This is a genomic window from Micromonospora sp. CNZ303 (assembly GCF_004345505.1).
The window spans coordinates 115,343-173,013 of the sequence record NZ_SLVT01000014.1 but is presented as its reverse complement, the minus strand read 5'-3'; the positions used below and the strand labels follow the sequence as shown (position 1 = coordinate 173,013).

Here is a 57,671-nt window from a genome sequence, read left to right as displayed (position 1 = left end):
CCGACAGGTACGGCGCCGCGACGGCGGCGAACGAGTCGCGGGCCAACGCGGCCAGCATCCTCGGCCAGCCGGCCGGCGCCGGGCTGTACGCGCTGACCCGCTGGGCGCCGTTCGGCTTCGCCGTGCTGATGCACGTGATCTCGCTGGTCACCCTGCTGTTCGTGCGGCGGGACCTGCAGGCGCCGAAGGCGCGCGCGGACGAGCCCGGTGGCCTGCTGACCCGGGTGCGGGAGGGCTTCGTCTTCGTCTGGGGCCAGCTCTACCTGCGCCGCGCCCTCGGCCTCTTCGCGGCGAGCAACATCCTGTTCCAGGTGCTGGGCCTGGGCCTCGTGGTGATCGTCAAGAACCTGGGCGGCTCGTCAGCCACGGTCGGGATGCTGCTGATGGTGAACAGCGTCTTCGGCATGGCCGGCGCGATGACCAGCAACTTCTACCTGAGTCGCTGGGGGATCCGCCGGATCATCATGGGGGTCAACATCGCCTGGGCGGTGCTGATGCCGCTGCTCGCGCTGGCACCGGGACTCGCGCTGGCACCGGGACTCGTCGTCCTCGGCGCGATCTTCGCGTTGATCCACTACGGCGCCGGCATCAGCAACGTGGCCGGGATGTTGTACGTGCTCCAGAGCGCACCTGACCACCTGCGCGGGCGGGCCGGCTCGATCGTCATGCTGCTCAGCTCGGGAGCCAACTCACTGGGGGCGCTGTTCGCGGGCTTCCTGCTCGACTCGACGAGCTTCACCAAGGCCATGCTGATCGTGGGCGGGGCGATGGGGGTGATCGCGGTGCTCGCGGTGCTCGGCTTCGGCGGTCGGGCCCGGGCCGAGGCGGAGCGGGCGGAGGCCGCCGAGCGGGCGGGCCGCGCGACCCGGGACGGCGGCGATATGGACGGAATATAGCGGAGCGGCAGAGCCTGGGAGGGATCGCACAGCTTGGGACGGTGAGGAGCCCCGGAATGAACGAGCACGCGAGCTGGAAGCCGTTGGAGATCACCCCGGAGAGCGCCGGCTGCGCGCCGAGCGCCGAGGGCCTGGTCGGTCACCTGCGCGAGCTGGACCTGGCGGAGGTGCTCACGGCCGAGAAGGCGCTCGTCTTCCGTGGCTTCGGGGTGCGGCCGGAGACCCTGGACCCGGTGATGGACCTGCTGCTGCCGAGGCGACTGGCGTACGTGCACGGCAACTCGCCCCGCACCAAGGTGGGCCGCAACGTCTACACCTCCACCGAGTACCCGTCCCGGTACACCATCTCCATGCACAACGAGCTGTCGTACGCGGCGCAGTGGCCGGCCCGGCTGCTCTTCTTCTGCCAGATCGCCGCCGAGACCGGCGGCGCCACCCCCGTCGTCGACGCCGAGCTGTGGCTCGACTCCCTGGACCCGCAGTTGCGCGCCGACTTCGCCGGTGGCCTGCGCTACCAGCAGAACCTGCACGACGGGATGGGGCTGGGCAAGAGCTGGCGGGAGACCTTCGAGACCGACAGCCGCGACGAGGTCGAGGAGTTCCTCGCCGGCGCCGGCGCCACCTGGGAGTGGACCGCCGACGGACTGCGTGTGGTCCAGCTGCGGGAGTCCACCCTGCGGCACCCGGTCACCGGGGCCGAGGTGTGGTTCAACCAGGCCGACCAGTGGCACCCGGCCGGCCTGGACGACGACATCGCCAGGGTGATGACCCAGGTGATGGGCCCGGACGAGCTACCCCAGTCGGTGACCTTCGCCGACGGCTCCCCGATCCCCGACGAGTACGTCACCCAGATCCGCGACCGGGGCCTGGAGGCGGCGGTCGACGTCGACTGGCGGGTCGGCGACCTGCTGCTGATCGACAACGTGCTCACCGCGCACGGCCGGCGCCCGTACACGGGCGACCGCCGGGTGCTGGTGGCGATGTCGGACTGAGCGGCGCGACCGGAGAGTGCCCCAGATGTCCCTGCCCCGCCCGACCGGCGGCGGTCCCTGGCTGCGGGTGTTCCGGGGCGGTGCGCACGCGGGCCTGCGGTTGGTGTGCCTGCCGCACGCCGGCGGCTCGGCCGGGTTCTTCCAGACCTGGGCGGCGCGGCTGCCGGACTCCGTCGACGTGCTCGCCGTCCGCTACCCGGGCCGGCAGGACCGGCTCTCCGAGCCGTGCGTCGACCGGATGGACGTGCTCGCCGACCGGGTCACCGAGGCGCTCACCGGGTACCTGGACCGTCCCCTCGCCCTGTTCGGCCACAGCATGGGCGCCTCGGTCGCCTACGAGGTGGCCGTCCGGCTGGAGGAGCGGTTCGGCGTCGTGCCGGAGTTCCTGTTCGTCTCGGGGCACGGGGCACCGCACGTCACCCGGATCGACCAGCACCCCGACCACCTCGACGACGAGGAGTTCCTCGTCCGGATCGCCGCGCTCGGCGAGGTGGATCCGGTGGTCTTCCGCTCGTCGAAGCTGCGGGAGCTGGTCGTACCGGCACTCCGGGCCGACCTGCGGCTGATCCACGGCTACCTGCCGCGCGCGCCGCGGAGCGTGTCCGCGCCGATCACGGCGTACCTCGGCACGGGGGATCCGGCCTGCGACCGGGAGTCGGTCTCCGCCTGGGCGGAACTGACCACCGGCGGCTTCCGGCTGCGGGCGTTCCCCGGCGACCACTTCTATCTCGTGCCGGCGCGGGCGGAGCTGCTCGCGGACCTGACCGCGCAGCTCGCCGGCCGGCCGACCGTACCCCGTGCCGCGGCATCCGTGGCCGCGCACCTGACCTGACCGGCACCGCCGGACTCGCACCTGGAGGGCGCATCGTGACCGCACCGGACGTCGAGGCGACGCCGCAGCCGCTCGTGGACGTGGACGAGGAACGCCACGCGCGGTTCCGTACCTCCTTCGAGGCGGTGACGGACTTCGGGCGGCGGCTGCTGGCGGCCCGGCTGGCCGCCGCGGGCGTCCTGCCCGCCCCCGGGGCCGTCGCCGGCCGGGAGGAGATCCTGGCCCGGCTCGCGGTGGCCCCCGGCTACCAGCGGCTCGGCGACGCCCTGCTCGACCTGCTGGCGGACGCCGGCCTGCTGCGTCGGCAGGGCGACGGGCTCGCCGTGACCGGACGGGTCGCCGAGGCGGCCGGGCTCGCCGAGGACGACGCGGTCGACGCGGCGGCGGCGACGCTGCGCCGGGAGCACCCGGAGGTCGCCGGGTACGTGCCGCTGCTGGTCGCCTGCCAGACGCAGCTCGTCGAGGTGGTGCGGGGCGACCGGCCGGCGAACGAGGTGCTCTTCCCGGGCGGCTCCGCCGACCTGGTCTCCGCCATCTACCGGGACAACGTCCAGCTGGACTTCTACAACCGGCTCTGCGCGGCGCGGGTGCGGGAGCACGTCCGGCAGTTCCTGCGGCGCTATCCGCGCTCCTACGCCCACGTCATGGAGGTGGGCGCGGGAACCGGTGGCACCAGCGGCCCGGTGCTCGACGCCCTGGCGGACCGGACGGAGCGGCTGCGGTACTTCTACACCGACGTGGGGCCCGCGTTCCTGCGACTGGGACGGCAGCGCTTCGGCGTCGACCGCCCCCACGTCGACTTCGCCCGCTACAACGTGGAGGGCGCGCCCGAGGACCAGGGCTTCGAACCCGGTTCGATGGAGGTCGTCCTGGCCAGCAACGTCCTGCACGCCACCCTGCGGATCTCCGCCGCGCTGCGGCACTGCCACGCGCTGCTCAAGCCGGGCGGCATCCTGGTGGTCAACGAGATGACCAGCCGCCTCGACTACAACACGCTGACCTTCGGCCTGGCCGAGGGCTGGTGGCGGCACGCGGAGGAGGACGAGCCGCGGGTGCCGGCGTCCCCGCTGCTGGACGTGGCGGGCTGGCGGGCCGCCCTGGGCCGGGCCGGCTTCGTCGACGTGCGGGCGCACGCCGTGCCCGGGCTCGACGCCGCCGAGCAGGTGCAGACCATGTTCGTGGCGACGGCCGCCGGTGGGGGCGGCGCGTCCCGCTGAGGTTCCGCCCCGTCCGCGTACGCCCCGACCGGGGTCGCGTCCGCCGGGCCGCGCGACTCGCGGCACCGTGCGGTGGGGACCCCGGTCCGGGCGCGCGCGACCCCTGCCGGCGCACCTACCGGTACGGGAACCCGGTAGGTCTTTACCGGCACCCCTAAATGTTCCGGCAAGATCTTTCGGTCGCGAATATTCGGTGATATCAATCTCGCACTCGATTCCTCTACCCCCGGAGTGCGACGTGCGGAGAACCCGTCTCGTTTCCCTCGCCCTGAGCCTGGCCACGGCTCTCGGCGTCAGCCTCACCCTGTCCGCGCCCGCCCAGGCCGCGCCCGCCGACCGCTACGTGGCGCTCGGCGACTCGTACGCCTCGGGCGTGGGTGCCGGCAGCTACACCAGCGAGAGCGGTTCCTGCCAGCGCAGCACCAACGCCTACCCGGCCCTGTACGCCGCCAACATCAAGCCCGCGTCGTACCGCTCGGTCGCCTGCTCCGGCGCCACCACCACCAGCCTGATCAACACGCAGCTGTCGGCGCTGAGCTCCACCACCACCCTGGTCAGCGTCACGATCGGCGGCAACGACGTCGGCTTCGCCAACATCATGTCCACCTGCGTGCTCCAGGGCACCACGCAGTGCGTGGCCGCCGTGCAGGCCGCCCAGGACAAGGCCCGGGCCCAGCTGCCCGGCCTGCTGCGCAACGTCTACAACGGCATCAAGACCCGGGCGCCCTCGGCCCGGGTGGTGGTCGTCGGATACCCGGTCTTCTACCAGCTCGGCACCACCTGCATCGGGCTGAGCGCCACCTCCCGGGCGAAGATCAACGAGGGCATCAACCTGGTCGACGACCTCACCCGCACCGCCGCCGTCGCCGCCGGCTTCAAGTTCGCCGACGTGCGGTCGCAGTTCGTCGGGCACCAGCTGTGCAGCTCCGGCACGAAGTGGCTGCACGCCCTCAACTTCGCCAACCTCGGCATCTCGTACCACCCGACCGCGGCCGGCCAGTCCGGCGGTTACTACCCGGTCTTCCGCTCCGTCGCGGGCTGACCGACGCGCTCTGGCGTCCGGGCGCTCCCGGTCCCGCCCCCCTCGGGGCCGGGAGCGCCCAGGACGGGAGGACGGGCACGGTCGCCCGCGCGGCGTCCGTGCCCCGTCCGACCCGCCCGGCGCCGCGTCGACCGTCGACGCCGGACGGCCGGAGCGACCCCGGCGAGCACGCCGGGGTCGCCCCGTCAGCACCGGACGATCGTGGAGTTGCTCAGCCCGACGTTGCTGATGGTCAGGTTGTCCGCGCAGGGGTTCTCCACGATCCGGCTGTTCACCAGAGTGAAGTTGCGCAGCGTGATGTCCCGGTTGCCCGGGAACTCGGTGCGCTCGGCCAGCCGCACCTCGCCGCCGCCGCTGATCGTGCCGCCGCCGGCCGCGATGTCCACGTTCTGGCAGTTCTCGATCAGGACCGCGTTGTTGCCGGTGTTGGCGATGTCCACCCGGTCGATGACGGCGCCGCCGGACTCGGAGACGCAGAAGATCCCCCGGCCGCCGCCGCGCGCCCGGACGGTGCCCACCCGGACGTTGGTCGGGTAGCCGGAGCCCACGCGCCCGTTGCGGTTGGCCATCCGGAAGGCGGCGTACCCCGTGCCGGCGCCGGCGTTCTCGGCGTCGACGGTGGTGACCGTGGCGTTGATCGTCTGGTTGAGCAGCAGGCCCGACTCGCCCACGTCGCGCGCCGTGACGGTGCCGATGGTCAGCCCGTCCACGCCGTACGTCTCGACCGCGTGGGAGCTGGCGCCGGAGACGTACGCGCTGTCGATGCGGACGTTGCGGGTCCACTGGCTGGTGTCCCCGCGGTTGTCGATGCGGATCCCGAGCCCGCCGCCCAGCCGCATGTCGATGCGGCCGAGGACGACGTTCGTCACGTTGCGCAGGAAGATCCCGTAGAGCGGGGTGCCGGTGACGGTGAGGTGCCCGACCTCGACGTCTGTGGTGCCGCGGGAGTAGATGGGCGCCTGGTCGCCGCTGCCCGAGCCGGTGACGTTGATGGTGCCGCAGACGTCGATCGCGGTGTGGCTGGGCAGGGAGATCCGTGAGCCGGCGCTGATCGAGCCGGAGCCGCGTACGACGACGCGCTGCTTGCTGGTCCGCCCGGCGCTGAGGCTGTTCACGGCGGCCTGGACGGCGGCGCGCATGTCGCTTCCGGTGTAGACCGTGCTGGCGCCGTTGCGGGCGGTCCAGGTGCCGCCGCTGAGCACCGCCTCGGCGTGGAACGTGCCGCTGCCGCAGGCGGTGCCGCCGGAGCCGAGGTTGACCAACCGCCACTGCTGGTTGGCGCCGCCGAGGTCCTGGTACTGGGAGATCATCGCGCCGTCGGCGGTCGACCACTGCCACACGTCCAGCGCCTTGTTGGAGTGCCGGTTGACGAGGCGGACGTGGCCGCCGTCGGAGTCGGCGAGCCGGAAGTGCTGCCGGGTGTTGCCGCTGGCGGCGGTGTTCTGGACGAGCTGGACCCCGTCCTCGGCGCTCGGCAGTTCCAGCACCTTGCCGCTGTGCGCCGAGCGGATCTGGTGGTATCCGCCGCCCACGTCGACGAACCGCCACTGCTGCACGGCCAGGTCGTTGCGGGTGAACTGGTTGACCGGCGCGCCGTCGGCGGTGGACCAGCCCCACAGGTCCATGGCCTTGCCGCTGTGCCGGTTGACGAGGACGTAGGTGGCGCCGGCGTCGACCGTGGCCGCCGTGGCGGGCTGCGGACCGACGGCCACGGCGGCGCCGACGAGCGCCAGTGCGGCCGTGGCCACCAGGCCGAGGCGTCGACGGGTGGGGTGTCTGTGCGTGTCGGGGGACGTCATGTGGCTCCTTCGGTTGGCGCGGGGCGGCGGGAGGGGCGCGCGACCACCCCGTCGAGGCCGCCAGCGATCCAATCCCGTCGATGCATCAAAGATGGTAAGCGCTTTCCCGTCCCGGCGCGAACGCCGCCCACGTGACCGGCCGCCGGTGCTCGGGGGAGCTGCCCGATACCTGACAGTCGTCCGGTGCCCACATTGGACCCGCTGGTCGCGCGGCGGGACGTCTGCCGTGGTGGGGCCCGTCGGGGCGGCCCGACCATCCGCGGGATCGGCCGGATCTGGGATTCCACGCGGGCGCCACTCGTGTCCCGAATCCTGGGAGACATCTTGGCAGTGGAATCGGCGGTCGTGGACTCTCTCTGCGGAGAGCGATGGCCCGGTGGCTCATGGTCACGATGTGTCACCCTCTCCGGTCGTCGACCTGGCAGCGGGCGCGCGACCGATCACCGTCGGTATTGGGGGAGTGCTCGATGGGACGCGCCATGCCAGTCTGCGGTTCGCGGTGAGCGCACCCGCGCGCCCCGCCGGGCCGGTCCGTCGGTCCACCCCGTCCCGCCCCGCCGTCCGACCGTCCACCGTCGACACCCTGCACCGGATGGTCGAGGCCCAGGTCGACCGGACCCCCGACGCCGACGCCGTGTGGTGCGACGGGCAGGTCCTCACCTACGGCGAGCTGGACGCGGCGGCCAACCGGTTGGCCACGCTCCTCGTCGACCGGGGGGTGCGTCCGGGGGACCGCGTCGGCGTCTGCCTGCCCCGCAGTCCCCGGCTCGTGGCCGCGCTGCTGGGCGTGCTCAAGGCCGGTGCCTGCTACGTGCCGCTGGACCCCGCCTACCCGGCCGCCCGGGTCGCCTTCATGACCGAGGACTCCGGGGCCCGACTGGTGCTGACGGTGGCCGACCTCGCCGACCGCTTCGCCGACGCCGCGCTGCGCCTCGACGACCCCGACCTCGACCTCGACGCCCGGCCGGCGGCCCGGCCCGGCCTGCCCGGCGACCCGTCCGACCTGGCGTACGTCATCTACACCTCCGGCTCGACCGGCCGGCCCAAGGGCGTCGCCGTCGAGCACCGCTCGGCCTCCGTGCTCATGCACTGGACCCGGGAGACCTTCACCGACGTCGAGCTGGGCGGCGTGCTCGCCGCCACGTCCGTCTGCTTCGACCTGTCCGTCTTCGAGCTCTTCGGCCCGCTCTGCTGGGGCGGCCGGGTGGTGCTCGTCCGCGACGCGCTGGCCCTGGCCGCGCCGGACGCCGACCGGCTGCCCGTCGCCCTGGTCAACACCGTGCCGTCGGCGATGAGCGAGCTGCTCGCGGCCGGCGCGCTGCCGGGCAACGTCCGCACCGTCTGCCTCGCCGGCGAGCCGTTGACCGCGGCGCTCGCCGCCCGGGTGCTCGCCCGGCCGCACGTACGCCGGCTCTGCAACCTCTACGGGCCGTCCGAGGACACCACCTACTCGACCTGGGCGGAGGTGCCGGCCGACGGGGGAGACCCGCCGATCGGCCGTCCGTTGCCGGGCACCCGCGTCTACCTGCTCGACGCGGACGGCCGGCCGGTGCCGCCCGGAGAACCGGGAGAGCTGTACCTGGCCGGCGCCGGGCTGGCCCGGGGCTACCTCAACCGGCCGGAGGAGACCCGGGCGCGTTTCCTGGCCGATCCGTTCCGCCCGGGGGAGCGGATGTACCGCACCGGCGACCGGGTCCGGCTGCGCCCCGACGGGCAGTTGCAGTTCCTCGGCCGGCTGGACGACCAGGTGAAGCTGCGCGGATACCGCATCGAGCTGGGCGAGGTGGCCGCGCGGCTGGCCGCCCTGCCCGGCGTACGCGAGGCGACCGCCGCGGTGCGGACCGGGCCGAGCGGCGACCCGCTGCTCGTCGGCTACCTCGTCGGCGAGCGCCGCGACGACGTGCGGGACCTGCTGCGGGAAGCGGTCCCCGCCCCGCTCGTGCCGTCCGCCGTCGTCTGGCTGGACCGCCTGCCGACCACCCCCAACGGCAAGGTCGACCGGGCGGCGCTGCCCGCCCCGGAGATCGCCGCCGCCGCCGCGAGCGACGGCGACGGCGCGCCGCTGGCCGGCTCCGCCGCCACGGTCGCCGCCGTCTGGCGCGACGTGCTCGGCCGGCCGGTGGACCGGGCGGAGGCCGACTTCCTCGCCCTCGGGGGCGACTCCCTCCTGGCCGTACGCTGCGCCACCCGGCTCGCCGCCGCGACGGGCCTGCCGGTCGCCCCGGCGGCGCTGTTCGCGCACGCCACGGTGGCGGCGCTCGCCGGCCACCTCGACGACCTGCGCCGGGCCGCCGGACCCGCCGCCACGGGCACCGCCGCGACCGCCGGAGCCGCACCCGGGCCGGGGCACCCGTCGGCGGGCGGTACGCTACCCGCGGCGCCCGTGGCCACGGCCCCACTCTCGGCCGCGCAGACCCGGCTGTGGTTCCTGCACCAGCTGGACCCGGCCGACACCTCCTACCTGGTGTCGTTCGCGGTCCGGCTGCCGCCGGGGACCGACCCGGGGATGCTCGGCCGGGCACTGCGCCGCGTGGTGGCCCGGCATCCGGCGCTGCGTACCGTCTTCCCGTCGAGCCCGGACGGCCCGGTGCAGCGGGTCCGCGACGACCTCGACGTGCCGCTGGTCGTCGCCCCACCCCGCGCCGGGGTGCCGCTGGACGAGCAGCTCGACCAGCTCGCCGCCGCCGACGCGCGTACCCCCATGGACCTCGCCACCGGCCCGCTGCTGCGCGCCCGACTGGTCGCCGCCGACGACGGGCGGGCGGCGCTGCTCCTGGTCGCCCACCACATCGTCTGCGACGACTGGTCGTTCAGCGTCATCGTGCGGGACCTGGGCCGCGCCTGCGAGGCCGAGTCGGCGGGCGCCGGGGCGGGCCCGCCGTGGCCGGCCGGTCCGGCGACCGGCCCGGCGGAACTCGCCGTGGCCCAGCGGGACTGGCTGACCGCCCCGGCCGGCCGGGACGCCGTGGCCGCCGTGGTCGCCGCGCTGCGCGGCGCGCCGACGGTCCTCGACCTGCCCGCCGCCGCACCGGCGCTCGCCGCCGCCACGTCGCCCCGCGCGGACCGCTCCCCGGCCGGGGCCGCCCTGCGGACCCGCATCGACGACGACACCGCCGCCGTGGTCCGCGACCTCGCCCGCACCAGCCGCGCCAGCCTGCACATGGTCGGGCTGGCCGCCTTCGCCGCGCTGGTCGCCGCGGAGACCGGCCGCACCGACGTGCTCATCGGTGTCGCCTTCGCCGGCCGGACCAGCGTCGCTGCCGAACAGAGCGTCGGCTGCTTCGTCAACACCATGCCCCTGCGCCTGCGGCCCGACCCGCAGCGGTCCTTCGCCGACCTGGTGGACGAGGCGCGCCGGGTGACCCTCTTCGCCGCCGCCCACCAGGACGTGCCGTTCGACGTCGTCGTCGAGCGGCTCCGCCCGGCCCGGCAGCCGGGCCGCAACCCGCTGGTCCAGGTCGCGTTCGGCGTGCAGAACGCCCCGGCGGCCCGGCACGTCGACGCCTCCGGCGGCGAGTTCGTCGGGGTGGAGCTGACCCCCGACACCGCCCGGCTCGACCTGACCCTCTGGCTAGACGAGCGCCGCGACGGGCTGGCGGCGCTCTGGACCTACCGCACCGACCGCTTCGACGGCGAACTGGTCGACACGTGGCACCGCCGCTTCACCGCACTCCTACGCGGCGCGGCCGCCGATCCCCGGCGCAGCCTCGCCCGATGTGCCCACACCCTGGGGGGAACGAGAGATGAGTGAGCAGACCCCGGTCGCGCCGGTGATCCCGCGCCGCGGCCGCGAACGGTCCCTGGTCGACGTACGCCCCGACTGGCCCGGCGGGCCCCTGCCGGCCCTCGTCCTGGCCAACGTGCCCGACGTGGACCTGGCCGCCTGGCTGGCCGGCAACCGGTCCACCGTGGACGAGCTGGCGCGCCGCGCCGGCGCCGTGCTGTTCCGTGGCTTCGCGGTCGACGGCGCTGCCGACTTCCGCACCGTCATGGCCGCCCTCTCCGACGACGTGCTCAGCTACGGCGAGCGCTCGTCGCCGCGCAGCGAGGTGACCGAGGGCGTCTACACCTCCACCGAGCACCCGGCCGACCAGCCGATCGTGCTGCACAACGAGCAGTCGTACACGGTGAACTGGCCGCTGCGCATCGTCTTCCACTGCGAGACCGAGCCCGCCGCCGGTGGACGCACCCCGCTGGCCGACAGCCGCCGGGTGCTCGCCCGGCTGCGCCCGGAGACGGTCGCCGGATTCGAGCGCCGGGGCGTGCTCTACCGGCGCAACTACCTGCCGGGGATCAGCCTGCCGTGGCAGACGGCGTTCCAGACCGACGACCGGGCCGAGGTGGAGGCGTACTGCGCCCGCGCGCTGATCGACGTCGAGTGGGTCGGCGAGCAGCAGCTGCGCACCCGGCAGGTCCGCCCCGCCGTGCGGGAGCACCCGGTGACGGGGGAGCGGACCTGGTTCAACCACGCCCTGTTCTTCCACGTCACCTCGCTGCCGGCGGAGGTCAGCGCGGGGCTGCGCGCGTCGCTCGCCGAGGAGGACCTGCCCTACCAGACCGCGTACGGCGACGGCACGCCCATCGGCGACGACGTGCTGGCCGAGCTGCGCGCCGCGTACGCGGCCGAGACCCGCTCCTTCGCGTGGCGGCGCGGCGACGTGCTGCTGGTGGAGAACATGCTGGCCGCGCACGCCCGGGAGCCGTTCACGCCGCCCCGGCGCATCCTGACCGCGATGTCCGACCCGGTCGCCGCGCCCGAGCTGGCCGCCGCCACCGTGACCTCCACGGGGGTGCGGTCGTGACGGGGCCGGCGCCGCGCCGACGGGGCAGCGGCGCGGTCACCTCGCCGGTGTCCCGCCGGGTGCTGGTCGACGACACGTTCGTGCTGCTGGTGGAGGCCGCCGTGCCGGACCTCGACCTGGCCGGCTGGCTGGCGGGGCGCCGCGACGAGCTGCTGCGCGACCTCGACGCCCACGGGGCGGTCTTCTTCCGGGGCTTCGAGGTGGCCACGGCCGACGACTTCAGCCGCGCCGCCCGCGCGGTCAGCCCGGACCTGCTCGGCTACCTGGAACGCGCCGCGCCCCGGCACGAGGTCGCGGAGAAGGTCTTCACCTCCACCGAGTTCAACGCCGAGCAGTGGATCCCGCTGCACCACGAGATGTCGTACTCGCACAACTGGCCCACCCACCTCTACTTCTGGTGCGCCCAGCCGGCCACCGGCAGCGGCGGCGCGACCCCGCTGGCCAGCGAGCGGGTGGTGAGCCCGCGCATCCCCGCCGAGGTGCGGCAGCGGTTCCTGCGGCACGGGGTCAGCTACGTGCGCAACTACGGCCCGCACCTGGACCTGCCCTGGCAGGAGGCGTTCCAGACGACCGACCGCGCCGAGGTCGAGAAGTACTGCGCCGACTCGGCCACCGAGTACACCTGGCTCGACGGCGACGGGCTGCGGACCCGGGCCCGCCGGCAGGCGGTGGCGACCCACCCGCGCACCGGCGAGACGGTCTGGTTCAACCACGCGCACCTGTTCCACGTCTCCAACATGCCCGCCGAGGTGTCGGCCGCCCTGCTGCGCGAGTACGGGCCCGAGGGGCTGCCCCGCAACGCCTACTACGGCGACGGCGAGCCGATCCCCGACGAGGTGGTGGCCGGCATCCGGGACCTGTACCGGGAACACGCGGTGTCGGTTCCCTGGCAGCGCGGCGACGTGCTGGTGGTGGACAACTTCCTCGCGACCCACGGTCGCGAACCCTTCAGCGGCGACCGGCAGATCCTGGTCGCCATGTCCGACCTCTACCTCAACCGGAGCGTGGTGTGAACGGCTACCGTCTGTCCCCGATCCAGCGGCTGGCCTGGTCCGGGGCGCAGGACCTGGTCCGCGCCCGGGTGCTGCTCGACCGCCCGCTGGACCGGGCCCGGTTGCAGACCGCCCTGGACGCGGTGGTCGCCCGGCACGAGGCGCTGCGCCTGACCCTGGTGCACCACCCCGGGCTGCGGGTGCCGTTGCAGGACGTCGACGACGGCCGCAGCGTCGTCGTCGGCGCCCAGGGCGAGCTGTCGGTGACCGTCACCGACGACGCCCTGGAGCTGGCCGCCACGCCGTTGATCGCCGACCCGGCGAGCCTGCGGCTCGTCCTCGCCGACCTGGCCCGCGCGTACGCCGACGGCCGGCTGGCCGACGACCCCGACGCCCTGCAGTTCCTCGACGTCACCGAGTGGCAGCTGTCGCAGCGGCAGGAGGCCGACCCGTTCGGCGCACCCGCCGCGCCGGCCGCGCGGCTGGTCGCCCCGCACGGCGACGACCCTGCCGAGGTCGGCACCGCGACCCTGCCCGCCGCGGCGCTGACCGCCGCCGCACGCGAGGCCGGCGTCGGCGTCGCGAACCTGCTCTTCGCCGCCTGGGCGCTCGCGCTGTCCCGCCGGGCCGAGCCGCCCGCCGGGGTCGACGACGCGGACCTGGTGCTGGCCCGGTGGAGCGACGGGCGGCAGGCCACCGGGACGGCCGGTGTCGTCGGCCCGCTGGGCGGCCACGCGCCGGTCCGGCTGGGCCTGCCCCTGCCGGCCGCGCCCAAGGCGCTGCTCGACGAGGTACGCGCCGCCGAGTCCGCCGCCGAGGAGGCGTTCCACCTGGTCGAGCCGGTCGGCGCACACTCCGACGCGGTCGCCGGTTTCGCCGTCGTACCGGCCGGGGACCCGGCGGCCCTGGGTGGCCTGGGCGCCACCGCCGTCGAGGTCTCCGCGCCGCCCGCGACGGCCGGCCCGCAGCTGACCGCCGTGGTCGGCGACGACGAGGTGACCGTGCGGGTCGTCGGGGGCCGCTGGTTGCTGGAGGGCCTGCTGGCGATCCTGGGGTCGCTGCCCCGGGCACTGGCCGACGGCACACCGCTGGCGCTGACCGGCGAGGGCGAGGCCCGCTGGCTCGCCGACGCGGCCGGTGAGCCGTCCCGCGCCGCGGTGCGCACCCTCGTCGAGCTGCTCGACGACGGGTTGGCCGGCGTCGACCAGGACAGCCCGGCGGTGGTCGCCGCCGACGGCACGTACACCGTCGGGGAGCTGCGCGACGTCGCGGCCCGGGTCGCCGCGGGCCTGGTCGAGCGGGGGCTGCACCGCTCGCCTGTGGGCGTGCTCGCCACCCGGTGCCGGGACACCGTCGCCGCGTTCCTCGGCGTGCTGCGGGCCGGCGCGGTGTACGTACCGCTGGATCCGGCGGCGCCGGCCGAGCGGCTCGCCGCGCAGGTCCGCGCGGTCGACGCCGGGCTCGTCGTCGGCGCGGGCGGCCCGGCGGGGCTCGCCGGCGCCACCGTCGCCGAGCTTGCCGCCGGCACCGCGACGGCGGCCGTGCCCCCGGTGGCGCCCACCGACCCGGCCTACGTCATCTTCACCTCCGGCTCCACGGGCACGCCGCGGCCGGTCCAGGTCCCGCACGGCGCCGCGGCCCACCTGGCTCACGCGCTCGAGGAGACCGTGTACGCGGGCAGCCGGGCCGGGCTGCGGGTGGCGGTGAACGCCCCGCTCACCTTCGACGCCTCGGTCAAGCAGCTCGTGCAGCTCGCCCACGGCCGCAGCCTGTACCTGGTGCCCGAGGACGCCCGGCGCGACGGCGCCGCGCTGGCCGCGGCCCTCGCCGACAACCGGGTCGACGTGCTCGACCTGACCCCCTCCCAGCTGCGCATCCTGCTCGCCGGGGCCGGCGACGCCCGGCTGCCGGAGCTGCTGCTGGTGGGCGGCGAGGCGATCCCGCCGGACCTCTGGGACACCCTCGCCGCGCTGCCCGGCGTCCGGGCGGTCAACCTGTACGGGCCCACCGAGTGCACGGTGGACAGCACCGCCGCGGAGATCCGTCCCGCGACGGCGCCGACGATCGGCCGTCCGCTGCCGGGCGTCGGCGTGTGGATCCTCGACGAGCGGCTGCGGCCGGTGCCGCCCGGCGTGGCCGGCGAGCTCTGCGTCAGCGGGCCGCAGCTGGCCGACGGCTACCTCGGCGACCCGGAGACGACGGGCCGCCGGTTCGTCCGGGCCGCCCTGCCCGGCGGCCGGACGGAGCGGGTCTACCGCACCGGCGACCGGGTGCGCTTCGACGCCGAGGGGCGCCTGCGCTACCTGGGCCGGCTGGACGACCAGGTGAAGATCCACGGCTTCCGGGTGGAGCCGGGCGAGGTGGCCGCGACGCTGCGGGCGCACCCGGAGGTCGCCGACGCGGCGGTCGTGGCCCGCGACGACGACGGACACGGCGACCGCCTCGTCGGCTACGTCCGCCCGGCCGCGCCGGCCGTCGACGTCGACCTGGACCGGGTCGCCGGGATCAACCCGCACGAGACCCGTTACCTGTACGACGAGATCTTCACGCAGCGGGTCTACCTGCGCGACGGCATCGTGCTGCGCCGGGGCGCGACGGTCTTCGACGTCGGCGCCAACATCGGCATGTTCTCGCTGTTCGTCCACGCGGCCTGCCCGGACGCGACCATCCACGCCTTCGAGCCGGTGCCGTCGGTGGTGGCGGCCCTGCGGCGCAACGTCGAGGAGTTCGGCGTGCCGGCCACCGTGCACCCGGTGGGCCTGTCCACCGCGCCGGGGCAGGTCTCCTTCACCTACTACCCGGGCTACTCGATGATGTCCGGCCAGGCCGCGTACGCCGACCCGGCGGCCGAGGTCGCCGTGATCAAGCGGTTCCTCGCCAACGAGCGCGACCGGGGCGAGTCCGACCGGGAGACCCTGCTGGAGCGGGTCGACGAGCTGCTGGCGGAGCGCTTCGACGGCGCCGAGGTGACCGTCGACGTGCGCCCGCTGTCGGAGGTCATCGACGAGGTCGCGCCGGAGCGCATCGACCTGCTGAAGATCGACGTGCAGCGGGCCGAGGCCGACGTGCTCGCCGGCATCGAGGAGCGGCACTGGCCGCTGATCGCGCAGGTCGCCATGGAGGTGCACGACGCCGTCGGCACCGACACCGAGGGGCGCCTGGACGAGCTGATCGCCCTCTTCGAGGACCGCGGGTTCGACGTGGTCACCCGCCAGGACGACCTGCTCACCGGCACCGACCGGCACACCCTGCACGCCGTACGCCCCGAGTACGCCGCCGACCCGCGGCCCACGGTGGCGGTCCCGGACGGCCCGGCCGCCGGCCCGCTGGAGGCCCGGTTGACCGACTGGCTCGCCCAGCGGCTGCCCGCCCACCTGGTCCCCGCGGCCGTGGTGCTCCTCGACGACCTGCCGCTGACCCGCAACGGCAAGCTCGACCGGGCCGCGCTGCCCGCGCCGGAGCTCGACCGGGCCCGGCGGGAACCGGCCGTGGCGCCCGCCAACCGGGCCGAGGAGATCCTCGTCGAGGCGTGGCGGGAGGTCCTGGGCACGCAGTCGGTCGGGGTGACCGACAGCTTCTTCGCCCTCGGCGGCGACTCGATCCGCAGCATCCAGATGCAGGTCGCGGCGAACCGGCGCGGCCTGTCGTTCCGGCTCGGCGACATCTTCGTGCACCAGTCGATCCGGGAACTGGTCGCGCACGGCGAGATCACCCTCACCGGGCCCGACGCCGACGCCTCCGACGCCTCCGACGTGGCCGGGGCGGCGGAGCCGTTCGCCCTGGTCGCCGCCGCCGACCGGGACCGCCTGCCCGCCGGGCTGGCCGACGCCTACCCGATGACGGCGCTGCAACAGGGCATGGTCTACCACTGCGAGCTGACCGGCGACCCGGCGATGTACCACAACGTCACCGCGCACCGCGTCGACGCGCCGCTGGAGGCGGAGGCGCTGCGCGCCGCGCTGGCCGACCTGGTCGCACGCCATCCGGTGCTGCGGACCGGCTTCTCCCTCGGCGCCCACACCGAGCCGCTGCAACTGGTGCACGCCGAGGTGCCGGTCGAGGTGCCGGTGACGGAGCTGACCGACGCCGACGAGGCCACCCGCCGGGCCCGCGTCGACGAGCTGGTGTCGGCCGAGCGGGTGCGGCCCTTCGACTGGGACCGGCCGCCGCTGCTGCGGCTGCACGCCGTGCGCGACGACACCGACACCTTCACCCTCATCGTGGCGGAGTGCCACGCCATCCTCGACGGCTGGAGCCTGCACCTGCTCCTCGGCGAACTGCTGGCCGCGTACGACCGGCGCCGCGCCGGGCTGTCCGTGCCGCACCGCCCGACGTTGCCCTTCCGCGCGTACGTGGCGGCCGAACGGGAGGCCGTGGCGGACGCCGGGTCGCGCCGGTTCTGGCTCGAGGGCGCCGGCGGCGTGCCGCCGCTGCTGCTCGGCGGGGCGGAGCCACGGATCACCACCACCCGGCGGGTGCCGCTGGCGGCGTCCACCACCGACGCCGTCACCGAGGCCGCCAGGGCCGCCGGCGTACCGGCCAAGTCCTGGCTGCTCGCGGTCCACCTGCGGGTGATCGGGGAGGCCGCCGGCCGGGACGAGGTGGTCACCGGGCTGGTCGTCGGCGCCCGGCCCGAGGCCGAGGGGAGCGACGCCACGCTCGGGCTGTTCCTCAACACCCTGCCGGTGAGCGCCGTGCTGGGCACCCGGTCGCTGGCCGAGCTGGCCGCCGACGCCTGGCAGGCGGAGCGGTCGCTGATGGGCCACCACCGGTTCCCGCTCGCCGAGATCGTCCGGGCGGGCGGGGCCGGGCCCCGCTTCGACCACTTCTTCAACTGGACCCACTTCCACGGCGGCGCCGACGAGGGCGAGGGCGGCGGAGGCCGTGGCAGCCGCATCGTCGACAGCCGGGGCATCACGGTCGACGTGGCGTTCAGCCTCGCCGTCGACGTGGAGGTGGACCCGGCGACCGGCCAGCTCGCCCTGACCCTCCAGTACGACGCCCGGCACGTCGACGAGGCGCGGGCCGACCGGCTGGCCGAGGCGTACCGCCGGCTGCTGGCGACCGACCCGACGGCGCCGCTGCCCGCCGTCGGACCGTCGGGTCCCGGCGTCCCCGCCCCCCGCGACGGGGACGCCCGCGACCGCTGGGCGACCCGGGTGGCGTCGGTCTGGCAGGAGGTCGTCGGCGTGGCGCCGCGCGGCGAGCGGGCGGAGTTCCTGGCCGCGGGCGGCGACTCGCTGCGCGCGCTGCGCCTGGTCACCGCGCTGCGGCAGCGCCACGGCAGCACCATCACCCTGCCGGAGTTCGTCGCGCTGGGCAGCTACGGCGCCGTCGTCGAGCGGGTGAGCCGCGATGGCTGAGAACCCGTGGCTGGTGGTCCGGGCGCCCGTCGCCCGGCCCGCCCTGCGCCTGTTCTGCCTGCCCTACGCGGGCGGCAACGCCGGGGCCTTCGAGACCTGGCGAGCGGGGCTGCCGCGCGCCGTCGAGGTGAACGCGGTGCAGTACCCGGGCCGCCGCGAGCGGGTCGCCGATCCCGCGCCACGGCGGATGACGCCGCTGGTGCAGGCCCTCGAAGCGGCCCTGGCGCCGCACCTGGACCGGCCGTACGCGGTCTACGGCGACTGCCTCGGCGCGTACGTGGCGTTCGAGGTGGTCCGCCGGCTGGAGCGACGCGGGCACCATCCGGCCGATCTGCTGGTGGTCTCCTCGGCCGTCGCCCCGCACCGCGCCGAGGTCGAACCGGACCACTCCGGCGCCGACGACGCCACGTTCCTCGCCGAACTGGTCGCGCTGGGCACGATGCCGGCGGCCGTCGCCGCGCACCCGGAGCTGGCCGCCGCCGCGCTGCCGGCGGCCCGCGCCGACTTCGAACTCGGCCGCAGCTACCGCTACCGCGACGCCGGCCCGATCGGCGTTCCGGTCACCGCGATCCGCGGCGACGCCGACCCGCACGTCGACGACGTCGGGACGGCGGCGTGGGCCGACCTCACCACCGCCGGCTGCACCACCGTCACCGTCCCGGGCGGGCACGACCTGCTCGCCCGGGCCGACCCCGGACTGCTCGGCGCCGTCCGGTCCGCCCTCCTCGGCAAGGAGCCGTCTTGACCGTCACGTCACTGCTCTGCTTCCCGTACGCCGGCGCGGGCGCCTCGGTGTACCAACCGTGGCAGCGGGTCGCACCGCCCGACCTGGAGATCCTCCCGGTGCAGTTGCCGGGCCGGGAGAAGCGCTTCGTCGAGGAGCCGTACCGCCGGATGGACCAGGCCGTCGACGGGCTCCTCGACGAGGTGCTCGAACTGGTCGCCGGCCGCGACCGGGTGGCGCTGTTCGGCCACAGCATGGGCGCGGTGCTCGCGTACGAGATGGCGGGCCGGCTGGCCCAGGCGGCCGGGGTGCGGCTGGCGCACCTGTTCGTCAGCGGCTCGCCCGACCCGTGGTCGGGCCGCGACCACACGGCCGCCGACCTGCCCGACGACGAGTTCGTGGCGCGGGTGGAGGAGTTCGCCGGCTACACGCACCCGGCGCTGGCCGATCCCGACATGCGGGAGCTGCTGCTGCCGACCCTGCGCGCCGACGTGGAGCTGCACGAGGGCTACCGGCCGGGCGGCGACAAGCGGCTCGACGTGCCGGTGACCGCGCTGCGCGGCGCCGACGACACCCTGGTGGCCGCCTCCGCGCTGGCCGGCTGGGACCGGGTCACCTCCGCCGGGTTCGCCTCCCTCACCGTCGCCGGTGGACACATGTACCTCGCCGACGACCCGGCCGAGCTGCTGGCGCTGGTGCGACGGAGGCTGGCCGGTGCCTGAGCCGACGCCGGGCCGGCTGGCCGGCCGGACCGCGATCATCACGGGCGCCGCGCGGGGGCTGGGCCGGGCCTGCGCGACCGCCTTCGCGGCGCAGGGCGCCGACCTGGTCCTGGTGGACGTGGCCCACGACCTGCCCGACGTGCCGTACCCGCTCGGCTCGGCCAGCCAGCTCACGCACACCGCCAAGCTCTGCGCGGAGCTGGGGGTGGCCGCGTACCCGGTCGAGGCCGACGTGCGGGACCTCGACGCGGTGCGGGCCGCCGTCGCGCTCTGCCTGGACCGGTTCGGCCGGATCGACGTCCTGGTGAACAACGCCGGCATCGCGGCGCCCTCCGGCAAGCCGGTGCACGAGATCAGCGAGGCCGAGTGGCAGCTAATGCTCGACGTCGACCTCTCCGGCCCGTGGCGGATGGTCAGCGCGGTCGGCGCGGTGATGTGCCGGCAGCGCGCCGGGAGCATCGTCAACGTGGCGTCGACCGCCGGCCTGGTCGGCTACCGGCACTTCGCCGGGTACGTCGCCGCCAAGCACGGCCTGGTCGGCCTGACCCGGGCCGCGGCGCTGGACTACGCGCCGCTGAAGGTGCGGGTCAACGCCCTGTGCCCCGGCTCGGTGCGCGACGACCCGTACGTCGAGGGTCGGATGCTGGCCGAGATCGCCCGGTCGCTGGAGGTGCCGGTCGCCGAGCACGAGGAGACGTTCGTCCAGGCCCAGCCGATGAACGCGCTGATCGAGCCCGACTCGGTGGCCCAGGCCGCACTCTGGCTGGCCTCCGACGAGTCGTCGCAGGTCACCGGCTCGGTCATCACCGTCGACGGAGGATTCACGACCCGATGAGCAGCCGTCCACAGCCCACCCGACAGCAGTCCGACCCGGGCCGCTCCTGCCACGCGGCGGCGGTGGCCGTCGCCGGCGACCCCGACGAGGTCGCCGCCCGGTTCGCCGCCGCGCTGGCGCGCCGGGGCCTCGCCGCCGCCCGGCTCTGGGTGGACCGGGTGCCCGCGTCGGCGGCCGCCGCGCGCCGCGCCGCCGAACTGGCGCGACCGCTGCCCGCCGACGGTCCGCCGGTGCGGGCGGTGCTGCTGCGCCACGACGGCGGCGCCGACCTGGTGCTCGTCGCCCGGCGCGGCCCGCTCACCGGCCGCGCGCTGGGCGGGCTGGCCGTCGAGGCGGCCGGTATCGCGCCGCCTGCCGGGGCGGAGCCGACCGCCGGCCCGGGACCGGGGGACCGCCCCGAGGGCGTCGCGCCGGACCCGGCCGGGCAGCCGGGGCCGACCGGGCAGCCGGACCCGGCCGGGCAGCCGGACCCGGCCGGGCAGGCGGAGCCGCCGGGGAGCGCCGCCGGGGAGACGGCCGGGGCCGGGGCCGAGGACGACGGGGACCACGAGGGCGACACCGCCTGGCGGGGCGGGCGCCCGGGCGCCGACCGGACCGCGTCGTACGCCTTCGCGGTGCCCGCCGGGACCGACCTGCTGGCGCTGACCGGCGCGGTCGGCGCGGTGCTGGCCCGCTTCGGCGGCGTGCGCCGGGTGCGGGTCGGCACGCTGCGCGACGAGGGGCCGGCGGTCGTGCCCGTGTCGGTGGACGGCACCCTGCGCGCCCTCGCGGCCCGGCCCACCGAGCCGGCCCCGTGGCCCGTCCACGGGCGGACGCCCGACGCCGGGTCGCCGGAGGCCGTTGTCGGCGTGCTGACCGCCGACAGCCCGGCCGACACCTACCTGCCCAGCCTGACGCCGCCGTGGCCGCTCACCCTGACGCTGCGCGGCAGCACCGTCACCTGCGACTTCCACACCGGCGTGTGGTCCGCCGACGTGGTCGCCACGGTGGCGGGCTACGTCACCCGCGTCCTCGGCCAGCTCCTCGCCGACGGCGACCGCGCGCTGGCCGACTGCGACCTGTTCGACGACGCCGAGCGGGACCGGGTCGCGGCCCTCGGCGGGGCGGCCGTCGGCCTGCCCGAGCCGACCGGCGGCATCCACGAGCGGGTGGCCGGGTGGGCGCGGGACACCCCGGACGCCCCGGCGGTGTCCTACGGCGCCGACCGGCTCACGTACGCCCAGCTCGACGCCCGCGCCGGGCGGATCGCGGCGGCGCTGCGGGCGCGGGGCTGCGGGCCGGGCACCCGCGTCGGCATCTGCCTGGAACGCTCGGTGGACCTGGTGGCGGCGCTGCTCGGCGTGCTCAGGGCCGGCGCCGCCTACGTGCCGATCGACCCCACCTACCCGGCCGAGCGCATCCGCTACACGGTCGAGGACTCCCGCGTGAGCCTGCTCGTCGGCGCCGACGGCGTGGAGGTCGACGAGCTGCTCGCCGACGACACCGACGACGCGGCGGGCGCCGGGGCGGCGACGGCCGGCCCGGACGACCCCGCGTACGTCATCTACACCTCCGGCTCCACGGGGCGGCCGAAGGGGGTCCAGGTCCCGCACCGCAACGTGCTGGCCCTGGTCGCCGCGACCCGGGACGAGTTCGGGCTCGGCCCGGCGGACACCTGGACGTTGTTCCACTCCAGCGCGTTCGACTTCTCGGTCTGGGAGATCTGGGGCTGCCTGCTCACCGGCGGGCACCTGGTCGTCGTTCCGCACCTGGTGGTCCGCGACCCGGCCGAGTTCCACGCCCTGCTGCGCGCGGAGCGGGTCACCGTGCTCAACCAGACCCCGTCGGCGTTCGCGCAGCTCGTCGACGCCGACCGGCGGGCCGCGCACCGGCTGGGGCTGCGCCTGGTGGTGTTCGGCGGCGAGCCGCTGGACGCCGGCATGCTGACCGGCTGGTTCGACCGGTACCCGGAGCGCGACTGCCGGATGGTCAACATGTTCGGCATCACCGAGACCACCGTGCACGTCACCGCGCAGACCATCGACCGGGGCCTGGCCCTGGCCGGCACCCGCTCCGTGGGTCGCCCGCTGTCCGGCTGGTACGTCCACGTGCTCGACCCGGAGGGGCGGCTGCTGCCGCCCGGCGCCGCCGGGGAGATCCACGTCGGCGGCGCCGGGGTGGCCGACGGCTACCTGCACCGCGACGAGCTGACCGCCCAGCGCTTCCTGCCCGATCCCTGGCGGGGCGGGCGGATGTACCGCAGCGGCGACCGGGGCCGGCTGCTCCCGGACGGGCGGCTGGAGCACCTGGGCCGGCTCGACGACCAGGTCAAGATCCGGGGTTACCGGATCGAGCTGGACGAGATCCGCCAGGTGCTGCTCGACGACCCGGACGTGCTGGCCGTGGCGGTCACCGTGGACACCGCCGACGCCCGGCTGCACGCGTACGTGGTGCTCGCCGACGGGGCCGACCCGCCCGCCGAGCTGCGCCGCCGGGTGGCCCGGATCCTGCCCGAGTACATGGTGCCGGCCACGGTGACGCCGCTGCCCGCGCTGCCGCTCACCGCCAACGGCAAGCTCGACGCCGCCCGGCTGCCCGCGCCGGCCGCCCGGCCCCTGCCCGCCCCCCGGGAACCCGCCGACCCCGGGGCGGGGCCCGGTCGCGCCGAGCGGATCCGGGCGGTCTGGGAGCGGGTGCTCGGCGCCGAGGTGGGGCCGGAGGACAACTTCTTCGACCTCGGCGGCAACTCCCTGCTCGCGTTGCGGCTGCTGCGTGAACTGCGCGCGCAGGGCCTCGGCGAGTTCACCCCCCGCCACCTGTACGTGCACCCCACGGTGCGCGCCCTGGTCGGCGCGACCGGTACGGAGCGGTGATGGCCGACGTCGACACGCTGACCCGCCTCTGGCCCCAGGTGCGCGAGGTGGCCGTCAAGGGCGGCTGCGCGTACGTGGTGGCCGAGGACTACCTCGATCCGCTGCACCTGCGCGGCCTGCTCGCCCGGGAACTGCCCGACGCCGACCTGCCCCGGCACATCGTGCAGGTCGACTCCCTCGACCCCGTCGACCTGGTCGAGCCGGACGACCGGTTCGGGGCGTACCTGCCGCCGCGCGACGACACCGAGCGCGTCCTGGTGCGCATCGCGGAACGCCTGCTCGGCGTGCCGAAGCTGGGCGTGCTCGACGACTTCTACGCCGCCGGCGGCGACTCGCTCGCCGCGACGGGACTGGCCGTCGAGGCGCAGCGGGCCCTCGGGGTGGGCGTCTCCCTCGCCGCGGTGCTGCGCCACCCGACGGTGGCCGGTCTCGCCGAGGAGATCGGCCGTGCCCGGGCGGCCGTGCCGCTGCCCCGCGCCGAGGCGGCGGACGCCTATCCGCTCTCCCCGCAGCAGCGCCGCGTCTTCCTCGCCCAGTCCCGCGACCCCGCGTCGGTGACCTACAACCTGCCGCTGCTGGTGCCGCTGCCGGCGGACGTCGACCGCGCCCGGCTGGCGGACGCGTTCCGCGCCGTCATCGCCCGGCACGACATCCTCCGCACCGCCTTCGGCACCGAGGCGGGCCGGCCGGTGCAGCGGGTGCTGCCGGCCGTCGGGTTCGACCTGCCGGAGGTCGAGGGCACGGGGACGCTGCCGGTCGAGCCGTTCGACCTGGCCGCCCCGCCGCTGCTGCGGGCCGCCCTGCGGCGTACCGGCGACGGCCCGGTGCTGGCGCTGGACCTGCACCACATCGTCACCGACGGCCTCTCCCTGGCGTTGCTGCTGCGCGAGGTCGACACCGTCTACGCCGGCGGTGAGCCACCGCCGGTCCCCGCCCAGTACGCCGACTACGCGGTGTGGGCCACCGCCGGAGAGCCGCCCGGGGGCGACTACTGGCGTCGGCGTTTCGCCGAGCCGCCGGCGCCCCTGCGGCTGCCCACCGACGCGGCGCGGCTGACCGGCCGCCCGGCGACGGCGCGGGCCGGCACGGTCGAGTTCGACGTCGGGGCGGAGCGGACCGCCGCGCTGCGGGCGCTGGCCCGGCGCGAGGGGGTGACCCTGTTCCAGGTGCTGCTCGCCTGCTACGCGACCTTCCTCGCCGCGGCGACCGGCGGGACGGACGTCACGGTGGGCACCCCGGTGGCCGGTCGCGGCGCCCCGGGCCTGGACGCGACCATGGGGATGCTGGTCAACACGGTCTGCCTGCGGCACCGGGTGCGGCCGGAGGCCACCTTCCGGGAGTTGCTGACCGAGGTGGCGCACGACGTGGTCGACGCGTTCGCGCACCAGGACTACCCGTTCGACACGCTGGTCGCCGAGGTGCTGCCGGTCCGCGACCAGGACCGGCATCCGCTCTTCGACACGCTGTTCGCGATGCAGCACGCCGAGGTGGCCGCCGCCGACTTCCTGGGGCGGCGGGTCGAGTTGGCCGTCGCGCCCACCGGCCAGGCCATGTTCGACCTGGACATGCAGGTCTACGAGCGCGCGGACTCGCTGCGCGTGCACTGGGCGTACGACGCCGGGCTGTTCCTGCCCGGGACGGTGCGGGCCTTCGCCGACCTCTGGCTGGAGATCGCCGACACCGTCCTGGCCGACCCAGGGGTGCCGGTCGGCGAGCTGACCGGGGCCCGCCGGGTCGCCGCCGGGGCACCCTCCACCATCGACATCGAGTTGTGAGCCGGAGAGATCATGCAGTCGCTGATGACGCGGGGCCAGCTCAAGATCGCCGCGGCGCGCCGCCCGGAGCAGGCCCGCCACTGGCGTGCCGTGCTCGGCTCCGGCGCCGACCCGGTCGGCTTCCCCGCCGACCGCACCCCGGCGCCCGGCACCCCGCCCGAGCCGGCGGCCGTCGCCGTGCCGCTCGACGAGGCGGTGGTCGACCGGCTCGCCCGGGCCGGCCGGGGCGGCGAGGACGCCCGCCAGGTCCTGGTGACGGCCGCGGTGGCCGCCCTGCTGCGCCGCTACACCGGCGCCGACGACATGCTCGTCGGCCGTCCGGGCGAGCCGGGGCAGCTGGCCGGAATGCTGCCGTTGCGGGTGCGCTGCGCGGCGGAGAGCAGCTACCGCGACCTGGTCGGGCAGCTGCGCACGGCGGTGCCCGAGGCGGCACGCCACGCCGACTACCCGGTCGAGTTGCTCGCCGAGGAACTGGCGGCGGACGCCGGTCCCGGCCCGCACCCGCTCGTCGACGTGGCGGTGGGGGGCGGCGCCCCGGACGGCGCCGGGGTCGGGGTGTTCTTCGCCCTCGGCGCCGCCGAGGTGACGGTCCACCACGACGCCCGCCGCTACGACGGCGCCACGGCCGAGCGGATCGGCGCCCACCTGGCGCTGTTGCTGGGTCGGGCGCTGGCGGAGCCGGACGCGCCGGTGGCGGACCTGAGCCTGCTGACCGACGGCGACCGGGACGTGCTGCGGGAGGTCAACGACACCGGCGTCGGCCAGGACCCGGCCGGTCGGCCGGACGAGTGGGTCGCCCGGTGGGCCGCCGCCCGCCCGGACGCCGTCGCCGTGCGCACCGCGGCCGGCAGTTGGACGTACGCGGAACTGGAGGCCCGGGTGGCCGCGTACGCCGAGCGGCTGCGCGGCGCCGGGGTGGGCGCGGAGTCGATCGTCGGCGTGCTCGCCGAGCGCTCCCGCGAGCAGGTGGTGGCGATCCTGGCCACCCTGCGGGCCGGCGGCGCCTACCTGCCGGTCGACCCCGGTTACCCGGCGGCGCGCGTCGCCTACCTGCTCGACGACAGCGGGGCCGCCGTGGTGCTCGCCGCCGACCCGGCGCGGGTCCCGGACGGCGTGCCGGTGCTCCCGCTGCCGACGGCGGAACCGGTGCCCGCCGCCGTCCCGTCGCCCGGCCCCGACGCGCCGCGCCACGGGGAGGATCTCGCGTACGTCATCTACACCTCCGGCTCGACCGGCGCCCCGAAGGGCGCGATGATCGAGCACCGCTCGCTGGCCAACCGGCTGGCCTGGATGCAGCGGCTGTATCCGATCGGCCCCGCTGACGTGATCCTGCACAAGACCCCCACCACCTTCGACGTGTCGGTGTGGGAGCTGTTCTGGTGGGCCCGCGAGGGCGCCTCCGTCTGCCTGCTTCCCGCCGGCGCGGAGCGCGACCCGGAGGCCATCATCGGGGCGGTCGAGGCGCACGGCGTCACCACCGTGCACTTCGTGCCGTCGATGCTGGGCGCGTTCCTCGACTACCTCGGCACCGCCGACACCGGCCGGCTGGCGAGCCTGCGGCAGGTCTTCGCCAGCGGCGAGGCCCTCGGTCCCCGGCAGGTGGACCGGCTCGCGGAGCTGCTGCCCGGCGCGACGCTGGTCAACCTGTACGGGCCCACCGAGGCCACCGTCGACGTCACCCACCACCGCTGCCGGCCCGGCCGGGAGCGGGTGCCGATCGGCCGGCCCGTGGACAACACCCGCCTGTACGTGCTCGACGAGCGGCTGCGCCCCCAGCCCGTGGGGGTGCCGGGGGAGCTGTGCGTCGCCGGGGTGCAGCTCGCGCGGGGCTACCTGAACCGCCCGGAGCTGACCCGGGACCGCTTCGTCGCCGCGCCGGAGGTGGGCGAGGAGCGGGTGTACCGCACGGGCGATCTGGCCCGGCTGCTGCCCGACGGCACGCTCGACTACCTCGGCCGCCTCGACCACCAGGTGAAGGTGCGCGGCTACCGCGTCGAGCTGGGCGAGGTGGAGGAGGCGCTGCGCGGGCACCCGGCCGTCAAGGACGCGGTGGTGGTGGCCCGCGACGGCAACCTGATCGGCTACGTGGTCGCCGACGAGCCGGTGGGCGAGGCGACGCTCACCGCACACCTGGGCACCCTGCTGCCGGGCTACCTGGTCCCCGCCCGGGTGGTCGAGCTGGCGGAGTTCCCGCTGTCGGGCAGCGGCAAGCTCGACCGGCGGGCGCTGCCCGAGCCGGCCGCGCCCGAGCGGCCGTACGTGGCGCCGCGCCCCGGGCCCGAGCGGATCCTCGCCGACATCTGGGCCGAGGTGCTGGGCCTCGACCGGGTCGGCGTGGAGGACAACTTCTTCGCCATCGGCGGCAACTCGATCCACTTCGTCACCGTGCTGGCCCGGGCGCACGCCGCCGGCGTGGACCTCACGTTCCAGCAACTGTTCCGCCACCCGACGATCGCGGCGCTGCTGGCGGCCGGTCCGCCGGGCGCGGAACGGGCGGTGGCGCACCCGCCGTTCGCCCTGCTCGACGAGGCGGACCGGGCCCTGCTGCCGGACGGGGTGGTCGACGCGTACCCGCTCGGGCAGCTCCAGGCGGGGCTGATCTACGAGAACGAGCTGTCCCGGGGCGCCGCCCAGTACCACGACATCATCAGCTTCCTGATCAACGCGCCGTTCGACGAGGCGACGTTCAGCGAGGCGGTGCGGATCCTCGTCGCGCGGCACCCGATCTTCCGGACCAGCTACCACCTGACCGGCTTCGGCGAGTACCTGCAACTCGTGCACGCCGACGCGCCGAGCCCGCTGTGGGTGGTGGACCTGCGCGACCGCGACCCGGCCGAGCAGGAGCGCTGGCACGCCGACTGGCACGCGCGCGAGCAGTCGTACCGGTTCCGCTGGCAGGAGCCGGGCCTGGTCCGCATCCACGTGCACGTGCTCGGCGACGAGCTGTACCGCTACAGCGTCAGCCAGCACAACTCGGCGTTGGACGGCTGGAGCATCACCCTGCTGCACACCCAGCTCTTCGACACCTACTACCGGCTGCTGGCCGGGGACCGGCCGGACGAGGGGCCGGCCGAGAACCACTTCCGCGACTACATCGGGCTGGAACGCCGGGCGCTGGAGTCGGCGGCGGACCGCGACTTCTGGCGCGGCGTCCTCGCCGAGGGCGGGGTCACCGAGCTGCCCCGGTGGCAGCCGCCGCAGGCGCCGGCCGAGCGGCCCGTCGTCTTCCACGAGGTGGAGATCGACGACGCGCTCTCCGAGCGGCTGCTGCGCGCGGCCGACCGGTTGGCGGTGCCGCTGAAGACGGTGCTGCTGGCCGCGCACGTCAAGGTGGTCGGCGCGCTCGCCGGGGAGACCGAGGTCGTCACCGGGTACGAGCAGAGCGGCCGGCCGGAGGCGGAGGGCGCCACCGGGGCGCTGGGGCTGTTCCTCAACACCGTGCCGATGCGGGTGGACCTCGGCGGCGGCTCCTGGGCCGACCTGGTCCGGGCGGTGTACCGCGCGGAGGCGGACCTGCTGCCCCACCGGCGCTACCCGATGGCGCAGATGAAGGCGGACGCCGGCACCACCGACCTGCTGTTCGAGACCGTCTTCAACTACACCCACTTCTACCTGCTCAAGCAGCTGCGCGAGCTGCCCGGCTTCGACCTGCTCGACGTGCAGGTGAGCACGGAGACGGAGTTCGCGCTGCGCGCCGAGTTCATGCGGGACTTCTTCACCGACCGGGTCCGGCTGAGCCTGCACTACCACTCGGCGGCCTTCACGCCGCAGCAGGCGGCGGGCATCGGTGAGGTGTACCGGCGGGTGCTGGCGGAGCTGGCGACCGACCCGGAGCGTGCCCACGACGGGCTGCGGCCTGGCCTGCCCGAGCCCCGGGTCACCCCGGCCCGGCGCCGCTTCGACCGGGCCGCCCCGGCGACGCGCCGGCCGGCGGCGCCGACGGGGCGGACCGCGCCGGGCACGCCCGTCGCCCGGCGGATCGCCGAGGCGTGGGCGGCGGCGCTCGACGTGCCGGTGGCCGGGATCGCCGAGGAGGACAACTTCTTCGACCTGGGCGGCAACTCGCTCGCCGCGATGCGGGTGATCGCCGCGCTGCGGCCCCTGGTCACCCTGCGGCAGCTGATGACCACCTCCACGCTCGGCCCGCTGGCCCGGGCCGTCGAGGCGGACGTCGTGCCGGAGGACCGGCTGCTGCAACCGCTGTCCCCGCCGGACGTCGCCCACGACCGGGTCCTGGTCTGCTTCCCGTACGCGGCGGGCAGCCCGCTCGCCTTCCGGCCGCTGGCCGAGGCGCTGGCCCCGCACCGGATCGCGGTGCACGCCGTGGCACTGCCCGGGCACGACGTCAGCCGGCCCGAGCCGCTGCTGGACCTGCCGGAGCTGACCCGCCGGGTGGCCGCCGAGATCGGGGAGCTGGGCGGCCGGCCGGTGCTGGTCTGGGGGCACTGCGTCGGCGCGGCGGCGGCGATCGAGGTCACCCGGCTGCTCGCCGCCGCCGGCCGGCCACCCGAGCGGCTGTTCCTCGGCGGCAAGCTGCTGCGCGGGCCGGAGGAGATCGACGCCAGCATCGCGGAGGTCACCGGGATGGCGCCGGCGGACGTGGTGGGCTGGCTGGTGGGCCAGACCGGCTTCACCGAGCTGGACGGCCTGGACGCGGAGCACGTCGACGCCCTGGTCGCCGCCTTCCGGCACGACGCCGTCGGCTCGCACCGCTACCTGCGGGACCGGCTGGGGGAGCCGCTACCGGTGCCGGTCACCGTGGTCGTGGCCGCCGACGACCCGTTGACGGCCGGGCCGGACGCGGCGCACGAGGCGTGGCGGCGGGTCGCCGCCGACGTGGAGCTGAGGGAGATCGACGGGGGCGGACACTACTTCTGCCGCACCCGCGCGGCCGACGTGGCCGCTATCGTCGGCGCGACGGGACCGGGCGCGCCGCCGGCGGCCGCCGCCGTACCGTCCGCCCGCCGTCCTGGGGAGAACCATGTCTGACCGTACGCCGACCGCGCGGGACGAGTTCGTCGCCGGCGCCCGCTCGATGGTGCCGTTCCTGCTCTCCGCCTTTCCGCTGGGCGTGATCGGCGGCACCCTCGGCCTGGCCGCCGGCCTGTCCTACCTGGAGACGTTCGGCCTGGCCATGGTGGTGAACTCGGGGACCGCCCAGTTCATCGGCTTCAAGCTGATCTCGGAGGGGGCGGCCTGGCCGGTCATCGTCCTGACGACGCTGATCCTCAGCCTGCGGATGTTGATCTACTCCACGTTGCTCGCGCCGCACGTGCGCGAGCTGCCGCAGCGGTGGCGGCTGCTGCTGGGCTTCGGCCTGATCGACGCGGTGTTCTTCGTGGCCTTCGACCGGATCAAGGGCGACGAGCCGGCCCGGCGCAAGAGCATGTTCTACTTCGGCGCCTCCGCGGTCATGTACGTCAACTGGGCGGTCGCCACGGTGGTCGGCATGATCGCGGGGCACCTGCTGCCGGAGCGGCTGCGCTCCGGCCTGGACTTCCCGATGACCGCGGTCTTCCTGGTCGTGCTCGCCTCGGCGCTGGTCGGCTGGAAGGTCTGGACCACGGCGGTCTCCGCCGGGGCGCTGGCCCTGATCCTGCTCGGGCTGCCCTACAACCTCGGCCTGATCGTGGCGGCGTTCGGCGGCGCGTTCGTCGGCATGGCCTGCGAGCTGGTGGAACGGCGGTGGTTCCCGCCGAAGCCGGCGGAGCCGGGCCAGCCGGGGGAGGAACCGGCCGAACCGGGGGAGACGCCGGGGGAGCCGGGCGGGGCGGAGCCGAGAACGCCGCAACCCCGGACCGCCGGGGCGGCGGCCGGGGAACGCCGGGCCGTCGAGACGGCCCGTGACACGGACGGAAGGTGACCGGAATGTCCATGCTGCTGCTCATCCTCGGGATGGGGCTCGCCACCTTCGCGCCCCGGTACCTGCCGCTGCTGGTCTTCCGCGACCGGGTGCTTCCCGACGACGTCAAGGTCTTCCTCGGCTACCTCCCGCCGGCGCTGCTGGCGGCCATCGCCGTCCCGTCGGTGATCGCCCCGGTGGACAACCGGATCGAGATCACCGTCGTCACCGTGCCGTACCTGGTGGCGGGCCTGGTCACGCTGGTGACCGGCCTCTTCGTCGAGCGTTTCATGATCGTCTGGACGGTGGGCCTGGTCGTCTTCTTCGGCCTGCGCTGGTGGCTGGGGGCCGCGTGAGCGCCGCCCACCCCGCCGGCCGCGCCCCGCTGCGGGTCGCGGCCGCCCAGGTCGCCGCCGTCCCCGGCGACCTCGCCGGCAACGCGCGGACCGCGGCGCGGAGCATCGCCGAGGCGGCGGCCCGCGGCGTGCACCTCGTCGTCTTCCCCGAGCTGTCGCTCTGCGGCTACGACGTCGGCCTGCTGCACGACGACATCGCGCGGTGCGCCGTCGAGACGGACGGTGACCCGCTCGACGTCGTCGCCGAGGCCTGCCGCACCCACCGGGTGGTGGCGGTGGTCGGCGGCTGCCGGCGACGCGCCGACGGCTGGGCGATCGGCGCCCTGGTGGTCGGCGCGGACGGCCGGCCCGCCGCCGCGTACGACAAGCGCCACCTGGACCGCGACGAGCGCGAGCTGTTCGTGCCCGGCCGGGACGACTGCCTGGTCGAGGTGCGCGGCTGGCGGCTCGGCCTGGGGGTCTGCTACGACGCGAGCTTCCCCGAACACGCCCGCGCGCTGGCCCTCGCCGGCGCCGACGCCTACCTGTGCCCGGGCGCGTTCACGACGGGCGAATCCGACCACCGGCGCGGCGTGTACTTCCCGGCCCGCGCCCTGGAGAACACCTGCTACGTGCTGTTCGCCAACTTCGCGGGATCGCACGGCGGCTGGGAGTTCGCCGGTCGCAGCGCCGTGTACGCTCCCGACGGTCGGGTCCTCGCCGACGCCGGCACGGGGCCCGGGCTCGCCGTCGCCGACCTGGACGACGCCGTGCTGCGGCGGCACCGCGACGCGCTGCGGATGCTCACCGACCGGGCCGCGCCCGCGCCGCCCCCGGCGGTCGTGCCCGTCCCGGCCGGGTGACCGCCCGTCCGTCGGGAGCGTCCACGCGGACGAGCCGTCGTCGGGCGCCCGCCGCCCGGACGACGCCCGCACCTGTCCGACCCGCCGTCCCGGCGGGCAGCCCACCACGTGAGGAGAACCTGTGACCGGCACCGGCACGATCGCTGTCCACGGCGACGACGGGTTGAGCCCGGGCGGGGCGGTGTCGCCGCCGATCGTGCAGAGCGCCACCTTCAGCGCCGAGACCGACGAGCAGTTCGCCGCCGTCGCCACCGAGACCCGGGGCAACGCCTTCTACACGCGCTACGGCAACCCGAACCACGCGCAGGTCGCCGCCGTGGTCGCCCAGCTGGAGGGCGCCGAGGCGGGCCTGGTCACCGCCTCCGGGATGGGCGCGATCAGCACGATCGCCCTGGCCCTGCTCTCCGCCGGGGACCACGTCATCGTGCAGCGCAGCACGTACGGCGGCACGACGTCCCTGGTCACCGGCCTGCTGGCCCGGTTCGGGGTGGCCTTCACCCAGGTGGACCAGACCGACACCGAGGCCTTCGTCCGGGCGCTGCGCCCGCAGACCCGGCTGGTGCTGGTGGAGACCCCGAGCAACCCCCTGCTCGAACTGACCGACCTGGCCGCCGTCGTCGAGCTGGCGCACGCCAACGACGCGCTGGTCGCGGTCGACAACACCTTCGCCACCCCAGTCAACCAGCGGCCGGCGGAGTTCGGCGCCGACCTGGTGTGGCACAGCGGGACGAAGTACCTCGGCGGGCACTCCGACGTCTCGGCCGGGGTGGTCGTCGGCTCCGCCGACCTCGTCGACCGGGTCTGGCAGACCGCCATCGTCACCGGCAGCACCCTCGGCCCCATCGACGCCTGGCTGCTGCTGCGGGGCATCCGCACCCTGTCGCTGCGGGTGGACCGGCACAACGCCAACGCGCTGGCCCTGGCCCGGGCGGTCGAGGGCCACCCGGCCGTGCGGCGGGTCCGCTACCCGGGGCTGCCGACGCATCCCCAGCACGAGCTGGCCGGCCGGCAGATGACCGGCTTCGGCGGGGTGCTCAGCGTCGAGCTGCGCGACGGGCGGGCGGCGGCCGGTCTGCTCGACGGCCTGCGCCTGGCCAAGCGGGCGGCCAGCCTGGGCAGCGTCAGCACCCTCGTGGTACACCCGCGCTCGATGTGGGCCGGGATCGTCGACGCCGAGCAGTTGGCCGCCACCGGCATCGGCGAGGGCCTCGTCCGGGTCTCCACCGGCATCGAGGACACCGAGGATCTCGTCGCCGACTTCCTGGCGGCCCTCGACGCGGCGGACCGGGCACAGTAGCGCCCCGGCCGGCCGCGCGGGTCAGCGGTCCGGGCTCCCGGCCGGCGCCATCACGCGCAGCGCGTTGGCGTCCAGGCCGATCCGGATCGGCGTACGGCCGCACAGCTCGCCGTCGACCTCGACGCGCGCCGGCCGGTCGGTCTCCAGCCACAGCTCCCCGACGGCGAGGAACGGCTCGTCGCCGACGGAGCGCCGGTGCCCGGTCGCCGCGTTGCGGGCCGTGTCGCGCAGCAGTCCACGGCGGTTCGCGCCGCCGACCGGGTACGCGACCAGCAGCCGGTCGTCGGCGTCGGCGTCGGCGGCGATCGGGCGCCCGGCGTGGAAGCCGCCGTTGGCCACGTACACCTGGTGGGTCCGGAACTCGTGCCGGGCGCCCCCGGCCCGGACGGTGACCCGCAGCGGGCGGTGCCGGGCCAGCAGGGCCAGGGCGGTCAGCGGGTACGCCAGCCGGCCGATGACCCGCTTCAGCTGCGGCGGCGTCCGCAGCATGATGTCGGCGGAGAGACCGACGCCGACGTGGTTGGTGAACCGCATGTCACCGGCGAGGCCGAGGTCGACGTCGATCACCGTGCCGTCGGCCAGCACGTCGACGGCCCGGTCGAGTTCCAGCGGCACGCCGACGGTGCGGGCGAAGTTGTTGGTGGTACCCAGCGGCAGCAGGCCGAGCGCCATGTCGCGGTGGGCGAGCAGCCGCGCGGCGGTGCTGAGGGTGCCGTCCCCGCCGCCGGCCACCAGCAGGTCCGGCCCGAGGTCGACGGCCGCGGCGAGGACGCGTTCGAGCTGGCCGGGCTGCTCGACGGGGTGGTCGCCCAGCAGGCGGAAGCCGGCCGCCGTCAGCCGGGCCCGGGCCTGCGCGTGCAGTTGGCGGCCCCGGCGCGAGTGGGCGTTGACGACGAGGACGGCCCGCCGGTCCCGCCGGATGGCCGCGCCCAGTTCCTGCTTCGTCCGCATGGGCCCCGACCCTATCGGCATCCCGGACGCCGGCACGAGGACGCGGGGGACCGCAGGCATAGAAGGTTTTCGACGTATTCGTTAGGGTGGCGGGAAGGAAGGTTTCCACCCTGGAGGTGTCGATGCGAACACAGGTGATCCGCGCGGTCGGCGTCCTGGCGGCGGGCGGGGTCCTGGCGACGCTGGGCGCCACCGGCGCGCAGGCCGACCCGGTCGTGCCCCGGCACGCCGTGATCGTCTGCCAGAGCGCCAGCTTCTACGCCAACTACGACTCGGCGAGCGGCCCGCACGGGCTCAAGCGCACGTTGGCGTACGGCAACAAGATCGGCCACACGCCCGGCGCGCACCCCGTCTACAACGGCTGGGCCGCCACCTTCGACTTCGGGCCCAACGACTGGGGCTACGTGCGCAGCGAGTGCATCGGGGGCTACGACTCGTGGTGAGCGGGGGAGTGCCGCGCAGGCTCGGCGCGTTGCTGGCGACCGTCTGCGCCGTGCTGGCGCTCACGCCGTCGGCCGGGCACGCCGCGAACGGGACGATCGGGCAGCGGGAGACGGTGTGCGCCGAGGACCTCTTCGTCCGCACCGCCCCGGTCGGCGCGTGGATGGGCACCCTCTACCGCGGCCAGACGTTCCTCGTCGAGGGGCCGCGCAGCGGCGGCTACGTCTACGGCTTCGCCTACGGGCACGTCAACCGGCGCGGCTGGGTGCAGGACGGCTGGTTCTGCTGACCCCCGCCCGGCGGGTGACGCACGGTGCCCCGGGTGGCGCCCGGGGCCCCGTGCGGCCCGGCGGACCGTCCCCGGCTCATCGCGACGGCGTCAGCCGCCCGGTCCGCCGCCGGTGGGCGCGGATCAGCTCGGCGTAGCGCAGGCCGCTCGCCTTGACCGTCCGGCGCTGGGTGGGGTAGTCCACGTGCACCAGCCCGAAGCGCTTGTCGTACCCGTACGACCACTCGAAGTTGTCGAGCAGCGACCAGACGAAGTAGCCGGCCAGCGGCACGCCCCGGTCGACCGCCGCCGCGCACGCCGCGAGGTGCCGCTCCAGGTGGTCGGTGCGCTCCCGGTCCTCGACGATGCCGTCGGCGGTGACCTCGTCCCGCCACGCCGACCCGCTCTCGGTGACGACCACCCGCGCCGGGGCGTACTCCTCGGTCACCGCGACCAGCAGCTGCTCCAGCCCGGCCGGGTACGCCTCCCAGCCCATCGCGGTGTGCACCGCGTTCGGCACCGGCACCTGCCGGGCGTACGGCGGCGGCCCCGCCGGGTCGTCGGCCACCACCTGTCGGAAGTAGTAGTTCAGGCCGAGGTAGTCGGTGGGGGTGGCGATCACCGTCAGGTCGTCGCCCCGCACCGGCGGCTCGACGCCGTACGTGGCGACCATGTCGGCCGGGTAGCCGCGTCCGTGCAGCGGGTCGAGCCACCACCGGTTGACGTGGCCGTCCATCCGCCGGGCGGCGGCCACGTCCTCGGGCCGGTCGCTCGCCGGCTCGCAGGGGCTGGGATTGAGCACGATCCCGACGGCGGCGGGCCGGGCGGCGGCGGCCCGGATCGCCCGGGTGGCCAGCCCGTGCCCGAGCAGGACGTGGTGCGAGGCGCGCACCGCCCTGGCCAGGTCCCGCTCGCCGGGCGCCATCCGGCCCTCCAGGTGCCCGATCCAGGACACGCAGAGCGGCTCGTTGACGGTGGTCCAGTCGGCGACCCGGTCGCCGAGGCGGGCGGCCACGACGGCGGCGTAGTCGGCGAACGCCTCGGCGGTGGCCCGCTCCGGCCAGCCGCCCCGGTCCTGCAACGCCTGCGGCAGGTCCCAGTGGTAGAGCGTCACGAACGGGCGAATCCCCGCCGCCAGCAGGGCGTCGACCAGCCGGTCGTAGAAGTCCAGGCCCTTCGGGTTGACCCGGCCGACGCCGTCGGGCCGCACCCGGGGCCAGGCCACCGAGAACCGGTACGCGTCCACCCCGAGCCGCCGCATCAGCGCCACGTCCTGCGGCCACCGGTGGTAGTGGTCGCAGGCCACCGCGCCGGTGTCGCGGTTGTCGACGGCGCCCGGCACGTCGCAGAAGGTGTCCCAGATGGACGGCGCGCGGCCGTCGGCGCGGACGGCCCCCTCGATCTGGTACGCGGCGGTGGCGACCCCCCAGAGGAAGTCGGGCGGCAGCGTGGACAGGTCCGGCACGGGTGGGCTCTCCTTCGGATGTGCGGCCGACATGGCCTCGTGTGCGGCCGTCACGGCCTCACCTGACCGCGCCGGCGGTGAGGCCGGCGACGAAGTAGCGCTGCAATGCCAGGAAGCCGGCCACCACCGGGACGCTGACCACCAGCGACGCGGCCATCACCTGGTTCCAGTAGACGTTGAACTGGGTGGAGTAGCCCTGGAGGCCGACGGCGAGGGTGCGGCTGCCCTCGTCGGTCATCACCGAGGCGAAGAGCACCTCGCCCCAGGCGGTCATGAAGGCGTAGACGGCGACGGCGACGACGCCCGGTACCGCGGTCGGCAGGATGACCCGGAACAGCGTCCGGAGCGGGCCGGCGCCGTCGACCTGCGCCGCCTCGTCGAGGCCGCGGGGGATCGAGTCGAAGTAGCCGACCAGCATCCAGATCGAGAACGGCAGGGAGAACGTCAGGTAGGTGATGATCAGGCCGGTGCGGCTGGCGTACAGCTGGATGCCGGTGGCGGTGCCGAGGTTGACGTAGATCAGGAAGAGCGGCAGCAGGAAGAGGATCCCGGGGAACATCTGGGTGGAGAGCACGGTCACCGAGAACAGCCCCCGGCCGCGGAAGCGGTACCGGCTGACGGCGTACGCCGCGAAGATCGCCACGGTGACCGAGAAGACCGCCGCCACGGTCGAGACGACCAGGCTGTTGACCAGGTAGCGGCCCAGCGGCACGGTCGACCACATGTCGACGAAGGCCTGCGCGGTCGGGCGCCGGGGCCACCAGGTGAAGGCGCCCTGCACGTCCTGCAACGGCTTGAGCGCCGAGCTGAGCATGACGTAGAGCGGGACGAGCACGAAGAGCGCGAGCAGGGTCAGCACGATCCGGCGGGCCCAGCGCTCGGCGGCGGTCTCACGCATCGTTCCTCCGGCGGTTGGTCAGCAGCAGGTACCCGGCGGTGACCAGCAGCAGGAACAGCAGCAGCAGCACCGACATCGCCGATCCGGCCCCGAAGTCCCAGGTCTTGAAGGAGCTGCGGTAGATGTGCAGGGAGAGCAGGTTCGCCTGCTCCGGCGCGGAGCCGCCGAAGAGCACGTACGGGGTGTTGAAGTCGTTGAAGGTCCAGAGGAAGAGCACCAGCACCAGCACCAGGTTGACCGGACGCAGCATGGGCAGCGTCACCGAGCGCAGCCGCCGCCAGAATCCGGCCCCGTCCATGGCGGCGGCCTCGTACAGCTCGCCGGGGATGTTCTGGAGGCCGGCCATGACGCAGAGGAAGGCGAACGGCCAGGACCGCCAGACCGAGACGGTCAGCAGCGCGACGAAGCTGTTCTCCCCGATCAGCCAGAACGGCCGGTCGTCGAGCAGGTGGAGCTGGTCGACCAGCACGTGGTTGACCAGGCCGGTGTCCCGCTGGAAGAGGAAGCTCCAGGTGATCACAGCCGTGTAGACGGGCAGCGCGTACGGGGTGAGGAAGAGCGCGCGCAGCACGGCCCGGCCGCGGAAGGGACGTTGCAGCAGTACGGCGGCGGTGGTGCCGAGCACCCAGGAGAGCCCGACCGAGGCCACCGTGTAGCCGACGGTCACCCCGAACGAGTGCAGCAGCTGCGCCCCGACCGCCGAGTCGATGTCGAGCACCACGCGGTAGTTCTCCCAGCCCACGAAGGGCGCGGTGGACCAGTCGCGGATGTGGAACCGGGTCAGCTCGCGCAGGCTCATCCACGCCCCGACGAGCATCGGCACGACGTGGATCGCCAGCTCCAGCACGACGGCCGGAGCGAGCAGCAGGTACGGCAGCAGCGACCGGCGGCGCCCGGGCGACCGGCGCCGCGCCGGGGCCGCGCGGCGGGCGGGCCGCTCGGGTGCGGCGACGTCCCGGGCGGGCGTGGTGGTGGCCATCGGGGTCCTCTCGCTGGGTGGCCGTGGGAGGGTCGGCGTCCCTCCCACGGCCACCGGTCCGGCGGGTCAGCGCATCTGCTGCTGGGCCCGGGTCAGCTTCTGCCGGACGCTCTCCCCGGTGACCGGTCTGCCGCTGGCGGCGTCGGCGAAGAGTTCCTTGATGGCGGTGCCGACGAGGGTCTCGAAGGTGCTCTCGTCGGGCACCTGCGGCAGCGGCGCCGCCGTGGTGGCGAGGGTCTGCTGGAGCACCCTCTGCTCCGGCGCGGCGAACGCCGGGTCGCCGGCGACGGTGGCGACGGCGGGCAGCGAGCCGTACGTGCTGTTCAGCGCCACCTGCTCGGCGTCGCTGGTCATGAACTTGACGAACTCCAGCGCGGCGTCGCGGTTCTTCGTGTGCTTGAACACCGCCATGTTGATCCCCGCGACCATGCTGTTGACCTTCTTGCCGCCCGGCGGCGGTGCGGCCGGGAACGGCACCGGGGCGATCCCGTACGCGTCGGGGGCCATGTTCTGCGACTTCAGGTTGGACCCGGCGGCCTGCCAGAGCAGCATGGCGGCCTTGCCGTTGGCGAAGTCGGAGACCGACTGGTTCTGCGCGTACTCGGCATTGCTCGGGTTGACGATCCGGTCGACGGCCATCAGGTCGACGTACCGCTTGACGGCGGCGACGTTCTGCGGGGTGTCGAAGGTGGGCTTGCCGGCGGAGTCGAACCACTCGCCGCCGTACTGCTGGCTGAAGGTGAAGGCGTGGTGGGCGTTCTCCGACGGGTTGGCGCCCTCGACGGCGAGGCCCCAGCGGTCGCCGCCGGTCAGCTTGCGGCCGACCTCGGCCACCTGCTCCCAGGTGGTGGGCGGGCTGGTGACGCCGGCGTCGGCGAACGCCTTCTTGTTGTAGTAGAGGGCGTAGGCGAGGCTGTAGAGCGGCACCGCGGCCGGCGGCTTGCCGGGCGCGCCCGCGGCGGCCAGCGCGGCGGGCACGAACCGGTCCTTCCCACCGAGCTTGGCGAGGGTGGCGTCGTCGAACTCGACAAGCGCGCCGGTGGCCTGCAACGACGCCGACCAGGTGTTGCCGATGTTGACCACGTCCGGGCCCTGGCCCGAGGTGGCGGCGGTGAGCAGCCGGTTGAGCAGGTCCGACCAGGGCACCACCTCGACGTTGACCTTGATGCCGGTCTGCTGCTCGAACTTGTCCAGTTCCGGCTGGAGGGTCTGCTTGTCGGCCTCCAGGCTGGCGCCCTGGTTGCTGGCCCAGTAGGTGAGGGTCTTCCCGGCCGCGCCGGAGGAGCCCCCGGAGTCGCCGCAGGCGGTGAGCGTGGTGGCGGCCAGCACGGCCGCCGTGAGTATCGCGAGGTGTCGTCTCGACACGTTCGGCCCTTCCGTTGCGCGGGGTGGGGGTCGCCGGCGTCGCGTCGGGAACGGGGGTGGGGGCGCCGGCGGACGGTGGGCGGGGCACGCCGGCGGGGGCCGACGGCTCGAGCAGTTCCATCACGACTTAATGAATGTGGTCATTAAAGTGGTTGGCCGAGGGGCCGTCAAGCACGGGGTCGTACAGTCGCTCCCGAGGGCCGAGGGGATCGAGGTGGCAGGTGGAGTTGGCGCGCGCGACCAACCGGGGCGTCCGGCTGCGGAACCGGTCCGCCCTGCTGTCGAAGGTCTTCCTGGACGGCCCGCTCACCCGGCAGGCGCTGGTCCGCAGCACGGGGCTGAGCCAGCCGGCGGTCAGCAACGTGGTTGCCGACCTGATCGACGAGGGGCTGATCGCCGAGGCGGGCGCCGCCGAGTCCGACGGCGGCCGGCCCAGCATGATGCTGCGGGTCGCGCCGCGCTTCGCGTTCGTCGTCGGGGTGGACGTCGGGGAGACCCGGGTCCGGGTGGAGCTGTTCGACTTCGCGATGGCCCAGCTGGCCAGCGTCGCGTACCCGCTCGATCCCCGGCGGACGGAGCCGGCGGAGGTGGCCGGGCACGTGCTGGCCGGCATCGACGCGGTCACCGCCCGGGCCGGGGTGGCCGTCGACGAGGTGCTCGGCGTCGGCATCGGCGTCTCCGGGGTGGTCGAGCAGGGCCGGGAGGCCGTGGTGCACGCCCAGTCGCTCGGCTGGGACCGGGTGCCGTTGGAGCGGCTGATCGCGGCGGGCACCGACCTGCCGTTGCACGTCGACAACGGGGCGAAGACGCTCGGCCAGGCGGAGATGTGGTTCGGCGCGGGTCGGGGGGCCCGGCACGCCGTCTTCGCGCTTGTCGGTTCGGGGGTCGGCACCGCGGTGGTGACCAACGGCGTGACCTACCGGGGCGCCTCCAGCAGCGCGGGGGAGTGGGGGCACACCACCCTGGTCTACGGCGGGCGGCCCTGCCGCTGCGGGGCCCGTGGCTGCCTGGAGGCGTACGTCGGCGCGGAGGCCGTCATCGACCGCTACCGCGAGGCCCGGGGCGGCCACCCGGTCCCGGGCGACGACGAGGAGTCCCAGCTGGCGGCCCTGATCGACGCGGCCGGCACCTCGGCCGCCGCCCGGCGGGTGCTGGACGAGACGGCCGAGTACCTGGGCGCCGGGGTGGCCAACCTGATCAACCTGTTCAACCCGGAGCGGGTCGTGCTCGGGGGCTGGGCCGGCATGGCGCTGGGCGGCCTGCTGCCGGCCGTACGGGAGGCCGCCGGCCGCCAGGCGTTGCGCCAGCCGTACGAGCAGGCCTCGATCGAGCTGGGTCTGCTGGGCGTCGACGCGGTGGCGCTCGGTGCGGCGACGCTCCCGATCGCCCGGCTGCTCACGGCCGGCGGGGTGCGGTCGGCGAATCGGCGGATTACCGAACAAATCGAACTTCACGGATAAATAACAGCGTTATTTATCGATGCCTTGACGGCTGCGCGACGACGCCGCAACACTCGGACGAGAGCGCTCTCTCCCGTCCCGGCACCGTCCGGCGTCGCCGCCCCGCAGTGCCGCGGCCCCCTTCGTCATCCCGTCACGCCCGAGGTCCCCCACCCTCTATCGACAGGCGAAGTCATGACATCTCGCGCTACATCCGTACGCCCGACGCCGCCGCCAGGGCGGCCCGCCCGGCGGTTGCTCATCGGCCTCGCGCTGCTCCTCGTCGCGGCGCTCACCCCCGCCGCCGGCACGCCCCCGGCGCAGGCCGCCCCGAGCCTGTTGTCCCAGGGGCGCCCCGCGACCGCCTCGTCGACGGAGAACGCCGGCACCCCGGCGTCCGCCGCGGTCGACGGCGACGCCGGCACCCGCTGGGCCAGCGCCTTCACCGACCCCCAGTGGATCCAGGTCGACCTCGGCACCCGGGCCACCCTCAGCCAGGTGGTCCTGTCCTGGGAGGGCGCCTACGGCCGGGCCTTCACGATCCAGACCTCCGACGACGGCGCCGCCTGGACCACCGTGCACAGCACCACCGCCGGCACCGGCGGCACCCAGACGGTGAACGTGACGGGCGCCGGCCGGTACGTCCGGATGCACGGCACCGCGCGCGGCACCGGCTACGGCTACTCCCTCTGGGAGTTCCAGGTCTTCGGGGAGGCCGGCGGCACCGCGCCCACCTGCGGCAGCGTCAACGTCGCCCAGGGTCGGCCGGCCACCGCGTCGTCGGTGGAGAACGCCGGGCTCCCCGCCTCAGCGGCGGTCGACGGCAACCCCGGCACCCGCTGGGCCAGCGCCGCCGCCGACCCCCAGTGGCTGCGGGTGGACCTCGGCACCGTGCGGTCGATCTGCCGCGTGGTGCTGACCTGGGAGGCCGCGTACGCGCGGGCGTTCCAGCTCCAGACCTCGGCCGACGGCAGCTCCTGGACCACCGTGTACGGCACCACCACCGGCACCGGCGGCAGCCAGTCGCTCACCGTCGCCGGCAGCGGTCGCTACCTGCGGTTGTACGGCACGGCGCGCGCCACCGCGTACGGCTACTCGCTCTGGGAGCTGGCGGTGAACGTGACCGGCGACGACGCCCCGCCCGTGGAGCCGACCGACCCGCGCAGCCCGAACCTCGGGCCGAACACCTTCGTCTTCGACCCGTCCACCCCGACCGCGACCATCCAGAGCCGGCTGAACACGCTCTTCGCCCAGCAGGAGCGCAACCAGTTCGGCCCCGAGCGCTACGCGGTGCTGTTCAAGCCCGGCAGCTACACCGCCGACGTCAACCTCGGCTTCTTCACCCAGGTCGCCGGCCTCGGCATGAGCCCCGACGACGTGAACCTCAACGGGCACGTCCGGGTCGAGGCGTTCTGGATGGGCGGCAACGCCACGCAGAACTTCTGGCGGGCCGCCGAGAACCTGTCGGTGACCCTGCCGGCCGGGGTGAGCGTGGAGCGCTGGGCGGTCTCGCAGGCCGCGCCGTACCGGCGGATGCACCTGCGCGGCGCGCAGAACCAGATCCAGCTCTGGAACGGCGGCGACGGCTGGTCCAGCGGCGGCCTGATGGCCGACACCAGGATCGACGGCCTGGTCGTCTCCGGCTCGCAGCAGCAGTGGTACTCGCGCAACAGCGAGTTCGGCAGCGGCTGGACCGGCTCGGTGTGGAACATGGTCTTCCAGGGCGTCACCGGCGCCCCGCCGCCGCACTTCCCGAACCCCTCGCACACCGTCATCCCGCAGACCCCGCAGATACGCGAGAAGCCGTTCCTCTACGTCGACGGCACCGGCGAGTACCGGGTCTTCGTGCCGGCGCTGCGCACCAACTCCACCGGCACCAGCTGGTACGGCAGGACCCCGGCCGGCTCCTCCCTCTCGCTCAGCCAGTTCTACGTCGTGCGGCCGGGCACCGGCGCGGCCACCATCAACGCGGCGCTCGCCCAGGGCCGGCACCTGCTGTTCACCCCCGGCGTGCACCACGTCACCGAGCCGATCCGGGTGGACCGCCCCGACACGGTGGTCCTCGGCCTCGGCCTGGCGACCATCCAGGCCGACAACGGCACCGTCGCGATGCGGGTCGCCGACGTGGACGGCGTGAAGGTGGCGGGCATCATGTTCGAGGCCGGCCAGGTCAACTCGCCGGTGCTGATGGAGGTCGGGCCGCCCGGCTCGGCGGCCAGCCACGCGGCCAACCCCACCTCGCTGCACGACGTCTTCTTCCGCATCGGCGGGCCGGGCGTCGGGCGGGCGACCAACACGTTGACCGTCAACAGCGACCACGTGATCGGCGACCACATGTGGCTGTGGCGGGCCGACCACGGCGACGGGGTCGGCTGGACGGTCAACACCGCCGACACCGGTCTGACGGTCAACGGCGACGACGTGACCATGTACGGCCTCTTCGTCGAGCACTACCAGCGGTACCAGACCGTGTGGAACGGCAACGGCGGGCGGACGTACTTCTACCAGAACGAGATGCCGTACGACCCGCCGAACCAGGCCGCCTGGATGAACGGGGCCACCCGTGGCTACGCGGCGTACAAGGTGGCCGACGGGGTGAGCAGCCACCAGGCGTGGGGGATGGGCAGCTACTGCTACTTCAACGTCAACCCGGCGGTCGTCGCCGATCGCGCCATCGAGGCGCCGACCAGCCCGAACGTCCGGTTCACCAACATGGTCACCGTCTCCCTCGGTGGGGTGGGCACGATCAACCGGGTGGTCAACGGCACCGGCGGCACGGCCAACACCGCCAACCAGGTGGTGTACCTGACGAACTACCCGTGACCCGTACGGCGGCGGGCCCGGTCGGAGCGTCCCGGCCGGGCCCGCCGCCGCTTCCGGTGCCGCCCGGCGACCCCGGAACCGGCCCCGCGAGATGGCCGGCGTCACTTCACAAACTAAAACATTGCAGTACCTGCAAGATCGCTAGTAGTGTCCGGCGCGTGAATCCCGCCGGCACCGAATCCGCTCCCGGGCGGCGCGACCGCAAGAAGCGCCAGACCCGGGCCGCGCTGACCGAGGCGGCCCTGCGCCTGGTCGCCGAGCGCGGCCTGGCCCAGGTGACGGTGGAGGAGATCAGCGAGGCGGCCGACGTCTCCCCGCGTACCTTCTTCAACTACTTCGCCTGCAAGGACGACGCCCTGGTCGGCGACCAGGCGGGCGACGCGGCGCGCCTGGTGGCCCGGCTGGCCGCCGTGCCGCCCGAGGTGCCGGTGCTGACCGCGCTGCGGACGGCCCTCGACGAGGTGATCGACGAGGTACGCGCCGAGCGCGAGCTGTGGTGCCTGCGGATGGACGTGGTGGCGCACAACCCCGCGCTGCTGCCCCGCCTGCTGGCCGGCAACGCCGAGACGGAACGCGCCATCGTCGAGGTCGTCGCGGCGCGGGTGGGCGTCGAACCCGACCACGGCTACCCGGCGCTGGTCACCGCCGTGACGGGCGCAGCGCTGCGCCACGCCATGACCCGGTGGGCCGCCCACCCCGACCGGCCGGACCTGGCCGACCTCGTCGACGAGGCGTTCGCCGCCCTCGCCGCGGGGCTGCCGCAACCCGACCGGCCCTGACCCGCAAGCCCCTTCCGGGAAAGGTGCCCGGGAGGCCGTGAAACCCGTACCCGGTAAGGAAGGTCCATGACCGCCACCGTGCCCGCCGAGACCCTCAAGGTCGGCGCCGGCCGCATGTCCCGCCGCGAGGTGCTCCAGGCACTCTCCGGCCTGATGGTCGGCATGTTCGTGTCGATCCTCGCCTCCACGGTCGTGGCGAACGCGCTGCCGCGCATCATCGCCGACCTGAACGGCACCCAGACCGTCTACACGTGGATCGTCACCACCGAACTGCTGGCCATGACGGCGACCGTGCCGCTGTGGGGCAAGATGGCCGACCTCTACAGCAAGAAGCTGCTGATCCAGCTCTCCCTCGGCCTCTTCGTGATCGGCTCGCTGATCGCCGGGCTCACCCCGAACGTCGAGGTGCTCCTGGTCAGCCGGGTCGTGCAGGGCATCGGCGCCGGCGGCATGACCGCCCTGGCCACCATCGTGATGGCGGCCATGATTCCGCCCCGCGAGCTGGGCCGCTACGCCGGCATCTTCGGCGCGGTGTTCGGCGTCGGCACCATCGCCGGGCCGCTGATCGGCGGCGTGCTGGTGGACACCTCCTGGCTCGGCTGGCGCTGGTGCTTCCTGATCGGCGTCCCGTTCAGCCTGCTCTCCATCTTCCTGCTCCAGCGCACCCTGCACCTGCCGGTGGCCCCCCGCCGCAAGGTGAAGATCGACTGGCTGGGCGCGCTGCTCATCACCTCCGGGGTCTCCACCGTGCTGGTCTGGTCGTCGCTGGCCGGCAACAAGTTCGCCTGGGCCTCGGGCTGGACGGCGCTGATGGTCGGCGGCGGTCTCGCCCTGCTGGCGCTGGCGCTCTGGGTGGAGTCCCGCGCGGACGAGCCGATCGTGCCGCTGGACATCTTCCGCAACCGGACGGTCTCGCTGACCACCATCGCCAGCATCCTGGTCGGCGTGGCGATGTTCGGCGGCACCGTGTTCCTGTCCCAGTACTTCCAGCTCTCGCTCGGCAAGTCGCCGACCGTGGCGGGCCTGATGAGCCTGCCGATGATCCTGGGCCTGCTGGTCTCGTCGACGGTCGCCGGCCAGCTGATCACCAAGTACGGCCGCTGGAAGCGTTACCTGGTGGCCGGCGCCGCCGTGATGGTCGCCGGCATGCTGCTGCTGGCCACCATCGACGCCGAGACCAGCATCCTGCTGCTCAGCGTCTACATGGCGGTGCTCGGCATCGGCGTCGGCATGCTCATGCAGAACCTCGTGCTCGCGGCGCAGAACGACGTCCCGGCGCACGAGCTGGGCGCGGCCACCTCCGTGCTGACCTTCTTCCGCAGCATGGGCGGCACGATCGGCGTCAGCGCGCTCGGCGCGGTGCTGGCCAACCGGGTCGCCTCGCTGAGCGCGGAGAAGCTCGGCCCGCTGACCGGCGGCGCCCCGGCCGGGGAGGGCTCCACCGAGGTGCCCGACCTGTCCGCCCTGCCCGAGCCGGTGCTGAGGATCATCCAGGACGTGTACGGCACCGCGACCGGCGAGCTGTTCCTGGTGGCCACCCCCTTCGCGGTGCTCGCCCTGGTGGTGGTGCTGTTCATCCGGGAGAAGCCGCTGCACACCCTCAGCGGTGAGGAGCGGCGGGCCAAGGAGGAGGCGGCTGCCGTCCTGCCCGGCGCGCACTGAGCCACCCGTGCGGGGGCGGTCCGGCCTGAGCCGGGCCGTCCCCGCGCCACGTCCGTGCGCCGGTTCGCCGGCCCGCTCCGCGCTACGCCGGCGGCGGCGGCGCGGCAACGGCCACCGGCGTGGCCAGCGGCACCGGCCGGCGTACGGGCGGCCAGGCGGCCGGGATGCGTTCCAGGACCCCGCCGGCGAAGACGTCCCGCAGGCCGAGCGGCTTGAGGTGGACGTACCCGATGTGGCAGTCGCAGACCGCGTTGCCGCACGGGCGCGGTCGTAGCGCCGAGCGCCACGACCCGTCGTAGAGGTTGCCGATCGGCTCGTCGATGAAGTGGCAGCGGCGCACGGTGCCGTCGCCGCGCACCGAGATCGCCGTCTCGCCCGCGTGGCACGGACGGTCGAGCGACACGTGCGGGCGGACGCTGTAACCGAACAGCGGATCCAGCTCCGTCCAGGTCGCCTCCTCGGCCGCGTCGTAGCGCCGGCCCTCGGCGGCGTTCACCCACAGGTAGACCTCGGCGGGCAGGGCGGCGCGCAGCGCCCGCGCCTCGGCGAGGTGCTCCGGCAGGCCGACCACCCCGACGGAGTAGCGGACGCCCAGCTCGGTCAGCCGGGCGCAGCGGCCCAGGAAGCGGTCCCGGTCGACCTGGCCGGGGTGGTAGGTGGTCCACAGCGCGGCGGCGCGCGGGTCGGCGTCGGCCAGCCAGTCCACCCGGGCGGCCAGGTTGGTCTGGATGACCACCCGGTCGACGTGCGGCAGGTGCGACAGCGACACCATCGCGTCGCGGTACCAGCGGCGGGTCAGCCCCTCGCCCCATGGGGTGAACAGCACCGACAGCCGCACGTCGGAGGTGGCCGCCACCCAGCCGGCGAACCGGTCCAGCGCCGCCCGGTCGGCGCGCAGCAGCTCCGGCGGGTCCCGCCGCTTGGCGAACGGGCAGTACGGGCAGTCGTAGTTGCAGCTCGCCAGGGGACCCCGGTAGAGGATCGCGAGGTTCACCTCGGCACGTATCCGGTCATCGCGTCGCGTACCCGGGCCGAGGTCAGCCACGGGCCGATCGCGTCGGAGCGGGCCAGCCCGGCCGGCGTCAGCCGCAACCCGCCGTCGCCGGCCCACCCCCGCTCGACCAGCCGGCCCAGCTCGGGAAAGTCCTCCCCGGGAAGCGCGCCGAAGCGGGCCCGGTAGGCCGCCGCGTCGACGCCCTCAGCGCGCAGCAGCGACTTGAGCAGCCACCGGCGGCGCTGCTCGGCACCGTCGAGGGCGAACCCGAACTCGGCGAAGCGGAAGTCGTCGGCCGGGCGGGCCAGGTAGTCGTCGAGCACCGCGCGCACCTGCGACACACCGACCGCGTAGTCGAACGAGTAGTGCAGGGACGTGGTGTAGGAGCGGGCGCCGCAGCCCAGGCCCACCATGCCGTCGTCCTGGCAGCAGTAGTCCGGCCCGTCCGGGGTGGGCGCGTCGGCGCGGCGGAACTGCCGCATCGACTCCTGCCGGTAGCCGGCCGCGCCCAGCGTCGCCACCGCCTGCTCGTAGAGGGCGAGCCGCTGGGCGTCCCAGTCCGCGCGGCCGTGCGCCCGCCGCCCGAGGCCGGTCAGCGGACGCACGTACAGCGGGTAGAGGTACAGCTCCTCGGGCCGCCACGCCAGGGCGGCGTCGAGGCTCTCCCGCCAGGTGTCGGCGGTCTGCCCGTCGATGCCGTAGATCAGGTCGATGTTGAGCACGGGGATCCGGGCATCGCGGATCGCGGCCAGGGCCGCCTCCACCTCCGTGCGGCGCTGCGGCCGGCCGGCGGCGCGGGCCTCGGCGTCGAGGAAGCTCTGCACGCCGATGCTCACCCGGGTGGTGCCGTGCGCGGCGAGCACCGCGAGCCGCTCCGGCGTCGCGGTGGCCGGCGAGGTCTCCACCGACAGCGGTACGCCGGGCAGCCGGGCCCCCATCGCGGTGGCGATGCCGAACAGCTCGGTCAGCTCGTCGGCGGTCAGGTAGGTGGGGGTGCCGCCGCCGAGCGCCACGCGGGCGTAGCCGGCGTCGCCGCCCAGCGCGTCGGCGACCCGTCCCGCCTGCCTGCGCAGCTGCCGAAGGTAGTCGGTCACCTGCTCGGCGGGCGCGTTGGCGCGGGTGAACAGGTTACAGAAGCCGCAGCGCATCTCGCAGAACGGCAGGTGCACGTAGAGGAAGAGCGCCTCGCGCGCCTCGGCCCGCCACACGTCCGCCAGCAGCGGGCGCGGTCGCAGCGGCCGGTAGGAGGTCTTGTGCGGGTACGCGTAGAGGTACTGCTGGTACGGCGAGCCGTCGAGGCCCGTGTCGGTGCTGGTCACCATTCCCCCGGTCGCAGGACGAAGTGGGCGTACGGGACCGTCCACACCACGTCGTGGCCGATCCGGTGGCCGGTGTGGCCGTCCTCCCCGTAGGCGGTGCCGTGGTCGGAGCAGACGATCGCGAACACCGGCCGACCCCGGCCGGTGAGCAGGGCGAACAGTCGGTCGATCCGGCCGTCGACGTACTCCAGGGCGGCGGCGTGGCTGGCCAGGTCGTCGACCTGGGCCCCGGGCAGGTGGTGGCGGTTGGGCTGGTGCAGGGCGGCGACGTTGAGGAACGTGAACAGCGGCTGCCGCGCCGGCACCCGCGGCAGCACCTCGGCCAGCCGGTCGAGCTGCGCGTCCAGGCAGGTGGGGGAGGTGACCCCGAAGCCGGGCTCCCAGTGCGCCTCGGCGAACAGGCCCGGCAGCACCGCCCCGAGCGGGCTGCGCCGGTTGAAGAAGCCGACCCCGCCCAGGCAGAGCGTGTGGTAGCCGACGTCGGCGAGCGCCGTGGGCAGGTCGGGCGCGTCGAACACCCACGTGTCGGCGCCGGACGTCTCGCTGCCGGGGAACGCCGCCGCGTACAGCCGCTCGTGCCGGCCCGGGGTGACCGGGGTGGGCAGGAAGCCGGCGAAGAACGCGTGGTGCGCGGCGTAGGTGAAGCTGGCGGGGGAGTGCCGGCGCTCCCATTGGCCCCCGGGCAGCGCCCGCGCCAGGCGCGGCGTGCGCCCCCGCGCGGCCAGGTCGGCGGCGACGTCGTGGCGCAGCGTGTCGAGGGTGAGCAGGAGCAGGTCGTGGCTGCCGATCAGACTGCGCACGCGAGCACCTCCCGCCCCGCCGCGTCGCCGCGCGTCGGCCCCTGGCCGGTCGCGTCGCCCCGTGTGGGCCCCCGTCCCGTCGCGTCCCCGCGCGGCGGTGCCTGCCCGGCCGCCGCGCGCCAGCGGTCCCACCGGCCGTCGGTCAGGGCGCGCACCTGCTCGGCGTAGGTGTCCCGGCCGTCGGTGAGCACCCCCGGCAGCAGGTCGCCGAAGGCGTTGACCTCGGCCACCGCGTGGCGTCGCCAGCCGACGAGGAACATCAGGTCGATCCCGACCTGGAGCGTGCGGGGGAAGCACCGGGCCACCCGCTCGCAGGTCTCCATCGCCGCCGCCCACGCCGCCGGCCCGGCCGCCGCGTGCAGCTCGGCGAGATCCCCGCGCGCGTTGCCCAGGTGCAGGTTGGTCAGCGGCCCCCGGGCGGCACGCACCACGGCGTGGGTGGGCCGCCCCGCGACCGTCACCACCCGCAGGTCGACCACCCGGTCGCCGAGCCCCGCCTTGGGCAACCACCGCTCCACGTGCAGGCCCTCTCCGGCGATCCGGTCGACGATCGCGGCGACCTCGGCCTCGTCGCTGTAGCGGCGCGGCCGCAGGGAATTGAACAGCCCGTCGGGTGTCGCCTCGACCGTGGTGACCGCCTGCACCCGCCGCCCGGCCACCGCCAGCGCGACGACCCCGGCGGCGGACGAGCCGTGCGCGGGCTTGACGAACACGCGGCTCCAGCGGGCCGCCGCCATCGCCGCCCGCAGCTGCTCCCACCCGTGCGCGGCGGGCAGCGCGGCCGGCACCGGCACCCCGGCGGCCGACAGCCGGGCGTGGCAGCGCCGCTTGTCGCACAGCACCGCGACGTCCGCCGGGTCGTTGAGCAGCTCCGCGCCGCCGGCGGCGACCCGGTCCAGGCCCCGCAGCAGCCCGGCGTACGTGTCGGCCAGGCCGACCAGCTCACCGTGCCGGGCCGGGACGGCGGACCGGCGCAGCAGCCGGTCCACCTCCGGGTCCTCCCCGGGCGAGTCGACCCGCACCACCGCGCCGGCCTCGGGCGGCGCCGCCCCGGTCAGCACGTCGGCCCACGGCAGCACCGCCGGTCGGGGCAGGCCGGCGCCGACGACCGCCCGGGTGAACAGGTCGACCCGACGGTTGCCGGGGTTGCCGACGACGGTCAGGCGCATGTCACTCCGACACCGCCGTGTAGCGGTAGCTCTCGCCGTCGTACTCGTCGGGCTCCTGCGGGTCGGAGACGTCCACCCGGACGCCCGGCAGCGCGGCGACCAGCGACGCGGCGGTCTCCTCCGCCAGGTAGTGGTGGGACAGGTCCAGCTCCGCCAGGTGGGTCAGCGGCTGCCCGGCCAGCAGGGCCGTCGCGCCCTCGTCGCCGAGCGTGCCCATCGACAGGTCCAGCCGTTCCAGCCGGGGCACCACCGGCGCGGACGCCAGCGCCCGGGCGAGGTCGTCGGCGATCTCCGAGTTGCACAGGCCGAGCCGGCGCAGCTGCGGGAACCGCTCCCCGGCCAGCAGCGGGGCGAGGTCGGCGACCTGCGCGTCGCCGCCGTAGTCGGAGGTGCCGAGCCACAGCTCCAGGTCGGTCAGCGCGGGCAGGTCGGAGTCGAGCACCGCGCCGACGAACGCCCGGGACAGCCCGCCGCTCTCCACCGCCAGCTCGCGCAGCCGCGCGTGCCGCACCGGGGAGAAGGCGAAGTCCTCGCCACCGCGTACCCGCAGCACCTCCAGCTGCGGGTACGCCGTCAGCAGCGGGCTGACGTCGCCGACCTTCATCCAGGAGACCTCGCACTCCTCGACGGTGATGTCACCGAGGAACAGGGCACGCAGGGCGGGCAGGCGCGACGCCACCGCGCAGAGTTGCGCGACCGGGGCGGTGTGGAACGCCGCGTAGCCCCAGGAGCCGATGACCAGGGAGTCCACGGACGGCCCCGCCTGCGCGACGAACCGGTCGAACGCGACGCGGAACTCCTCCGAGAGCTTGTACTCCATGGTCTCGTTGAAGTGCCAGAGGGCGAACCGCCACGAGACCGGGCCGTCCACCGTGGGCAGCGGCCCGTCGACGGGGACGTCCACCACCGGGCGGCCGGCGAAGTGCTCTGCGTGGGAACCGAAGGCCACCGCCGTTCACTCCCCGACGGCGGTGTAGCGGTAGCGCTTGCCGTCGTACTCCTCGGCGGTCTGCGGGTCCGCCAGGTCGACCTGCACGCCCGGCAGCGCGGCGACCACGGCGGCGGCCGTCTCCTCCGACAGGAAGTGGTGGTGCAGGTCGAGCCGCGTCAGGTGGGTCAGGGGCTGGCCGGCCAGCAGCGCCTTCGCCCCCTCGTCGGTCAGCGTCCCCATCGACAGGTCGAGCGCCTCCAGCCGGGGCACGACCGGCGCGGTCGCGACGGCCGCGGCCACCGCGTCGGCGATCTCGGCGTTGCACGCCGCCAGGTAGCGCAGCGCCGGCAGGCCGGCGCCGGAGAGCACCCCGGCCAGGTCCTCGACGCTCGCGTCGCCGCCGTAGTCCTTCCTGCCGAGCCATAGGTCCAGCCGGTGCAGGGCCGGCAGCTCGCACGCGCCGACGGCACGGACCACCTTGGCCGGCAGCCCGCCGGACTCGAACCGCAGCTCCCGCAGCTCGGCGTGGCGGATCGGCTCCAGCCGCAGGCCCTGGGCCCCGCGCACCCACAGCACCCCCAGCGACGGGTACGCCGCGAGCAGCGGCGTGATGTCGCCGTGGGTGAGCCAGGAGATCTCGCACTGCTCGTAGGTCAGGTCGGCGAGGAAGACCGCCCGCAGCCCCGTCCACTCCGCGGCGGCCTCGACCAGCGGCTCGATCGGCAGCGGCCGCTCGTAGGCCTCGCCCCACTCGCCGATCACCAGGGCGCGCACCGCCTCGGGCGGCACCTGCTCCCGCAGCGCCCGTACGAGACCGAGGAACTCCTCGGCCTCCGCGTCGTGCTCCTCGACCTCCAGCCGCCAGGCGACCGCCGACGGATCGTCGGGAAGTGTCATTCCCGGGGTGAAGGTCACTACCGGTAATCCGACGAACGACGACACGTGCGAGCTGATCACGCCTACCTCCGGTCCGACTGGTGCAGCGGCGGCGCGACGGTAACAGGTCCGCCCGACAAGAAGATCACCGACGGTCAGGTACGGTCCGAGCCGGGTGGAACCGGACGTCGTCGATTTCGAGGTGTAAGGGGGCCCCTCCTTACACCTCGGTCACAGCCCGAAGAAGTCGAGGTAGGCGTCGATCTGGTGGGCGAGCATCGGCTCTCCCGGGTGCGCCCGCATGCCCCGGGCCCGCGCCTGGGCCAGCAGGAGCGTCTCGGCCGGGGTCATGATGATGTCGGCGACCACCGCGTGCGCCGGCAGGTCCGCCACCGCGAACGGCGGCGGGTCGTCGGGGCGCAGCCCCAGGGGCGTGGCGTTGACCGCCAGGTCGGCGTCGGCCAGTCGCGGTCGCGCGGTCGCGCCGACCCGGCCGGGGTACGCGGCGCACAGCCGCCGCCGCAGCGTCTCCAGCCGGCCCGGGTCGGTGTCGCTGAGTCGCAGTTCCGCCACACCGGCGTCGAGCAGGGCCACCGCGATCGCGCTGCCCGCCCCGCCCGCGCCCACCACGCAGGCCCGGCGACCCCGGGGGTGGTGTCCGGCCCCGGCCAGCCCGCGGACGAACCCGTCGCCGTCGAAGGTGTCCGCGGTCCACGTCCCGTCGGCCTCGCGCCGCAGCGCGTTGGCGCTGCCGGCCAGGCGGGCGCGGTCGCTGGCCCGGTCGGCGAGTTCCAGCACGGCGGCCTTGTGCGGCACGGTCACCAGCATCCCGTCCAGGTTCGCCACCCGTTGCAGCCCCCGCACCACCTGGGTGAGGTCGGCCGGCGCCGCGTGGACCGGGACGAGCACCGCGTCGGTGCCGCGCCGGGCCAGCACCGGGTTGAGCAGCCCGGGGGCGCGTACCTGGGCGATCGGGTCGCCGAGCAGCGCGTACACCCTCGTGGCGCCGCCTATCTCGGTCATGGGCGTCTCCGCGGGCAGGGGTCGTCCGGCGGGGCCGGACCGGGGGCGGTGCCGACCCTACGCGACGGGGGCACCAGCCCCGGCGCGGGCACGGCGGCGGACGCGCCGCGCCCACCCGCCGGAATCGGTCGGGTGGGCGCGGTGTGCTGGTGTCGGCGGGTGCTCAGCCGCTGGACGACGGCCTGCGGATCGCGTCGCGGACGCGGTCGATGACCGCCAGCGCCGGTCCGGCCGCGAGGTTGCCCTTCGCGGACTGGGCGCTCGGGTGCGGGCGTGTCGGCGCGGTCGCCTCCGCCATCCGTACGGCGCCGGCCATCGTGCGCAGCCGGTCGGCGGGCACGTGCTGGCGCAGCAGCGGGAACTCCTGGCGTTCCTCGTAGCGGGCGTGCGTGAGCACCGCGTCGCGCAGCAGGATGATGCCGGTGTCGAAGCCCTCGGCGTCGACACCGCCGGCGATCAGGGCCTTCAGCGTCTCCTTGGCCTGACGCTCCTCGGCTAGGCGTTCGTCGACCATGGCGTCGCCGCCCCCGCCCGGCAGCGTCCGGGCCATCGGGTGGACGACCTCCTCCTCGGCGGTCTCGTGCGCGGCGAGGAGCTTCACCAGGTCGTCGAAGGCGTCCCGGCGGGTCTCCCCGGTGCTGCCGATGACCAGCAGGAACAGCTCCTCGATCCGCGCGTGCTGGGCCAGCAGCAGGTCGACGACGTCGTCCTCGGGGCCGCGCGTGGCCGGTGCGCCGGTGTCAGGCATGGCTGCCTCCCCGCGCGCGCAGCGACTCCACCGGGTGGGGCCCCTCGGTCTCGACGCGGTACTCGTCGCCGAAGCGCTCCCGGTGCATGTCGATGACCTGCTCGCTCGGCGGCTTCTGCCCGTCGTGCAGCTGCTGCTGCATCGACTCGAAGCGCTCGTGCGCCTCCCGCACGTACCCCTCGCCGATCTTGTTCAGGTCGACCTGGGTGGCGAGCAGGTGGCGCAGGTACTCCTTGTTCGGCTCGAAGGTCAGCGGCTCGGGCAGGCCCGCGCCGCCCACGATCTCCTCCGGCTCCCGGCCGTCGTGGCGGCGCAGCAGGTCGGCGGCCTGTTGCAGGTGCGCCAGTTCCATCTGCAGGTGCAGCTCCCACACCGCCTTGATGCGGGGGTAGCTCTCCTGCTGCATGAAGGAGTAGTAGAGCCAGCACTCGTTGTACTCGTGGGTGAGCAGCCGCTCCCACCAGTTCTCGCCCGGGTCGAGCAGCGACTCGTAGTGCGTGACGTGCTCCTGCTCGATGAGGCTGATCTCCTGGTAGAGCTGCCGCGCGATCGGCTCCATGTACTGCGGTCCGACGTTCATGTAATAGAACATGACCTGCTGCTCCGCCGACAGGATGGTCAGCGCGTGCAGCTTGGAGCGGGGGTCGACGCTGTTGCGGTCGTACGGGGTGCGCACCTCGTCGAACGGGTGCCGGTGCTCGGCGACGGTGGGCCGGCCGGGCATGACCTCGGTCAGGCCCTGCACGATCTTGTCCGCCTTGCGGCGTTCCACCATCTCGTAGAGGTTGGCGTAGCGGTAGAGGTGGTCGAAGTCCTCCAGCACGCCGAACTCGTAGCTCTGCTTCAGGTACGGGTCGGGCTCGTGCCGGGCCACCCACGCGGTCAGGTCGACGGCCACCTGCTCGTAGCCGAGCGTCGTCTCCAGCACGCTCGCGGCGCCGGGCAGCAGCCAGTTCACCACCCGCTGCTGCTGGCTCTCCAGGTAGCGCACGTACGCCAGCTGCCGGCGGACCTCCTGGTCCGGGCAGTTGCGGGCGAACTGGTGCTGGAAGTTGATCGCTTCGACCTCGATGCCGTTCATCGTGATGATGCGGCAGCGGGTGTACGGGTCGACCGCCTCCGGGTCGATCGGCTCCACGTTGAGTTCGCGCCAGTTGCGGATCTGGCTCTCCAGCGGGATTCCTTTGTGCTCCAACGGGTTGAACACGGCGTCTCCTTCTTCGGCCGGGGTACCAAATGCCCTACCCCGACAGTCCGGGCGAAAACGGCGAGCCGGGTGTTCCTCGGCCGGCGGACTGGTGATTTCACCGATGCGGCGCTGCCGGCGCCGCCGAAGACTGATGCATGTCGATATGCCCCGTCCCGTAGGGAGTGCCCGACGTGTCATCACCAACCACCGCCGCCCGCCCCCGTCCCGCCGCCCGCCTCGCCGGCCTGGCCGTGGCCGCCGTCCTGGCCACGGCGGGCGCACTGGCCGCCCCACCGGCCGCCCAGGCCGCCGCCAACCCGTACGAGCGCGGCCCCGCCCCGAGCGTCGCCCTGCTGGAGGCCAGCCGCGGCCCGTTCGCCACCGCGTCGCAGAACGTCTCCTCGCTCAGCGTCACCGGCTTCGGCGGCGGCGTCATCTACTACCCGACCAGCACCGCCGAGGGCACCTTCGGCGCCGTCGCCATCTCGCCCGGCTACACGGCCGCCTGGTCCAGCATCGACTGGCTCGGGCCGCGGATCGCCTCGCACGGGTTCGTGGTGATCGGCATCGAGACCAACACGCGCCTCGACCAGCCGGACAGCCGCGGTCGGCAACTGCTCGCGGCGCTCGACTACCTGACGCAGCGCAGCTCCGTACGCGGCCGGATCGACGCCAGCCGGCTCGCCGTCTCCGGCCACTCGATGGGTGGCGGCGGCAGCCTGGAGGCCGCGGTCTCCCGGCCGTCGTTGCAGGCAGCGGTGCCGCTCGCGCCGTGGAACCTGGACAAGTCCTGGTCCGACGTCCGGGTGCCGACCCTGATCATCGGCGGGGAGAGCGACAGTGTCGCGCCGGTCTCGTCGCACTCGGAGCCGTTCTACAACAGCATCCCCGCCTCGTCCGAGAAGGCGTACCTGGAGCTCAACGGGGCCAGCCACTTCTTCCCGCAGACCGTCAACACGCCCACCGCCCGGCAGGCGGTCGCCTGGTTGAAGCGGTTTGTCGACGACGACACCCGCTACGAGCAGTTCCTCTGCCCCGGCCCGAGCGGCTCCGCCATCCAGGAGTACCGCAACACCTGCCCGAGCGCCTGACGCTCCCCGGGGCGGCCGTCACCCCCGGCCGCCCCGCGGCGCATCGCTGCCCGGTCGGTGCAGAAACCGTCGGCCGCCGCCCAGGTCCGGGCGGCGGCCGACGAGCGTGCCCGCGAGCATCGGAGGTATTGACGACCCCCGTCAGAAACGTACACTCCCAGTGTAAATACTGGCGGCTGCCGGGGGGACGGGTGATGGAGCAAGGGCTCGCACTGCACCACATCGGGGTCCGCTTCGGCGGCCTCACCGCCCTCGACGACGTCTCGCTGCGGGTACCGCCCGGTCGGGTGGTCGGCGTGATCGGTCCCAACGGGGCCGGCAAGACCACGCTGTTCAACGTCGTCTGCGGCTTCGTTGCGCCGGACGAGGGCGCCCTGACCCTCGACGGCCGGCCGCTGCGCCCGCGCCCGCACCGGCTCACCCGCCTCGGCGTCGCCCGCACCCTGCAGGGCACCGGGCTCTTCGCCGGGCTCAGCGTGGTGGAGAACGTGATGACCGGGGCCACCCACACGGCCCGCGCCGGCTTCCTCGCCGCCCTGCTCGGCCTGCCGCGCAGCGACCGCGACGAGCAACGGCTGCGCCGGCACGCCCTCGACGTCCTCGACACCCTGGGCATCGCCGGGCACGCCGACGCCGCGCCGGGCACGCTGCCCTTCGCCGTACGCCAGCGGGTCGCCCTGGCCCGCGCGCTGGCCGCGCGTCCCCGGCTGCTCCTGCTCGACGAACCCGCCGGGGGCCTGGGCGCCGACGACATCGCCGAGCTGGCGGAGCTGATCCGGGGGCTGCCCCGCCGCGACGCCGACCCCTGCGCGGTGCTGCTGGTGGAGCACCACATGGATCTGGTGATGGCCGTCTGCGACGAGATCGTGGTGCTCGACTTCGGCCGGGTGATCGCCACCGGCACCCCCGACGAGGTGCGCGACGACCCGGCCGTCGCCGACGCCTACCTCGGCGCGGCGGTCGACGAGGCCGCCGCATGACCGGCGAGGCCCTGCTCGAGGTGCGCGGCCTGGTGGCCGGCTACGGCGGCGCGCCGGTGCTGCACGGGATCGACCTGACCGTGGCGCGGGGCGCCATCGCGGCGGTGGTCGGCGCCAACGGCGCCGGCAAGACCACCCTGCTGCGCGCGCTGTCCGGCATGCTCCGCCCGGCGGCCGGTCGGGTCGCGCTGGCCGGGGAGGACCTGCGCGGCGTCCCGGTCGAGCAGCTCGTGCGCCGCGGCATGGCCCACGTGCCGGAGGGACGCGGGGTCGTCGGCGAGCTCACGGTCGACGAGAACCT

43 protein-coding genes (2 of these 43 running past the window's edge) are annotated in these 57,671 nt (G+C 74.8%); 28 read left to right on the top strand and 15 right to left on the bottom strand.

The features are described 5' to 3' along the window. The 5 genes from EV374_RS22130 to EV374_RS22110 all read left to right on the top strand — a co-directional run. Positions 1–896: the 3' portion of an MFS transporter gene (locus EV374_RS22130; protein WP_132238373.1), read on the top strand. The gene continues 433 nt to the left of window position 1, outside the view; 896 of the gene's 1,329 nt are visible here — the last part of the coding sequence; its start codon lies off the left edge, out of view; its stop codon occupies positions 894–896. 56 nt (positions 897–952) lie between these two features. Then, positions 953–1,888 carry a TauD/TfdA family dioxygenase gene (locus tag EV374_RS22125; protein WP_132238371.1) on the top strand — a complete coding sequence of 312 codons (936 nt, stop codon included), beginning with the start codon at positions 953–955 and terminating at the stop codon, positions 1,886–1,888. A 25-nt stretch (positions 1,889–1,913) separates the two neighbouring features. Then, positions 1,914–2,720 carry an alpha/beta fold hydrolase gene (locus tag EV374_RS22120; RefSeq protein WP_132238369.1) on the top strand — a complete coding sequence of 269 codons (807 nt, stop codon included), beginning with the start codon at positions 1,914–1,916 and terminating at the stop codon, positions 2,718–2,720. Between the two features lie 35 nt (positions 2,721–2,755). Further along, entirely contained in the window at positions 2,756–3,937 is a 1,182-nt protein-coding gene (locus EV374_RS22115; protein ID WP_165947869.1) for a class I SAM-dependent methyltransferase, read from the top strand. 238 nt (positions 3,938–4,175) lie between these two features. After that, positions 4,176–4,979, top strand: coding sequence for an SGNH/GDSL hydrolase family protein (locus EV374_RS22110; protein WP_132238367.1), 804 nt, complete (start codon positions 4,176–4,178; stop codon positions 4,977–4,979). A 185-nt stretch (positions 4,980–5,164) separates the two neighbouring features. On the opposite strand, the gene EV374_RS22105 is transcribed toward EV374_RS22110, so the two are convergent. Beyond that, positions 5,165–6,778 carry an RICIN domain-containing protein gene (locus EV374_RS22105; RefSeq protein ID WP_132238365.1) on the bottom strand — a complete coding sequence of 538 codons (1,614 nt, stop codon included), beginning with the start codon at positions 6,776–6,778 and terminating at the stop codon, positions 5,165–5,167. Positions 6,779–7,277: 499 nt separating this feature from the next. Between EV374_RS22105 and EV374_RS22100 the strand changes: the two genes are divergently transcribed. The 14 genes from EV374_RS22100 (at position 7,278) to EV374_RS22035 (ending at position 33,180) form a co-directional block, all read left to right on the top strand. Then, positions 7,278–10,529, top strand: coding sequence for a non-ribosomal peptide synthetase (locus tag EV374_RS22100; RefSeq protein ID WP_165947868.1), 3,252 nt, complete (start codon positions 7,278–7,280; stop codon positions 10,527–10,529). Next, positions 10,522–11,580, top strand: coding sequence for a TauD/TfdA family dioxygenase (locus tag EV374_RS22095; protein WP_132238361.1), 1,059 nt, complete (start codon positions 10,522–10,524; stop codon positions 11,578–11,580). The genes EV374_RS22100 and EV374_RS22095 overlap by 8 nt, the downstream gene beginning before the upstream one ends. Beyond that, complete coding sequence (locus EV374_RS22090; RefSeq protein WP_132238359.1) at positions 11,577–12,593, top strand: TauD/TfdA family dioxygenase; 1,017 nt, start codon at positions 11,577–11,579, stop codon at positions 12,591–12,593. The genes EV374_RS22095 and EV374_RS22090 overlap by 4 nt, the downstream gene beginning before the upstream one ends. Next, complete coding sequence (locus EV374_RS22085; protein ID WP_132238357.1) at positions 12,590–17,935, top strand: non-ribosomal peptide synthetase; 5,346 nt, start codon at positions 12,590–12,592, stop codon at positions 17,933–17,935. The genes EV374_RS22090 and EV374_RS22085 overlap by 4 nt, the downstream gene beginning before the upstream one ends. Then, positions 17,928–18,680 carry a thioesterase domain-containing protein gene (locus EV374_RS22080; protein ID WP_132238355.1) on the top strand — a complete coding sequence of 251 codons (753 nt, stop codon included), beginning with the start codon at positions 17,928–17,930 and terminating at the stop codon, positions 18,678–18,680. Before EV374_RS22085 ends, EV374_RS22080 begins: the two co-directional genes overlap by 8 nt. Then, the gene (locus EV374_RS22075; RefSeq protein WP_132238353.1) at positions 18,677–19,381 is read left to right on the top strand and encodes a thioesterase II family protein; all 705 of its coding nucleotides are present in this window, start codon (positions 18,677–18,679) and stop codon (positions 19,379–19,381) included. Before EV374_RS22080 ends, EV374_RS22075 begins: the two co-directional genes overlap by 4 nt. Beyond that, complete coding sequence (locus tag EV374_RS22070; RefSeq protein WP_132238351.1) at positions 19,374–20,216, top strand: SDR family oxidoreductase; 843 nt, start codon at positions 19,374–19,376, stop codon at positions 20,214–20,216. The genes EV374_RS22075 and EV374_RS22070 overlap by 8 nt, the downstream gene beginning before the upstream one ends. Beyond that, complete coding sequence (locus tag EV374_RS22065; protein WP_207914444.1) at positions 20,213–23,068, top strand: amino acid adenylation domain-containing protein; 2,856 nt, start codon at positions 20,213–20,215, stop codon at positions 23,066–23,068. The genes EV374_RS22070 and EV374_RS22065 overlap by 4 nt, the downstream gene beginning before the upstream one ends. Continuing rightward, positions 23,068–24,843: a condensation domain-containing protein gene (locus tag EV374_RS22060; RefSeq protein WP_132238349.1), complete on the top strand. Its 1,776-nt coding sequence runs from the start codon at positions 23,068–23,070 to the stop codon at positions 24,841–24,843. The genes EV374_RS22065 and EV374_RS22060 overlap by 1 nt, the downstream gene beginning before the upstream one ends. 12 nt (positions 24,844–24,855) lie before the next feature. Next, complete coding sequence (locus EV374_RS22055; protein ID WP_132238347.1) at positions 24,856–29,832, top strand: non-ribosomal peptide synthetase; 4,977 nt, start codon at positions 24,856–24,858, stop codon at positions 29,830–29,832. Beyond that, positions 29,825–30,706, top strand: coding sequence for an AzlC family ABC transporter permease (locus EV374_RS22050; protein ID WP_132238345.1), 882 nt, complete (start codon positions 29,825–29,827; stop codon positions 30,704–30,706). Before EV374_RS22055 ends, EV374_RS22050 begins: the two co-directional genes overlap by 8 nt. A 5-nt stretch (positions 30,707–30,711) precedes the next feature. Then, positions 30,712–31,041, top strand: coding sequence for an AzlD domain-containing protein (locus tag EV374_RS22045; protein ID WP_132238343.1), 330 nt, complete (start codon positions 30,712–30,714; stop codon positions 31,039–31,041). Then, positions 31,038–31,883: a carbon-nitrogen hydrolase family protein gene (locus EV374_RS22040; RefSeq protein ID WP_165947867.1), complete on the top strand. Its 846-nt coding sequence runs from the start codon at positions 31,038–31,040 to the stop codon at positions 31,881–31,883. The genes EV374_RS22045 and EV374_RS22040 overlap by 4 nt, the downstream gene beginning before the upstream one ends. 121 nt (positions 31,884–32,004) lie before the next feature. After that, positions 32,005–33,180 carry a trans-sulfuration enzyme family protein gene (locus EV374_RS22035; protein WP_132238341.1) on the top strand — a complete coding sequence of 392 codons (1,176 nt, stop codon included), beginning with the start codon at positions 32,005–32,007 and terminating at the stop codon, positions 33,178–33,180. Between the two features lie 21 nt (positions 33,181–33,201). Here the strand turns inward: EV374_RS22035 and EV374_RS22030 are convergent, their stop codons facing one another. Beyond that, complete coding sequence (locus tag EV374_RS22030; RefSeq protein ID WP_132238339.1) at positions 33,202–34,131, bottom strand: diacylglycerol kinase family protein; 930 nt, start codon at positions 34,129–34,131, stop codon at positions 33,202–33,204. A gap of 122 nt (positions 34,132–34,253) precedes the next feature. Between EV374_RS22030 and EV374_RS22025 the strand changes: the two genes are divergently transcribed. Continuing rightward, positions 34,254–34,574 (top strand): hypothetical protein, encoded by a 321-nt coding sequence (locus EV374_RS22025; RefSeq protein WP_132238337.1) that lies wholly within the window; start codon positions 34,254–34,256, stop codon positions 34,572–34,574. Further along, positions 34,571–34,861: a hypothetical protein gene (locus EV374_RS22020; RefSeq protein WP_207914442.1), complete on the top strand. Its 291-nt coding sequence runs from the start codon at positions 34,571–34,573 to the stop codon at positions 34,859–34,861. The genes EV374_RS22025 and EV374_RS22020 overlap by 4 nt, the downstream gene beginning before the upstream one ends. 76 nt (positions 34,862–34,937) lie before the next feature. Here EV374_RS22020 and EV374_RS22015 read toward each other — a convergent pair whose 3' ends face one another. The 4 genes from EV374_RS22015 to EV374_RS22000 all read right to left on the bottom strand — a co-directional run bounded on the left by EV374_RS22015 (position 34,938) and on the right by EV374_RS22000 (position 39,547). Then, on the bottom strand, positions 34,938–36,338 hold the full coding sequence (locus EV374_RS22015; RefSeq protein WP_132238390.1) for a GH1 family beta-glucosidase: 1,401 nt from the start codon (positions 36,336–36,338) through the stop codon (positions 34,938–34,940). 25 nt (positions 36,339–36,363) lie between these two features. Then, positions 36,364–37,203, bottom strand: a complete 840-nt coding sequence (locus tag EV374_RS22010; protein ID WP_132238333.1) for a carbohydrate ABC transporter permease — start codon at positions 37,201–37,203, stop codon at positions 36,364–36,366. Beyond that, entirely contained in the window at positions 37,196–38,182 is a 987-nt protein-coding gene (locus EV374_RS22005; protein ID WP_132238331.1) for a carbohydrate ABC transporter permease, read from the bottom strand. Before EV374_RS22005 ends, EV374_RS22010 begins: the two co-directional genes overlap by 8 nt. Positions 38,183–38,248: 66 nt before the next feature. Next, positions 38,249–39,547 (bottom strand): ABC transporter substrate-binding protein, encoded by a 1,299-nt coding sequence (locus EV374_RS22000; protein WP_132238329.1) that lies wholly within the window; start codon positions 39,545–39,547, stop codon positions 38,249–38,251. Positions 39,548–39,768: 221 nt separating this feature from the next. On the opposite strand from EV374_RS22000, the gene EV374_RS21995 reads away from it, so the two are divergent. From EV374_RS21995 to EV374_RS21980, 4 genes are all read left to right on the top strand, one after another. Beyond that, a complete protein-coding gene (locus EV374_RS21995) occupies positions 39,769–41,007 on the top strand; it encodes an ROK family transcriptional regulator (protein WP_132238327.1) in 1,239 nt (412 codons plus the stop codon). A 174-nt stretch (positions 41,008–41,181) separates the two neighbouring features. Beyond that, complete coding sequence (locus EV374_RS21990) at positions 41,182–43,809, top strand: discoidin domain-containing protein (RefSeq protein WP_132238325.1); 2,628 nt, start codon at positions 41,182–41,184, stop codon at positions 43,807–43,809. Between the two features lie 158 nt (positions 43,810–43,967). Then, positions 43,968–44,588: an acyl-CoA-like ligand-binding transcription factor gene (locus EV374_RS21985; protein WP_132238323.1), complete on the top strand. Its 621-nt coding sequence runs from the start codon at positions 43,968–43,970 to the stop codon at positions 44,586–44,588. A 66-nt stretch (positions 44,589–44,654) separates the two neighbouring features. Then, positions 44,655–46,250, top strand: a complete 1,596-nt coding sequence (locus EV374_RS21980) for an MDR family MFS transporter (RefSeq protein WP_132238321.1) — start codon at positions 44,655–44,657, stop codon at positions 46,248–46,250. An 82-nt stretch (positions 46,251–46,332) separates the two neighbouring features. Here EV374_RS21980 and EV374_RS21975 read toward each other — a convergent pair whose 3' ends face one another. The 9 genes from EV374_RS21975 to EV374_RS21935 form a co-directional block, all read right to left on the bottom strand. Beyond that, on the bottom strand, positions 46,333–47,244 hold the full coding sequence (locus EV374_RS21975; protein ID WP_132238319.1) for an STM4011 family radical SAM protein: 912 nt from the start codon (positions 47,242–47,244) through the stop codon (positions 46,333–46,335). Beyond that, a complete protein-coding gene (locus EV374_RS21970) occupies positions 47,241–48,563 on the bottom strand; it encodes an STM4012 family radical SAM protein (RefSeq protein ID WP_486485889.1) in 1,323 nt (440 codons plus the stop codon). Before EV374_RS21970 ends, EV374_RS21975 begins: the two co-directional genes overlap by 4 nt. Further along, the gene (locus EV374_RS21965; RefSeq protein ID WP_132238315.1) at positions 48,560–49,363 is read right to left on the bottom strand and encodes an STM4013/SEN3800 family hydrolase; all 804 of its coding nucleotides are present in this window, start codon (positions 49,361–49,363) and stop codon (positions 48,560–48,562) included. The genes EV374_RS21970 and EV374_RS21965 overlap by 4 nt, the downstream gene beginning before the upstream one ends. Beyond that, positions 49,351–50,532 carry an STM4014 family protein gene (locus tag EV374_RS21960; RefSeq protein ID WP_165947866.1) on the bottom strand — a complete coding sequence of 394 codons (1,182 nt, stop codon included), beginning with the start codon at positions 50,530–50,532 and terminating at the stop codon, positions 49,351–49,353. The genes EV374_RS21965 and EV374_RS21960 overlap by 13 nt, the downstream gene beginning before the upstream one ends. A 1-nt stretch (position 50,533) precedes the next feature. Further along, entirely contained in the window at positions 50,534–51,481 is a 948-nt protein-coding gene (locus EV374_RS21955; protein WP_132238313.1) for an STM4015 family protein, read from the bottom strand. 6 nt (positions 51,482–51,487) lie between these two features. Further along, positions 51,488–52,360, bottom strand: coding sequence for an STM4015 family protein (locus EV374_RS21950; RefSeq protein ID WP_486485888.1), 873 nt, complete (start codon positions 52,358–52,360; stop codon positions 51,488–51,490). Between the two features lie 210 nt (positions 52,361–52,570). Further along, complete coding sequence (locus tag EV374_RS21945) at positions 52,571–53,362, bottom strand: shikimate dehydrogenase (RefSeq protein ID WP_132238309.1); 792 nt, start codon at positions 53,360–53,362, stop codon at positions 52,571–52,573. A gap of 163 nt (positions 53,363–53,525) precedes the next feature. After that, entirely contained in the window at positions 53,526–54,110 is a 585-nt protein-coding gene (locus tag EV374_RS21940; protein ID WP_132238307.1) for a hemerythrin domain-containing protein, read from the bottom strand. Continuing rightward, positions 54,103–55,317 (bottom strand): hypothetical protein, encoded by a 1,215-nt coding sequence (locus EV374_RS21935; protein ID WP_132238305.1) that lies wholly within the window; start codon positions 55,315–55,317, stop codon positions 54,103–54,105. Before EV374_RS21935 ends, EV374_RS21940 begins: the two co-directional genes overlap by 8 nt. 173 nt (positions 55,318–55,490) lie before the next feature. On the opposite strand from EV374_RS21935, the gene EV374_RS21930 reads away from it, so the two are divergent. The 3 genes from EV374_RS21930 to EV374_RS21920 form a co-directional block, all read left to right on the top strand. Beyond that, on the top strand, positions 55,491–56,390 hold the full coding sequence (locus tag EV374_RS21930) for an alpha/beta fold hydrolase (protein WP_132238303.1): 900 nt from the start codon (positions 55,491–55,493) through the stop codon (positions 56,388–56,390). 194 nt (positions 56,391–56,584) lie between these two features. Continuing rightward, entirely contained in the window at positions 56,585–57,370 is a 786-nt protein-coding gene (locus tag EV374_RS21925) for an ATP-binding cassette domain-containing protein (RefSeq protein ID WP_132238302.1), read from the top strand. After that, positions 57,367–57,671, top strand: the start of a protein-coding gene (locus EV374_RS21920; protein WP_132238300.1) for an ABC transporter ATP-binding protein. The gene runs 418 nt beyond the window's last position; the window shows 305 of its 723 coding nt (coding positions 1–305); the start codon lies at positions 57,367–57,369; the stop codon falls past the right edge of the window. The genes EV374_RS21925 and EV374_RS21920 overlap by 4 nt, the downstream gene beginning before the upstream one ends.

Coding starts and splice junctions, on each gene's coding strand:
- EV374_RS22125 (WP_132238371.1), top strand. CDS start 953: ATGAACGAGCACGCGAGCTGGAAGCCGTTGGAGATCACCCCGGAGAGC.
- EV374_RS22120 (WP_132238369.1), top strand. CDS start 1,914: ATGTCCCTGCCCCGCCCGACCGGCGGCGGTCCCTGGCTGCGGGTGTTC.
- EV374_RS22105 (WP_132238365.1), bottom strand. CDS start 6,778: ATGACGTCCCCCGACACGCACAGACACCCCACCCGTCGACGCCTCGGC.
- EV374_RS22095 (WP_132238361.1), top strand. CDS start 10,522: ATGAGTGAGCAGACCCCGGTCGCGCCGGTGATCCCGCGCCGCGGCCGC.
- EV374_RS22080 (WP_132238355.1), top strand. CDS start 17,928: ATGGCTGAGAACCCGTGGCTGGTGGTCCGGGCGCCCGTCGCCCGGCCC.
- EV374_RS22065 (WP_207914444.1), top strand. CDS start 20,213: ATGAGCAGCCGTCCACAGCCCACCCGACAGCAGTCCGACCCGGGCCGC.
- EV374_RS22060 (WP_132238349.1), top strand. CDS start 23,068: ATGGCCGACGTCGACACGCTGACCCGCCTCTGGCCCCAGGTGCGCGAG.
- EV374_RS22055 (WP_132238347.1), top strand. CDS start 24,856: ATGCAGTCGCTGATGACGCGGGGCCAGCTCAAGATCGCCGCGGCGCGC.
- EV374_RS22050 (WP_132238345.1), top strand. CDS start 29,825: ATGTCTGACCGTACGCCGACCGCGCGGGACGAGTTCGTCGCCGGCGCC.
- EV374_RS22045 (WP_132238343.1), top strand. CDS start 30,712: ATGTCCATGCTGCTGCTCATCCTCGGGATGGGGCTCGCCACCTTCGCG.
- EV374_RS22030 (WP_132238339.1), bottom strand. CDS start 34,131: ATGCGGACGAAGCAGGAACTGGGCGCGGCCATCCGGCGGGACCGGCGG.
- EV374_RS22025 (WP_132238337.1), top strand. CDS start 34,254: ATGCGAACACAGGTGATCCGCGCGGTCGGCGTCCTGGCGGCGGGCGGG.
- EV374_RS22015 (WP_132238390.1), bottom strand. CDS start 36,338: ATGTCGGCCGCACATCCGAAGGAGAGCCCACCCGTGCCGGACCTGTCC.
- EV374_RS22010 (WP_132238333.1), bottom strand. CDS start 37,203: ATGCGTGAGACCGCCGCCGAGCGCTGGGCCCGCCGGATCGTGCTGACC.
- EV374_RS22005 (WP_132238331.1), bottom strand. CDS start 38,182: ATGGCCACCACCACGCCCGCCCGGGACGTCGCCGCACCCGAGCGGCCC.
- EV374_RS21990 (WP_132238325.1), top strand. CDS start 41,182: ATGACATCTCGCGCTACATCCGTACGCCCGACGCCGCCGCCAGGGCGG.
- EV374_RS21980 (WP_132238321.1), top strand. CDS start 44,655: ATGACCGCCACCGTGCCCGCCGAGACCCTCAAGGTCGGCGCCGGCCGC.
- EV374_RS21960 (WP_165947866.1), bottom strand. CDS start 50,532: ATGCGCCTGACCGTCGTCGGCAACCCCGGCAACCGTCGGGTCGACCTG.
- EV374_RS21950 (WP_486485888.1), bottom strand. CDS start 52,360: ATGACACTTCCCGACGATCCGTCGGCGGTCGCCTGGCGGCTGGAGGTC.
- EV374_RS21945 (WP_132238309.1), bottom strand. CDS start 53,362: ATGACCGAGATAGGCGGCGCCACGAGGGTGTACGCGCTGCTCGGCGAC.
- EV374_RS21940 (WP_132238307.1), bottom strand. CDS start 54,110: ATGCCTGACACCGGCGCACCGGCCACGCGCGGCCCCGAGGACGACGTC.
- EV374_RS21925 (WP_132238302.1), top strand. CDS start 56,585: ATGGAGCAAGGGCTCGCACTGCACCACATCGGGGTCCGCTTCGGCGGC.